Here is a 45933-nt window from a genome sequence, read left to right on the forward strand (position 1 = left end):
TTTGCCGCAGAAAATTTTAGCAACGATCTCCAAAAAATCTTTAGTAGCACCCAAGGTAGGATTCAATCCAAAACAAGTGAACCGATTCCTCACCGACAGCCTTTTCAAACTGCCGCCATCCGTTACACCGCACTACAACGGGAATGGAAATTTGTTTTCCAAAATGACCAACGACAAAGGCCATCTCAAAAAATTTCAGATTTTAACAACCAGGCAGAAGTTTTACGCAGTGCTTTAAATCAGCTTGCTGCTTCCCCTTCTGCTAATAAGTTACTCGTGGCAAAAGCCTCTCTAACTCGGTTCCAATCTCAATTTCGAGTATTGATGAGCCAAGAACTTAAGTCGAATTCCTATCAAGTCAAAGTTTGGGAAAATCGCCTCGTAACTATAGAAAGGCTATTACGTTATGGCGAACGGCGGGTGCAGTTGCGTCCTTTGTGAAGAGGTAGAGGGGCGGGAAGCAGGGGAGACAAGGTGACAAGGTGACTTGAGTGAAAACTTGCAACAAGTCTTTCCCCTTGTCCTCTTCCTCATGCCCAACGCTCAATACCCAACTAGCTGGATATAAGCTAGTTTGTAATTCTTAACACACTTTTTGTAGTGTTTGTATCTCAACTATTACTACTTGTTTAGCGTCAAAATATTGGAAAATACTTAGATGACCAGCTTTAGATAACTATTATTTGATGATAGCTATCGTTAAAATCTATGCAAGCTTTACCTCAGCTCATCAAGCTACAAAGCTTAGAGTTAAGAATTGACTGTTTGCCGCTGATGGTTGTGTTAAAAACATCACTATTAAAGTAGATGCTACGTCTATAACGGGCTACGCTTATGCACTAATGGAGCATGGGTTAAGAGTGTCTTGTTTTTTCATCTTCGCAGGTAGTAAGGTACTTCACCAAGCATGATCTGGTAATGCTTGTAGCTTCTATAACTAGCTTGAAAACAGCCAATACTTTTGAAGTTATGCATACCTTAGTCATGACATTGAACGTGTCAGAATTTTTGGAACCAGCCTCAGTGCTATCATGATTATACTAGCAGCAATTAAAACTACTGCTAGTTGTAGATAACGAAGGTAATATTGTCGGTAATATTACTCCTGAAAGTATCAGTCAAGCACTAGCACAAGAAACAGAGAACACTAAAGTTAATGCTAGTATTGGTTCCTTTGAGGTACAACATCAGATTCTTGCTGAGAGACAATTACTCAAGTCCCAATGGTTCCTAGCACGCGCTATAGTACGTAAAGCTACGACAGGCAAATACACTCACTTCATTGAAGTTTATGAGGAACATTTGGACTTATACCGTAAGTTTAATAGTAAAGTCATGCAGACGAATACGCCTAAATATCGCAGAATCATGACTGAAATGTTGAATGATGTGTTGATTCTTGGCCAGTTATAAGTGGGAAAATTAGAGTATAGACCAACATCCTTCAATTTGGTTGAAAATAGCCGACAATCGTCAGAACAAATACAGATGAATCTGGGCTATCGGCGCTTGATTTTTTTACCAGTCAATATAAATTTGTAACCTGCTGCATCGATGAAAAACTTCTGGTAGATATTTTGACTAACTTGTTTTCAAATTCGATTAAATCTTTCTCAGATGATAGCATTTTCAAGTTTAATTTCCTTGGTCAAGATAAACAAGCCGTATTTGAAATTCAAGATTGGCAAATTGGTATTTTTCAAGAAGATATACTATATCTTCTTGAATCATTTTGTCACACTATGAATGGTGTTAATATACTACATACTGGATTAAAAATGGCAATTTTAAAAAAGTGTATAAATATCTACAAAATTAAAAGATTTATGACAAATACCGTTATTGTTGTAATAAATATTGCTGTCTGGTGCAGTTAAATAATAAAATATAAAGATGAGGTAATTTATGCCCAAAATATTAATAATAGAAGATGAGGAAGCAGTCCGGGAAAACATTTTAGATTTGCTAGAAGCTGAGAATTTTGAAACTATTGCTGCGGCTAATGGCAGAATCGGGGTACATTTGGCTATATTGGAAGTTCCTGATTTAATTCTTTGTGATATGATGATGCCAGAAATTGACGGTTATGGCGTGCTAACAGCATTACATCAAGATCCATCAACGGCAACAATTCCCTTCATCTTTCTGACTGCTAAATCTGCCAAATCTGACTTCCGTCAAGGTATGGATATGGGTGCAGATGACTATATAACTAAGCCATTCACTCGAGCTGAGTTATTAAGTGCCATCATGAACAGGTTGGAAAAATACGCGACTTTAAAAAGGTATTTATCTCCTCAGACTGTAATTAATAACTTGTCTCCAAAAATGCAGTTGTTAGAAATTAGCTTACACCGAGCTATACAACAACATAATTTTCAAGAATTTGAAATTTATTATCAACCAATAGTCGATATTGCTTCTGGAAAAATAGTAGCTGCTGAAAGTTTATTGCGCTGGCAAAGTCCAGAATTGGGGATGATTTACCCAACAGAATTTATTCCGTTAGCAGAGTCTACAGGTTTAATTGTTCCGATTGGGAAATGGGTATTAAAAAGGGTATGCAAACAAATTAAAAGCTGGCGTGATGCTGGAATTGATTCCTTGATTGTTGCTGTAAATCTGTCAGTAATTGAATTTAATCAGCCAGATTTCATTCATAATGTAGTCAATTTTATATCTGCCAATAATTTGCAACCACATGATCTAGAACTAGAACTCACTGAAAGTATGATTATGCAAGATGTAAATAGTGCGATCGCTACTATGAGCAAATTGCAATCTTTGGGTGTAAAAATTGCGATCGATGATTTTGGTACAGGTTATTCTTCTTTGATTTATCTGAAAAACTTACCAATTAATACATTAAAAATAGACCGTTATTTTATCCATAATGTTGCTAAGGATTCGCAAAAGTCAGCCATCGCTAAGGCATTAATTCAGATGGCTCATAATCTCAATCTAGATGTAGTGGCTGAAGGTGTAGAAACAGAAGCAGAACTAGGTTTTTTACGCCAATATAACTGTAATTCTATGCAAGGTTTTTTATTTAGTCGTCCCTTACCAGCAGCAGAATTTGAAAAATTTTTTTTCACTAACAAATGCTTGTATGTTTAAATATTGGGCATTGGGAATAGAATTTAGTCACTAGTGCTTTATTTTTGAATTGTTAATAGGTTGACTAATTAAGAAAAATCAAACTTTTGACTGGCGACAATTATTAAGCCTCAAGTCTAAAGTAGGAACGTTGTGTATAGTGTCTACCACCATGAAAGTCCCTGCGCGTTTATTGCTGCCAGTTTTTTTAATGATTTTGGCAGCAGCCTGTAACCAGACTCGCGCTAACTCAGATAATCCTACACCTCAAAAATCTGTACCTTCTATCCAACTAACACAGAATCCTACACAGCCAAAAAATATTGTCCGTACTGAAGCACTTTCACCTACACCCATTCGAATCAATCTGAAGAATTTACCAGCACCCTTCGCAACAGAAAGCGCCTCCAAGCAGCCTGAAGTTGTGCCTATTCCCCAAAATCCGGTGCTGCGTGTACCACCAGGCTTCACAGTAAATGTCTTTGCTGAAGGTTTAGATGCCCCACGCTGGCTAGCTTTAACCCCCAGTGGTGATGTCTTGGTGACTGAAACCGGGCAAAATCGCATTCGTCTGTTACGTGACAGCAATGCTGATGGAGTTGCTGACGTTCGAGAAACCTTTGCTAGTAGGGACAACGGACTCAATAGACCTTTTGGGATGGCTTTTGCAGGTAATTCCTTTTTTCTGGGGAATACAGATGCTGTGGTGCGTTTTCCCTATACTCAAGATCAAAATAAGATTACAGGTAACGGGGAAAAAATTGCCGACTTGCCCGCTCAAGGTTATAACAATCATTGGACGCGCAATGTCGTTGTCTCGCCCGATCGCAATAAATTATATATTTCAGTTGGATCGGGAACCAATGTAGATGAAGAATCCCTACCACGGGCTTCGATACAAGTGATGAATTTAGATGGTTCCCAACAACAAACTTTCGCTTCCGGCTTGCGTAACCCTGTTGGTTTAGACTTTCATCCTGTAACTAAGGAACTTTATACCACTGTTAACGAACGGGATGGAATTGGTGATGATTTGGTGCCAGACTATCTGACACGCGTTAAACAGGGGGCATTTTATGGCTGGCCCTATGCTTATCTAACACCAAACAACCTCGATCCGCGCCAAAAGACGGATGACAAAAGTAAACGTCCTGATTTAGTAGCCCGGACTCAAACGCCAGATGTGCTGTTCCAGGCGCACTCAGCAGCATTGGGTTTACAGTTTTATGATGGTAAAACTTTTCCAAAAAAATACCGGAACGGTGCTTTTGCGGCTTTTCGTGGTTCCTGGAACCGCGATCGCGGCACTGGTTATAAAATTGTATTTGTTCCTTTCGACGTTAAAGGGCGATCGCTTGGCTACTACGAAGACTTTCTCACAGGATTTTTGCTAAATCCTTCTGTACCAAGTACTTGGGGACGGCCTGTAGGTTTACTCGTGTTGCCAGATGGCAGTTTACTACTAACAGAAGAAGCCAATAATCGGATTTATCGGATTCAGTATACGGGGGAGTGAATAATTCAAAATTAATAAATTCGGGGATAAAATCTATTAGCTGGGGCCAAATTAGAGCAGGTGTCATTATTTATAGAAAGTAAGATGTTATGACTGCATTCTTTCTACCCGGCTTGATCTCGTTTACGGTAAATTACTGATAAATACTAATATTTATATGGTTGAGAAATTGATTATGACTCCCAATGAAAATAATACTCAGTTAAATATCAACGAATTGTCTCCACATTCAGGTACACGATATTGGGGTGAGGTAGAGGTAATAGAGGAGGGAGAAACCTATAGAATTAGTCGTGTGGAAATCAAGCCCAGACATGGTATCAAACCACAAATTCATTATCACCGCAATGAACATTGGGTTGTAGTTTCCGGTGTGGCAAAGGTGACTTGTGGCGATGCAGAAATTTTACTGAATCGAAACGAATCAACTTATGTCCCCGCAGCAACTCTACATAAGGTAGAAAATCCTGGACATATTCCGCTAGTTATTCTGGAAATTCAAAATGGTGAATATTTGGGTGAGGATGATACTGAGCGCCCTTATGACTTAAATTTAGTCAAACCTGTAGCTGAAGGACAGTAAGGTTTGGGGAAGTGGATGAGGGGACAAGCAGAATAAGCGATGCCCAATGCCCCATGCCCAAATCAAAACCACCCTTCTTGTTCTAGGGTTTCAATCAGCTGCAAGCCACGGGGATCGCCCACTCCTAATAGTGAGGCTTTGGCGTCTTCTCGGACTCCCAAATCTTGATCTTCGGCAAAGGCTTGAATTAAGGCATCGATCGCTGTGGCATAAACTACATTAGAAGGCAATTCGCGGCACAGTTGACCAATTGCCCAAGCACTGTTACTCCGCACCGCTGCTACGGGATCTTGGACTAAGGCTTCGATTAATGGTGGTATTGCCCCTATAACTGCTTCGTAACCGACTTCTGCCATCTGTGCTAAGGCACTAGCAGCCCACAAACGCACTGCGGAAATGTCGGTTCTTAGAGCGTCTGCTAAAGGTGCTAAAGAACGCCGATCGCGACAGTTTCCTAAAGCCCAAACAACACCTTTACGCACATAGCCATTCCAATCACTGTTTAATTGAGCAATTAACGGACTCACTGCCTCTGAACTGGGATTGCGTCCGATGCCATAAGCTGCACTTACCCGCACTAAGGGACAGGTATCAGTTAACAGGCGAATCAGATGGGGGGTAGCACGCGCATCTTCAATATCACAAAAAGCACGTGCCGCTAACATTCTTTGCTGGGGCTGGGGATTTTCCAGCAAGGCTAGCATCACTTCTGGATCGGGCTTTGCCACAACTGATTCGGCAGTTAGCGGCTCTATTTTATCTAAGGGGCTTTCTAGCTCCTCCTCAATATCGAGTAGGCTTAGATCGTCTTTGTCATACATAATTTGATTTCAATCCCGAAAAGGGATTAACACATAATCCCCCGCGCTAATAAGTTAAAGCTTTATATATATTAGTTGGGTTCTTATACATTTTCCTTTCTTCCTCGTTGAGTTTTATCCAAACGAGAACCTCTATAACTCAGGTGCTACAGTATGTTATCGCTATCCTTGAGTTTATTTTTCTGCACTCAGGAATTTTACCATCCATAAGGATTGGGTTTGATAACCTAACTGATTATAAAGATTCAATGCGGGTTTGTTTGATTGAAACACTTGCAGACCAATTTGGCGATCGCCTCTTTGAATAGCCCAATTTTCCACATATTGCATCAAGGCTGTACCAATACCCCGTCGCCGATGTTCTGGTACAACGTAGAGGATAAAGATGTGAGCATGACGGTTCCCATGTACTTGATCTATAGCATTGCCCACCCAGAGGCAGGCGATCGGGGGATGGGGGGCAGAGGAAACAGATTTTTTATTACTCCCTTGCTCCCCTTCCTCTTCTACCCACCACAAGGGCGTATCGCTGGAGAAGTATTGCTTAACTGTTTGCTCTAAGTGGGAAAAATCCTCATTGGGAAAGAGATCCTGGTAAGTTCGCTGCATGAATTTAAACAGCAGCGATCGCTCCGAAAGGGAGCCACGGCGAATAATATATCCAGGTAATAGTTGCTCAGACACTGCTAATGTTTATTGACTTCGCTAGCTCGCGTTATGTGCTGCTGGAGGTAAATCAGTTGGAGTAGGTTGAGAAGTTACCTCTACCTCTTCAATTGGTGCGGGTGCTGCCATATCGGACGGTAAAAAGATCCGGGCGCTGACTGCAACTAGGGCAAAGAGAAATACCAATACCGCAAGCAGCGGAGCGATGTATTGACGAAAAATAGCCATATTTTAATTGCAAGAAGCTAGGAACTTTTATGAGAACCTAGCTGAAGATTTGTGAAGTATTCTTGATTTATTTTAGCAATTTTCTGTGCATGGGGAATTGGGCATTGTTATTCTCCTTGTCCCCCTACTCCCGCTGGCGATCGCTCTCCAAATCATCAAGTACTCTTTCGCAATACCAATTCTCCGGCATTCCAGGATAAGTCTCTTTTGCCTGTTCAATTAACCGTTCGGCAGCAGCAGTGTCACCAGATAATTTAGCAATTAGCCTGTTTTTGAGATAGCTATCAGATAAACCCTGCTCTACCTGGGTTGGTATCCCTTCATTTATGGTTGATGGAGTTGATGGTCGGGATTGTTCTCTTCGCAACTGCCAAAATAAAACGTAATAAAGTGTACCAAAAATTAAAATTAGGCTAAGTGTTCCGAAAAAAGTTAGGAGGTTAAATGCTAGAAATCCTAGAACTAACTGCGACAGAACATACCCAAGTAATAAACCAGTGAGTAAGAGGATGAATGTGCCGACAGCAATAACTACTTGATTCCCCATATATCCTCGTCTTCATTCTCTAATCCTGGTCTGGATAATACTACCACTGGCTTTGGATTCCAAGGGGCAAAGAATGGCAATAATAGTAATCCCGGCAAAGCAGCTATTGCTGTGAGTAGAAAGAATGTAGACCAGCCGGTGGTTTGCGCCCATGTACCTGCTGGAGCCGTAAGAATATCTCTACTAAAAGCCTGCAAACTGGAAAGTAAAGCGTACTGTGTAGCTGAAAAGCTTTGGTTACAAAGACTCATCAAAAATGCTACAAAAGCAGCTGTTTCTAAACCAGCACAGAATTGTTCTATATTAACGGCAGCTAACATTAGATAGAAGTTTTTACCTACTACTGCTAACGCAAAGAAAGCCAAGTTGCCGACAGCTTGCATTATGGCGAATATCCAGAGGGATCGATTAACACCAATTTTGGTCATTACTGCTCCTGCTGCCAAAGTGCCAATAATAGTGGCGAAAATTCCCAGCGCACCAGGAAATGCGATGTCGGTTTGAGTAAAATGTAAACCTTTATCTAACAAAAATGGGGTGGATACATTCTTTAGTAAAGAATCCCCCAACTTGTAGATCACAATGAATATCAGGATTAAAAGTCCTTGTAGCCAGCCCTGACGCTGGAAAAATTCAATGAAAGGTAATTTGACGGCGGCGGATAAAGTCTGAGGCGGGCGATCGCGTAGAACTGGTTCTGGTGCAAAAATAGAAGTTACCAAGCCTACGAGCATCAACAGCGACATCAACAAGTAAACAGCTTGCCAAGGCATTCTGTCTGCCAAAAATAAGGTGACATAACCAGTTACGAGAATGGCAACGCGATAACCCAACAAGTAAATAGACGCTCCAGCACCTCTTTCTTCTACTTCCACTACATCAGTGCGGTAAGCATCAACTAAAATGTCTTGGCTGGCGCTAAAAAAGGCAACGGCCACAGCAGCAATTATTAAAGGTTGTAGCCCTTGGGATGGGTGTTGTAGAGCCATGACAGCTATAGTTGACAGTAATGCTATCTGTGTAATTACCAGCCAACCTCGACGCCGCCCCAAAAAAGGCGGTACAAATCTATCTAGTAAAGGCGACCAGAGAAATTTTAAAGAATAGGGCAGCTTTACTAAACTAAAAGCGGCGATCGCTGCCAAGCTAATCCCTTCTTTGGTCAACCATGCTTGTAATGTTTGACTGGTTAAATATAACGGCAACCCTGATGAAAAGCCAAGAAATAACAAAGCTCCCATCTTCGGGCTGCCAAAAATTCGTAGCAGCGATTTATTTACTTGCACAATATTGAAGATTCCTTTTTATTTAATTGAATTGCAGTTATCTTGCCATAACTACTGTCTAATTTCCTGTAAGCACACAAACTTGCTAAGATTTACTTTATTTAAGATACATATCAGCAATACTCTAACAGTGTGATTATTCCTTAATTTTCCTTAATTGAATAAACCTGATGTGCCCTGATTTCTACCCTGTGGGCAGCAAGGCATTTTTCCCAACCTTCACGCGTGCCGATGTCGCTTTTGTCCTTGAGCAACCCTAATTGCTGTTCTTGTTGAGTGAGTTTAGCAAATTCTTCGTAGCGTGGGTAGTTGCTGGTAACAAATGTTTCCTTACGGTGTAAAATCGGCGGATTTGCCTTAGTTTCGTAGTCTCGATGAGTTATGAACAGGGTTTTTAAATCAATACCGATACTGGCTTTTAATGCCGGATGCGGATCAGTGTCGAATTCGGGGTAAGACAGATAGGATATTTGCGGCTTATCAGTGTGATATTTGATTAATGTAGCTTCATCGACACGCCCAATAGTACGGCTAGCGCAACCTTCACAAATTCGTAGTACGGGATCAAGTGCTGCAAGTGCGGAAACATGGACGTAAAGGGCACCGCGCGTATGTTTACCAATTTTGCTTTTTTCGCACGCAGTTTGAATCACCCCAGGTTTACCTAAGCTGAAAAGTTTTTGGTCAGCTACTTGACAAGCTTCCTCGTAGCTACTAAAAAAGGCTTTGATATCGTGACGCATTTCTGGCGCTAGCTTCTGCCATGCAGGACGTTTATCAAAGTGAGTCAGGGCGAGATAAACTTGGATATCGAGAGAACGACGGTAAGCGATCGCGTCCCATTCAGTCTCATCAGTAGCTTGTAAAATTACACCGAAGGCGCGGCGAAAGTTACCAAATTCGCTCAGTAATTCCTGTTCATTTTCCAATTCGCCTTTGGCAGGTAGTCTACCGCGTTTGGTAAAAAAAGCCATGAGTGGTTGCAGCTGTTCTTGATAATCTTCAAACCGCTTGGTGGGGATGCGGACTCGCGGTGTAGAGGTGGTAGAAAAGAAGCGGATAGCTTTGTAACTTTCTTTTTCAGCTTCATCTCGAAAAACAAAGTATACGCCTAGTGCGATCGGCACTGCATCTACATTTAGGACTTCATCAATATAAGTTTTAAGTTCTTGTTGTTCGTAATATTTCTGAAAAGTGTTGCGGCGCGTCACAATCCCATCATTGTAAGCAAGCTGCCTTTTGCTGGGTGCGTTAATCAGGATTTGAGCCGCGACAATTAAAACTTTCCCAGTGAGTTCCCAGGCTTGGATCAGGCTTTGACGGCGTTCTTCTGGGTCTTCAATGACGTTGAGGATATAGCCCAAGTTGACTACATCGGCGGCGGTGCGTGGTACATCGGGATAGTAATAAGGGTCCCAGCCTGCACTAGTGTAACCTAAGTTTTTTACTCGCTGGACATCACCACCGTAGCCGCAACCGTAGTCAAAAAAAGTGGTGTCTTGATTCAGGATTGCCCATTCTATTGCCAATCGCACGGGGCGAGATAAATCAGTACGAGCGATCGCAGCTCTATGACGCTCGATTTCTAGCGTTTCAGGCATAAAAATAATTCGTAATTCGTAATGACGCTCCTGCGTCGCTAACGCTGCGCTAACGTAATTCGTAATTCGTAATTAAGACAGCCAGCAGCTAATATTCTTTCAAGGTTTAACAGCCAGTTCAATTAAATCTTCAATTTTCTTGATATTTGGATCGCCTGCTATGTAGCCAATACCGCGATGCAAATGTAAGCGGAATTGGGTGGCAAGGGTTTCTTTGTCGGTGGGATAGCCGTCATTGTGACAGCGTTGCTTGAGGGCGAGGAGGAGTATATCAGACATTTCACCGCCAAAAACGCGCCAAGTCATTTCGACGTTGCTATCTTGGGGAATTGGGACGGGGGAGGGTGCGGTTGGTTCTGCGAGGGAACGACAAAACGCCCAACGGCATAAAATATTCCATTGGTCGATTTTGGTGCTGCGTCTGAGTTTGGTAAGTTGGTCTTTGGCTGTTTGGGAGAGTTTAATTCTTTCGATTGGGGATTCCATGATTAAAGGTTAAAGGAATACTCTACATTATGCTTTCACCTAATTAACAATAGACCTCTTGCGGACATACACTGAGTTCACAGCTTTAGCATCGTGCAAGTTTGTCATTCGAGAAAAGAATAAATATGTTGGCAAAGATGCCCGTTTACCTAACTCTTATTTGGTGGGATATTTCCTGGCAAAGCTGTGGCAACGTAACTTTAAAAGCGAAGGTTCCGTTTTCACTGAGTCTATTTTGAGCGAGAAAATGGGACTTGCTGGCGTGCTGGGGCTAAAGGCAGACGCGTTACAAGAACAACTAAATCAGTCGGCGGGCGGCTATCCCTCTCTATCCTCTCTTGGGTGGAGTTTCCCGCCGACTTTCTATGAAACCGAACTGGTACGTATAGCTCAACAACCATAACCATTTCAGGTGAAACTATTTATTTTCCACAATGATAGTTATGTCATCTATTTCAGGAGTATAAATAATTCTCTTCACTAGCCATGTTTTGTTTTTTAATTGTACTTCTTCACCTACTCTCGGAATAAATTGTAAGTTATAATACTTCCCTAAAAATTCTTCTGCATTGCCTTTCCAAAAAATTGTTCTTGTCAGTTCACCAGTTTTGTTACTCATTTTTCTTCCTCCTAAAATTATTTCTTGCAGTTTGTTCTTACTAGGAAAAACTGTTTAAGCAGTTTCACTCAGTAATCGCAGAATAAATTTAAGTGGAATTTCTACCCGATCAGAGTGATTATTTAGTTCATCGCCTACTGCATCAATCGCTTGCTCTAGAAGATAGGCAAAAAGCAGCACATCTAGTTCTTCTGTTGTCTTTGGAAGGAAAGATTCTTGATTAGCAGTTTCTAAATAAGAATTCAAAAATCTAGTACTGACCCAGGTATACCAAAATTGTCCCCATTGTTCTATAAGGGGTAAATTTTCAGGCAGGATCATCCCAGATTCTTTTTGATAGTGGAGAGCTTCGTTAACTGCGTAGTTGAAAGATAGCAACATTCCTGCTACATCTTGTAGAGGCGATCGCTTTATGCGTCGTTCGCTGAAACTGCGATCTGCTTTGCCTTCAAAATCAGGAATAATAAACTCTTTTCCTGTGTAAAATACTTGCGATAAATGGTAGTTTCCATGATGACGAGTACGCAATGCAGTAATTTTTTGCCCGACAACCAACTGAAAGCGTTCTAAGATTTTCTGTTGGCTATTAAGAACTTCTAATGCTAATGGTTGAGTATCGGTTGGCAAGTACTTTGCTCGTTCTTTTAACAACCGAAATACTTGTCCAGTTAAGTTACGTGCACTTTGATATATCGAACGTTGATAAAGTGATGAAAAAGATTCTGGAGCAAAGTCTGAGCTATCTATATTTGTAGCCAGCGCTATATGGAATTCAGCTGTGGATTTACCCAACAGATCAACACTTTGCAGATAAGAAGTGATAGTTGCAATTGCCAATTCTGGAATCTCAATTCTCTGTAAATCCAACAAAGAACCTGATGGCAGAGGCACTTCGGTAATAGTGGCGTGTTCTGTGGTCACTAAATCAAAGTACTTTTGCAAGCTATCAAGAGTATAGTCCCAGCCACTGCGGATATCTGAAATAAACTCTTGTAATATGCCTATAGTCGTGGCTTGGGCAGTTTTATTACCTGTTTTATTTGCACGGCGGTACTCTAAAGCACCAGCTAGGAAAACTGAGTGTTGCAAGCGTTTTTTCTGGTATAGAAAACGCCGGATTTCTAAATCTGGGTGCAAACCCTCCTCGACTTTGCGGAAGAGTTTTAACAACAAGCGATCGCCATAAACTATATAAGTATTGGTTTGTTCTTCTTTATTCAGGACAGTCGGCTCACTATTGGTTAACTGTCCGCGCAATTCGGAGAATGAATCAGTAGTAGTGCCAAATAATTCTCCGGTTATCCCTTTATAAGAGTGATGATTAGCGATCGCATCATCTAGCAGTGAGGTAAGAAAGTTCTTGTCTGCTAAAGCATCAAATAAAATTCCAACTTCTTGAGTATTGGGTGGAGGAGTGTCTGTTCTACCTTGCACCCCAAGTCGCGCAATCACAGCTTGCGGCATTTCTGCCAAAAGATGTGTTGCTTGCTCACCTTCTGCATAGGCGAGAAACAACAGATAAGTTTCGTGGTTTCCCTGGATATAATCTACCTGCAACCAAACAATTTGAGCTATCTGCTGGTTATAGGGTAAAGAAATCGCTTCAATGATTTGTGTTGATTGTACAGTCTGAGTTTTGCCGCCAAACCAGCTACAGGTATAGAGATAGTCCCGTAGTGTTGATTCTAGAATGCTTTTTGACTCTCGTTGCCCAATCACATTCTGCCAAGAACCATTTACCAGCAGAGTTACTAAGTCTGCTTGGGGTTTAGGGGGTTGAGTTGAACTAGATTTACGTTGTAAGGTGAACCAGTAAAACCCGTAAGGACTTAAGCTGAGGAAATAGGGCGATTCTGTAATCGGTGGGAACTCAGTGGAACCAAAAATTTCTACTGGTAGTAGTCCATTGAAGGTTGATAAATCTAACGCCACCGTTTGCACATAATGAGATAAATTTGCTACTACCAAGACATCTTCTTCAGACGTGATCCGGCTGAAGGCAAAAACTTTGCGATTATTAGACTGTACCAATTCAAAACGCCCTTCACCCAATGCCGGAAACCGTTTGCGAGTAGCAATTAAACGTTTCATCCAATACCAGAGAGAATTGCTATTAGTCCGTTGTGCCTCAACGTTGAGTGCTTCGTAGTGATATTCTGAGTCAACGATGACGGGTAGATACAAGCGTTGCGGGTTGGCGCGACTAAAACCAGCGTTGCGGTCAGAACTCCACTGCATAGGTGTGCGAACACCATTGCGATCGCCTAGATAAACGTTATCTCCCATGCCAATTTCATCACCGTAGTAAAGTACGGGGGTTCCTGGTAGAGATAACAGTAAACTATTGAGTAACTCAATTTGGCGGCGGTCATTGCCCAAAAGCGGCGCTAATCTGCGGCGGATGCCTAAATTTACCCGCATCATTGGGTCTTGTGCATAGGCCCCATACATAAAATCTCGGTCTTCATCTGTCACCATTTCTAGAGTCAGTTCGTCATGGTTGCGGAGGAACAATGCCCACTGACAGTTATCAGGAATGGATGGAGTTTGCTGAAGAATATCCACAATCGGGAAATTATCTTCCATCCGCACTGCCATAAACAAACGCGGCATTAGGGGAAAATGAAAGTTCATGTGACACTCATCCCCCTCACCGAAATATTGAGCTGCATCTTCAGGCCATTGGTTCGCCTCAGCTAGTAACATCCGGTTAGAAAATTTCGCGTCGATGTGCGATCGCAACTCCTTCAAATACGCATGGGTTTCGGGTAAGTTTTCGGAGTTCGTTCCTTCCCGTTCGTATAGATAAGGTACAGCATCCATACGTAGTCCATCTACACCCATCTCCAACCAAAAATCTAGAACATCAAATACTGCCTCGCGCACCAAAGGATTGTCATAATTCAAATCAGGCTGATGGGAATAGAAACGATGCCAGCAATAAGCTTTGGCAACTGAATCCCAAGCCCAGTTAGATGTCTCAAAATCTTGGAAGATAATTCGCGATTCTTGGTATTTTTCAGGAGTATCACTCCAAACATAAAAATCTCGCTCCTGACTCCCTTTTGGGGCACGACGTGCTCTTTGAAACCAAGGATGTTGGTCAGAAGTATGGTTAATAATTAACTCAATAATTACACGGATACCCCGTTGATGAGCAGCTGTCAAAAACGCTTTAAAGTCTTCCAACGTGCCATAGATAGAATTGACACTAGTGTAATCAGCAATATCGTAACCATCATCCTTGAGTGGTGATGGAAAAAAAGGTAACAACCAGATGGCAGTAATACCTAAATCTTGTAAATAGTCTAGTTTTTCTGTCAGCCCTTGAAAATCACCAATACCATCACCATTACTGTCAGCAAATGTCCGAACACCTAGTTCGTAGATAATTGCATTTTTAAACCATAATGGGTCATCTTTCAAGCTGGAGTTTGGCATTTTAAAAAGATATGCGATCGCATATCTAATAGAACTATATTTTTACTTGATATAATCGCTGAGGTTATCAGCTTATTTATCTTACACGAGTAATGTATACACTTTCTTACTTAAGTAATGAAACTACCAAACGAGCTATATTTAGTGATAAATAATTATACCAACTGCGTATATACATATAATTAATTTTTTGAGGATGCCATAATGTAACAAAATTTATTGTAAACTATATCTTTAGTTAGTGGTAAGGTCGTTAGATATATTGTATATATAGACTTCAAAAAATTGCGTAGACGCGTAGCGGTGAGGGAGTCGCAGTCTTCTCTACGAGACGCTGCGCGTTGGCGGAAGCCTCTCGAAGAGAAGGCGGTTCCCGTCGTTAGCGACGCAGGAGTGTCTTGCGATAGCGAAGCCTTAACGAGTCTTCTCCCAAGGGGAGACGCCAAAGGCGAACGAGCGTCACTCCCGAACCCGTTAGCGCGGCCTCTTGTAGAGAAGGGCTTGTCGTTAGACATGGCTCAATTTTTTAACAAACAATATCTCCTACCAAAAATATCCTGGTTGGATAGTTGTTTGGCGGCTGGCGGAGTCGTATTTGAGGAGATATTCACGGGCGATCGCTTCATTTTCTCGCAGTGTTTCGACTTCTTTCTTTCCAATCTCAGTGTCGGTGGAAAGCAAAATTACTTGATGGCTGGCGGATGGAAAGTAACGTTCAACTAAGTTACTGCGGTGAGAGGAGTCTAGTCTACCTAGCGGCGTATCGATTGCTACTGGTAGGCGGTGTCCAGAGACTTTGGCTAAACCCCAGAGGAATGCGATCGCAAGTAGTTGTTTTTCGCCTGCTGATAAACGATGCTTGGGAACTGGTTTCCCATCAAAATCGAAAAGAGATAGGCTAAAAGTTTTAGTATCAATGGCAATGCGAAACACTAAATCAGATTTGTGCAGTAAGTAAAGGAAACAATTTTTTACTTCTTCTTCTAATTTATTAAGTTTTTTAAGAGTTAATTTTTCTCTAAAAACCTTTAGTGTTTCTTGAACTTTAGCTGCTGCACTAATGATATGCTCTCTATTTTTACTATCAATATTTTTCTCTGTATATTCTTTTAATTCTTTTTTTGTTTTTTCAATAGTATCTGCTAATTCTGTTAAACTACGCCGCGTAGTTTCATAATTAGCTTTAGCTTGAGCAACCTGATTTTGTGCTTCTTCCACAGCATCACGCACCTTTTGATAGGCTTCTGGTTCTGCTGCTGTCTGAACTTCTCTTGCTAAAACAACAAGTTCCTCTTCTAGACTTGCAATATTAGATAATTGTTGTCTTGCAGAAATTTGAGCATTTTGTAAATGATATTTCACCTTATCTAATTGGCTCAAGCTATCCTCATCAGCTAATAACCAAGGTGCTTCTGCTTGAGAGTAACCTGTATATAAATTATCAGCATCTTCAGCTAAAAAAGATTGAATTTTATCAACGTTTTCTGAAGCAACTGCTAATTCATTAAGCCATTGAAGTAAGCGTTTATCTCGCTCAAGTAAGACATCTTTAGCCAACTGTACCTGTTGATAGCGAAATTCCTTTGCTCCCTGTGCTTGCACTTGACTCAGTAAATTAGGAATTAGCGCTAATGGTAAAATATCAGTAGCTAATTCAGATAATGACTGTCTAATATTTTCTAATGCGGTAGTCTTTTCCTTTTGTCGTTCTTCTAGCTGATTGCGTTCTGCGGCAATTTTACCACCTTCAGAAACGAATTTATCTAATGCTTCTCTTTGTATAGTTTCTAACTCTTCGATGTGAGTTTTACAAGTTAATATTTTTTTTTCTATAACTTGATAATCTTCTTGCTGTTGTATTAGTCTTTGTTCAATTTGTTCTATATTAGCTAAATCTTTAGTATCAGCATTTTCTTTCCGTTTGCGATTGACCAAAATCTCTAAATCAACTGCTAGCTTATCAGCCAACTCTAAGCCTAAAAGTCCGCGGATTGCTTCAATAACAATTTGTGGTGGTGTTTCTTGTTCTGCAAGGTTTCTTACTTGTTCACCATCGAAGAGAAATAAATTAGAAATTCCTAATGGCAGAAGATTTTCTATATAGTCGTCCCAGATATTTACCAGAGAATCAACAGGCCAGGTATCATCATCCCCTAAAATACCTAGTATATCTTTACCATCTTTAGGGTTTTTTTCCCAAGTTCTGACAACACGATATTTTATTGGTTTATCGTCTTCAATGTGTTCAAAAAGTAATTCAATCCGGGTTTTTTCAGCCGGGTGAGCTTTACTATTAACGCATTGATTCAAAAAATCAACATAACTCAAATTACCACGAGTCGAGCATTGGGCGCGTTGTCCGTATAGAGCAAGGCGTATAGCATCCATGAGAGTAGTTTTTCCGCCACCATTCATCCCACCTAATAGAATAATTGGGCGGGGGTTTTCTTCATTTCTTGGGTCAAGATTGATTGCTTGTCTCCCAGCGTAGGGGCCAAAGTTTTGTAGAACGAGTTCAAGAAATATCATTAATCTATGTTCAACCCACGTAGACGGGTTTAATCTGTATAACAACTGCGATTTTTAATCTGAATAAAATTAATCCAGCCGCCGCAGAAGAGTTTATCAGGCTTTACTTGGGAGATGACGATGAGACACAGACTTAAAGGACTATGTACCTATTTTTTAAATTTCATGTTTCCCCAAGTCTTTGTCTGGGCATCAGATTTTGTCAGGTTTGCTGCCTCAACTTGTGCATCAGGCGCGTAAACGCGTAGCGGTTTGTCGTTAGACATCGCTTGTGTATCGGGTGTGGCAAAATCTGCTAAAGTTAGCTGCTTGACCTTTTCAATATCGCCTTCTTCAGCTGCTGTTTTCAAATCCCGCTTTAAATGAGCATTTTTAACTGCTTCATCTTTAGAACGCGAACTTGTAGCAAAGCATTTTTCAAGGGTGTCGTAGATTCCCACACGACGGGACATTTTCCGAAATTGGCGTTCTGTGTCTAAAAGTTTAGCCATGAGTTCCAAGTGCATACTATCATCTGCACAGATTTCTTCTAACACAGCCCATTCATCACGACCTAGTAGACTATAGTCAGCACCAGGACGGGGGTCTTGAAATTCTTCCCCAGTCACTTCTTGATAAATTCGGGGTAAGCTATCATCAAATTCATGTTTTTCTTCTAGCCAAATACGGCGAATTTCGCTCATTTCTTCGAGAGTAATTAGGGTGATATCGCGCATATTTTCTGGCGCTGTACGACGGGTTTGTGTTTGCGCTTCTAATAATCGTCTGAGCCAATATTCCCGCCAATATTTGGTATAAGGGCCAGGTATTGGTTCAACAGAATGTTTTCCATCTTTATTTCGCTCAAAAAGCTGAACGTCTCCCCAAATTCTTCTAAAATCTCTTTTTTCTCGATCATCTTTAATATCTAGTTCATTACGGATATCTAATAATGGCTGCATCCATTCTTTTTCTTCATCATTTTGGATCATCGCCTCCATTGATTTATCCTTATTCACTAGTGTGCAAACCCAGCAGCCAAATCGGGAATCACCACAGCTAGGAGTAGAAGTATCAACAACTAGTGGACATTCATTATCGGCTGTTGCACCTCGATACATAGCAAATAATTCTTTATTACTTTGTTCCCAAGGATTATCCCACTGATTCAGGTATATCCAGACATCGTTATTACTCCAATCTTCAATAGGGGTATAGATTAAGGAGTTGGGTAGGCTGGCATTAGGACTTAGGCGATCGCGTACTCGATCAACTTGATGCTTTTTCATTGTGGCAGCACGTTTGGAGCTTTCTGCTTTGCGAGTACCCAATACAAGAATTGTTTCACCGTTAGCTCTAACTATTTCACGGATGAATTGATTAGCAGGATTAATTTTTAAACGTGGTGTACACCAGCGAAACTGGTTACGAGGTGCTGGATATCCCTTACCAATAAGATTTACCCAAAATGTGTCTTCAATTACTGGTTGTAATAAATGTGGATCAATTGGCATCCCCTGTTTTTTAGCAGCTACTTTGAGATTCTGCAAGGATTTGCGAACCCAAGCAGACACTACAGGATTTTCTACCTGAGTATCGGTTGTAATTACATATACAGTTTTAGTTCTTTTTTCTGGAGGAAGAGTAGCGATCGCATTCCATACAAGCTGCAATACTGTACTAGAATCTTTTCCCCAAGACACGCCTAAAACCCAAGGGATCTCATCTAAACAATACAATTCTTGAATTTCAGTGGTGAGAGCTTGGATAGAGTCCACTAACTCTGCTACAGTACGTGCTTGCTGAACTTTATTTTCTGGTTGTTGTGCTGTAGTCATTTTTCCTTCTCTCTGGAAACACTGGCGTAATAATCGGGCGAATAGAATTCCCGGCTACACATACAAAACCCACCTCCGTGGGTTGAAGAAAAGTTTTTAAAAACTTTACTACTAATATCCAATTTTTTGGATAATTAAACTACATAAGACTAATCTGTTTTTAAAATTTAACATGAAAGATAGTGCATTTGACCCTACTGCTGACATCGCTAGAGAGTACCTGGAACGGGAAAATAAGGAAAAACAGGTACTAGCTTTACTTCTGGAGAAGTTTTTAGGGAGAAAAGATCAGATTCTCGTTCAAAAAACCGAGATGGGTGGTACTGAGGCTTATGTTAGCTCTGTTACCTTGGAATGGTTTGCAGGTCGGGTTCACTTCGCCTCTGGCTTACCCCTATTTCAAAAAAAGTACAATCCTGAAACTGATAATGTCGAGATTGACGCAGATAGTATTGATGAAATTCAGCAGCGTCCCCTTGATTGGTCACGTCAAGCACCGCTAGTGCAGTATTTAGCGGCTAGACACAACCACAAGTTTCCGCCGGTACTGGTGGTGATTAATCAACCGTGGGTAGATAATCCCAAAGCTGCTGAGTGGGATAGTGAAGGACGCGCCATCAAGTCTACTACTGATTTCATCCCCCTAGATAAAGACGGTAAGGTAGGTCTGCTAAATATTTCTGAGGATGATGTAACCATTTATGCATTAGACGGTCAACACCGATTAATGGGGGTTCAGGGGTTGATAGAGTTAATCAAAACTCGTAAACTCCAGCGCTATAAAAAAGATAAAGGTGCTGATGACAGTTTTATTACAGTAGATGATTTGATAGAAAAGTACCAAGTAGACCTTGCTTACTTGCAAAATTTACCCAAGGAAAAAATTGGTATTGAGTTCATCTGTGCGGTAGCGGCTGCGGAAACTCGCACCCAGGCGAGGCGGAGGGTGAGATCGATTTTTGTTCATGTCAACCTGATGGCTGCACCCTTGACTAAAGGTCAGTTAACACAGTTGAATGAAGATGATGGTTTTGCGATCGTTGCTAGAAAAATTGCAGTTACACATCCACTATTAGAACAACGACAAGAGCGCAATCCCCGTGTTAATTGGAATAGTGCAACAGTAGCCTCCAATTCTACAGTTTTGACGACTTTGCAAGCTCTGCAAGATATGTCTGAGCGATATTTGGCTCAAAAGTTCCCCCACTGGAAACCCTTGGAGAAAGGTCTAATTCCCATGCGTCCAGAGGATGAAGAACTTGAGCAGGGGATTGAAGAATTTAGAAAGCTATTTGATTCTTTGGCTAGTCTTTCTAGTTATAAGATTTTAGAACATGAGGATACACCCGCTTTACGACGCTTCAGCTTTGAGAAAGATGGAGGTGAAGGAAATATGCTTTTCCGTCCAGTTGCTCAAGTTGCATTAGCGCAAGCTTTGGGAATTTTAGTGTTTAAAAAAGGCTTTTCCCTGGCAGATATCTTTAAGAAACTGCGGAAGTTTGACCAGCAAGGTGGTTTTAGTGGTATGGAATATCCCCAATCTCTCTGGTATGGGGTTTTGTATGACCCAAATAAAAAGCGAGTGCAGGTTGCTGGACGAGATTTGGCGGCGAAGTTATTGGTTTATATTCTGGGTGGAATTCAGGAACAGATGGAACGTGCTGAACTTCGTAAGGCTTTGGCGGATGCTAGGACTGTGGAGGATAAAACTATAGGTTTTGATGGCGAGTTTGTTGAACCAAAAGCGGTAGGACTTCCACATATCTTGAACTAGCAAAGTTAAGTAGGGATTTTGCACTGTGGTTTTTACCGATGCTACAGCCTATAAGGGTTGCATATCATGTTTGCTAACATCTACTAATTTATATTAGGTATTTATATGACTCTACCAATTGAGGATGGTAATAATAGCATTTCTCCTCAGATAAAAGCTCAGTTTAGCTCCTTTATTGAGCCATTTTTCTCACAATATCATCGCGATCGCTGCTATCCAGGACTGATTTTTCAGCAGGGAAAGCGGACAATGCTGCAAATTAATGTACCTGCGAGTGACTTTTCTGGTCTTCTCCAAGCTAAACCATCTACTGGGAATGATCCTGATTCTGGTAAAAATCGCCCAGAGGTTAAAGGTCATGCTGATGAAATTAAAAAATATATTGTTGATCGTTCCCGAAAAGAAAAACCTTGGATTTTAGGAACTTTGACTGCTAATGTAGCTCCAAAAGACATAACAATTCTTGAACTAGGTAGGGGCATTTGTCTAGTTGTTATTCGTCGTGGAGTCAAGTTGGATATAACTGATGGACAACACCGTAAACGTGCAATTCACGAATTGATAGAAAGTACTGAAAGCCACTTAATCAGTGATGATGATTTTGCAATTACTCTAGTTTTAGAGGGTGATTTTCAACAGTGTCAGGCAGATTTCAGAGACATGGCTCAAACAAAGCAATTAGATAAATCATTGTTATTATCATTTGGTGAGTTCTCTGGTCGAGTTGGCATCACTAAAGAATTAATAAAACGAGTGCCAATGTTTCAGGGTAAGACAGAGAAGATTAAATCAAGTCCTGCAACTAAACAAAAGCTGATTTACACAACTAATTTTATAGCTAGGTTTGTAAGTTGCGTTTTTACTAACGATCCAAATAATCAGCTTCGAGATTATGATGTTTATCAAGCATCTGATGCTTTAATTATTTGTCTTAATAGATTTTTCTCAGAGTGTAGCAACACTGAGTATATTGCTGATACAACTGTTGAAGAAATCACAACAGATGAAGTAACCGCATTTAAAGAAGACTGTATTCTAGGTATAAGCGTTGGACTGGAAGTTTTAGGGCGTTTATTGCACTATATATATGATCCAGAAAACAATTATTTTAATGAAGAAAGAATTTCACAACTAACACAGTTAGATTGGTCAAGAGAAAACCAACTTTGGAAGGATAACGTAATTAGAATAGATGCCCAACCTAAAAATCCAGACAAGCCATATAGAATATCTGCTACTGTTAGTGCAGTAACAGATGCAGTCAAAACAGTAAAAATTACACTGGGGTGGATGTAAAGTTATTGCTTTTAACCATTACTTAAAAATCAAGATAGGAATTTGGTTAGATCAAATTCCTCATCTTGCTGCTCTGTATTCGTTCTTTCATAACTAAGAATCAATAAAAGTCGTTCTGAATAGTCTACTGCACCACGGAGTTCATTTTGTATAATTTCTAAACCAGCATTAGCATACTCTTCAAAAATGTGAATACGTTGCTCGTCAGCTACATTATCATCACCTATAATCTTAATACTTTCTGTTTCGGTGATAGCCAACAAATTAATCAAGAGAGTGAAGCTGCTAGTAAAATAATCTTGTCGCAGTGGGGATAAATCTTTAGAAATTACGTCTAAAGGAATGCGCTTTTTATTTTTAACGCCCAATGCTGCTGCAAACACCATTACTTCTACATAAGTCTGAAAAGCCCCAGTTGTGTCTTTTGATGCGACTAGAGATTTCACCAACTCAGCCTTATCTTTAGCAACCCTGATTCTGTTTGCAGCCATTGTTTTAATATCTACATTGTTGCTATTTTAACCGAAAATTAGAAGCGATCATACATTTTACTATATCATTTTATACTAGTATGAAAGCGATCGCTAAACAAACAAATTATCCACTAACATAGTCCATCCTGGCACTGCGGGTTCAGCTTCAGCCACCTTATCACGGCGATACACTTGCGGTTCTTCAGGATTACTAGCACGATATACTCTAATAACTTCCTCTTTGAGTACGTCTACATCCCAAACTACCAACGTACCAGCCGTAAAATAATCACGGCGTTTACTAGCCATATCTTTCTCAGCGTTATCACCGTAATCATTTTCACTTCGCACCTCAGCAGCAAATATAGGCGCACCATTGAGAAACTTCCCGCCTGTAGGTTTGCCAGTATAAAACGCAGCATCAGGACTTAAAGAACGACGATTAGGGAGATTAACAATAAAACCGACATTATCAGGCAAAGCATAACCACTTTTTGTCAGACGTTCATAATCCCATAGACTTGCATAAATTTCACCGCCTGCACGTCCTGGTAAAAATCCAGTTGGAGACATCAGCACCAATTTCCCATTGACAATCTCTGCTTTACAATTGTCAGGTAAGTGGTACAAATCTTCAATAGTTGCTTCAGCTTTAATACTCATAAAACCCCTAATCATGAATCTAGAATAAGTCTAATTTAAATAGGAAATAGAACATTTTCATACACCAAAGATATCGGAAAGTGGAAATTAACGCTGGTTAAATAAACCTCATCCTCTGCTTCATAAGGATGTAACTCCCAGAGTCCTCTATCATTTAATCGGAAGCAATCTAAACCAATTTTTTCAGCATCAATGAGGACGTATTCTTGCAAAGTCTGAATGCGACGATACCGCGTAAATTTTTTACCTCGGTCGTAAGCTTCCGTGCTAACGGAAAGAACTTCAACAATTAAACAAGGATATTGGAAAAATTGAATAGCTTGTTTATCCCGTTCATCGCAACTCACCACAACATCGGGATAATGAAAAGGCCCGTTTTCAGATACACCTACTTTCCCATCCGCCATATTCACACGACAACCACTTCCTCGCAGGTGACTTTTTAACGCTGAAGCTAAGTTTAAAGCAATATCATTATGGGGAAGAGTACCCCCAGTCATGGCGAAAACTTCACCATCAATATATTCGTATTTAATTTCTTGGTCTTGTTCCCATTCCAGGTATTCCTGGGGAGACATATAATTTCTGTCTGGACTCGCAACCATAACCTGATTCCTTCTCAAAAGTCACTTTTCTCAACTTTAACTAAAATCGGACTTACGCACAGTAACGGAAAATCGTAGACGCAAAGCGGTGAAGCCGCGCGGTCTTCTCCCAAAGGGAGAGGCTAGCGCCAAGGGGGTTTCCCCCATGAGCGACTGCTGAACCCGAAGGGCTTGCCGCAGGCTACCACAGAGGGACAGAGAACACTGAGGAATAAGAGTTTGAGAGGTATTTTCCGTCAGTTCTGTAAAAAACCTTTGCGCCTACTCTACGAGAACGCCTAACGGCGAATGCGCGAAATCATAAGATTCCTTGGAAAAGTCTTTCTCTGCGTCTCTGCGTGATAATTACCTATCCCGTTCAACTTCCATAATTTCCGTATACTCAAACTCGTTCGGACTTTGTTTCACCAAAGGATATCTTTCGCCACCTAACTCAATATAATCTTGTTCGCAATCTTGCTTAGAAGAATAATATGTAAGCACATATTCTCTCCCAATTCTGTTTGTCATTTCTGCTTCTACTTCACCGCGCCACTGAGTTTTAGTAACTAAAACTATCAACTGATTCGCTAATTGGGGAATTGTCTTTGCAATGTGTCGCCGCGAATTCTCATCCAAACTACCGAAGGGCGAATCCATGACAATTGGGAAAGTGCTACTATCGGGAATCATCATCATTTTTCGCTTTTCACTCCATTCCCGTACTTTGTCAATGATGCTGGCAATAAAGGATAAACTGAGAATTTGATTTTCTCCAGTGGATGCTGCAACTGGTGCTTCTATACCTGTAGTATTTTCTACTAATGTCAGTTCATATTTTTCACTAATTTTAGGAATGTATGGAGTTACAGAAATCTCCGTGAAGATTTCTTGTACTCGCTTTTCTAGTTGCAGGCGAAATTGTTGCTCTTGACGATTTCTAACTTCCGTTAAGCGTTCGATTGCATCTTGAGTGGCGTTAATTCGTCGTTGTGCTAAAGTTTGCTTGTCTTCATTCAGCTTTTGCTTTGCAATTTGTTTATTTAAACCTTCAATCTCAGTTGTGAGTTGAGCAATTTGCTGCTGATTTGCACCTTGTTCTCGATTCAATTCATCAATTTTACTTTCAATTTCATCTAAGCGTTTTTGTAAACTGCTAATTTCTTCATTAGCATCTTTTCGCAACCGTTCTTGAATATTGTCTAAATCGCCTTCAATTTGGGATATAGTTTGCCTTAACTGATTAATTCTAGTTTGTTCTCTATCAACCTCTTCCCAAAAACCTATGGCTTGCTTATCAATTTCATCTACTTGTGCACTCATCCGAATTGCAGTTTCTTCCACCGCCGAAGAACCTGCTTTATTTAACCAGGTACTCACATGAGTATGAGAATGATTACCCTCGTGTAATTCTGCGCCACAAATACAGCGCTGAGAATTGAGCAAATCATTCACAAATTCCCGCGAAATTCCTGATGTTAACTCACCGCGCTGCTTCAAATCATTGATAATCCCTCGGAGCTGGGATGTAGTTTCTGAGAGTAAAACAGTATAACCACGCGCGGAAATAACTTTTTTCAGTGCTTCCTTAGTTTTTTTATATTCTTCTTGATTCGCCGCTTTCTGCGATTCTAAATCTTGCCATCTTTCTTGCAATTCCTTAGCAGCACTAAGTTCTCGCAAACGATTACTTGTCTCTTTTTTAAAAGTTTGTTGATATTCTAACTCTTCTTTAATTTCAGTTTGTTGTTTGGTAATGCGTTCACGCTCTCGTTCTATCTTTTCCTGCTGTCTTAATAGCTGTTTAGTTTCGGAATCACCAATAGCTTTTAATTCATTTTCTAGAGCTTTTTTAGCATCTCCTAAATGTTTGATAGAACGGTTTATTACCTCAACACCCAAGAAGATTTTTGTCGCTTCAGCAATTTCCGCTTTTTTGTCAGAACGGACGATTTCTTCAATTCGTTCGCCGTCAAAGAAAAAATATTGATGTAAAGTAGCGGGTAAAATTTGATTAATTATATCGTCTGGTTGCTGAGTTGGTATATTCCATTTACCATCATCGGCACCAACCCACATGGTTAATTGAGTTTTGCCAGCGTCAAAATCTCCTTCGTTTTTATAACCCCGACAAGCGCGTTTAACTCGATAGCGTTTACCTTCATGTTCCCAGCCAATTTCTACCCAACATTCTACAGCTTGACCTTTTTGAGTTTCTGCGATCGCACGCTTATTTACTAACTGTTCTACTGATGCAAAGGCTGCACTAAATTTATCATACAATACCCATGTAAAGGCATTCAGTAAGCTAGTTTTACCAGAGCCATTATTGCCATGAATAATTGTTGTATTTTGAGCATCTCCCCCAGCGACGATCATCTCTGGTGTCGTACCATAAAAGGAGCGAAAGTTGCATAGCTTGATTGAAGTCAGCTTCATCGCACCTCTTCCTTAATAATGTCCAAAATATTATCATTTATATGGCTGTTAATCTTCTTATCTAGTCTGCCTTTTTCCAGCTTCCATACCCGCTCAATAATTCGCCGTACCTCCGGCGGAGCGCTGGTTATTGGCTCCTGCACATCATCGATATTCGCATCTTGTGACATCTTCTGTTTGGAAATATAGTTTTTCTATATTTTAACTTTCTCTAGTAGTGCATTTACCTCAGTAAAGCCACTGTTAGCGTTATCTTTAATTTTGCAAAAACTATTTTTTCAAATTTATAATTTTCTTTGAAAAAAGACTTTATTCTTGAATTGTCTTCTGTTATTATTAATATTAATAATTTAGAGCATAATGGAATACAAGTAAAATTTTTAAAGCTACTTACATCCGATTATGATCAAACTCATAATTTTATTATTTCATACTTAATGCTTATTTTTTCAAAACTCGAAAAATTTTACAAAATAATACAACTTTATAGTCCATCATCAAATATCTAATAAACCATATCGCTTTTGTAAATCAAGTAACTTCATTCTTGCAACACCTGCATTATCAGCTAAATCAGCAAACTCCACAAAACGACGCAATTCCTTTTTCAACAGATTACGCTCAACTTCTATAGTTTCCCTATCTAAATCTGGTGGTAAAACAATCATGTCAAATATTGTTGCGCGTTCCTTAGCCGGATGAGGACGTAAAACTCGCCCCCGTCGCTGAATAAATTGGCGGGGATTACCAGAACTTGATAAAATTACCGCAGTTTGAATTGCTGGAATATCAACACCTTCATCTAAACAACGAATTGCGACTAAACCTTGCAACTCACCACTTTCAAATTGATGGCGCAATATTTCCCTTTCTTGTAAAGTTGTTTGAGCCGTATAGGTGCTTACCTTATACCCTAAATCCACTCCGAGAATTTTAGCAACAGCTTTAAGTTGGCGTAGGGATGAACGTTGTCCCGCATCTTGGGAACCGTCACTACAATAAAAAAGTGTGTGAGTAGTTTCGCGGCGAGTAATCATTAAATCCCGCAAAGCATTTAATTTATTTTCCGCCGCACCAATTAACCTTGCTCTTTGCATCAACAACGGCTTTAAATCTTCATTGTCTTCAAATCCCGATTCGCCATTTTCTCGATCTCGATAAAGTAGCGATCGCCCAATTCTTTTAGTTAACTTTAAATAGGCAATGCTTTCTGCTTCCGTTAACTCCACCAGCACCGGATAATACAGATAATGTACCAAAGCACCTTGAGCGATCGCATCCCTCAAAGTAAACTCTGGCTGGAGAACTGGGCCAAAATAATCAAATAAAGATTGCGTACCAAAATCATCGAAATATCTCTCCGGTGTGGCAGATAAAGCCAATCTCAAACCCACACTGCGTGGTAAACTTTCTTCTAACTTGGGTGCGCCTAAATTATGCGCCTCATCCCCAATAATTAAAGTTTTGGCGGGGAAATATTTGAGTTGAGACTGAAATCCATCTCCAATTAAAGAGGAGTTCGTAGTAATCACAGTAACAAACCGTTGAGAACCAGAACGCAGATTATAAATTTGGGTAGAAAGCTGACTTTGCCAAGTACGTAAATTCTCAAAAGCTAAAATGGGTTGCAAATTAAATTTTTCGCATTCTCGTGCCCATTGGGTAACGAGATGACGATAGGGACACACTACTAACAGAACTTGTAAATTAATCTGCTGATATAATTCACAAGCGATCGCTAGTGCAGTAATTGTTTTACCACTACCAGTAGCCATTTTCAGTGTCCCTCTGCCATTGTTGGTAAACCAGCCAGCGATCGCTTCTCGCTGATATTGCCGCAATTGCAGAGACACAGGCATTCTTGGGCATCCTGGTAATGGTTGCGGAGTGTAATAACTGCCCTTACTTTCCCTTGCAAATGGTAATTTCAACCGGAAAGTGGGCAGTTGCTGCACTGAATTTTTCGTCAGGTACATATTTATTTAGTCATTAGTCATTGGTCATTGGTCATTGGTACTTATCTTTCCCATTCCCCACTCCCCATTACTCAGTTGTAACCACGCCAAACACCAATGAGTGAACCTTGCACCTGCACTTGCTGAGCCATGACTTCAATGGGATTGTACTTAGAATTTGCTGGTTTGAGGGTAACGCGATCGCCTTGGCGATAAAAACGTTTTAATGTCGTACCAAATCCATCAACTCTGGCGGCGACGATAGTACCATTTTTTAAATGATTTGGTTCTGCTACTGGACGCAGAAATACCACATCGCCATCAGTAATTAAATCTTCAATCATGCTATCGCCAGCTACCCGCAAAGCGTAAGTTTGGGGAGGTAAATCGAAATTAGAAAAGTCTAAATGATCTACAGCATCAGTAAACGGTTCTATTAAACCACCAGCAGCGATCGTACCCAAAATTGGTACACCTTGCTTCACAGAACGCAAAATCCGAATCGTTCGCGCTTGTCCTTCAGTCCATTCTATATATCCTTTAGTGCGTAAATGTTCTAAACGGCTTTGAATTGGTGCTGGTGACTTCAAGTTCATCGCTTGCATCATTTGCCGAATAGAAGGCGAATGCTGGTGCGATCTGATGTATTCTGCCAACCATTCGTAAAGTTCTTGTTGAGCTTCTGTTAGACGTTCCATAAAGAAAGCGGGAAGTAATTATAAATGTCTCTAGAACATTAGTACTACAAAAAACTCCCTATAACAAGAGAAAAGTAAAAATTATGAAAGGCAAAAGCAAGAATATTGTCTTTTCTTTTACCCATTTATTTTGAATTTTTTACCAGCAAGTAGTCAGGAGCCAATTGCACACTCGCTATTTTGACTCCTAACTCCTGTACAGACGCGATTAATCGCATCTCTCCTAACTCCTAACTTCTTTCATTTTGCCCCTAAGATACTTGCAAGTAAAGCTTTTTGAGCGTGCAAGCGATTTTCTGCTTGTTCCCAAACTCGTGATTGGGAACCTTCAATAACTGCCTCGGTAATTTCTTCACCGCGATGGGCTGGTAAGCAGTGTAAAACAATTGCCTCTGGATCAGCAAGACTCAATAGCTGTTCCGAAATTTGGTAAGGCTGGAAAATTGGCATCCGGTTATCGGCTTCTGCCTCTTGTCCCATACTCGCCCATACATCAGTGTAAAGTACAGCAGCTCCCTTAGCAGCTAATTCTGGATCGTGAGTGAGGAGAACTTCAGTTTTGTTATTAGCGATCGCTCTTGCTTGCTCTACAATCCTAGAATCTGGCTCATATCCACTAGGAGTAGCAATTCTAACATTCATCCCCACCAAAGCACAGCCCAACATCAGAGAATTAGCGACATTATTCCCATCACCCACGTAGGTTAAAGTTAACCCAGCAAGAATGTTAAAGCTTTCTTGAATCGTCAATAAATCAGCTAATACCTGACAAGGGTGTTCTGCATCGGTAAGCGCATTAATTACCGGAATCTTGGCATAGTGAGCAAAAGTTTCCAAATCCTGCTGGGCAAAAGTGCGAATTGCCAAAATATCCAGATATCGATCTAACACCCGCGCTGTATCCTGCAAAGGTTCCCCACGACTAACTTGAGTGACATTAGGGTTGAGATCAATTACCTGTCCACCAAGTTGGTACATCGCCACAGTAAAACTTACCCGTGTACGAGTTGAAGCTTTGGAGAACAACAACCCCAAAACTTTATTACACTGCAACTTCAACTGTTGTGATTTAAGTTGAGTTGCCAATTGCAGGAGTTCTTGAAGTTCCGTAGAACTGATGTCCGCTAGACTTAATAAATCTCGTCCGAGCAATGCTGCCATGCTTGTAATCTGTAAAAAATAATTATATATTTCTGTTCCTTTATTCAGCCGTGCCAAGAAAATATAGTTTTAGAACTGACCAGATATTTTTGGGTTCAGCCCAGGATTTGAGTTAGCTTTTGCTCTGAATATTAATTTATCAACTTTATCAGCGATTGGAATCACTGATTTTTTCTGGTTCATCACAATGGCAACGCCAGAAAAACTATCTAGGCGTACACAAGTAGCGATATTGCTAAAATTTCTGGTCTTTTAGCCTTATTTCTGGAGAGGTAGATATTTTTTAGAATTTACAGCTAGACAAATAAATGGATTATGGTACAATAGTAAATCGTGGTTACTAATTAAAATTCATCGTCAAACCTGCCAGCATAGCACAGTGGTAGTGCATCCGACTTGTAATCGGAAGGTCGCGAGTTCAAATCCCGCTGCTGGCTTTTGTTGAAACAAAAGGATCTCCTGACTAGAATTTGCTTGTGGTTTTTTGTGTTATTGCGATTAGCACAATAGGTACTTACACAAACCCTCTTGAAAAGTTTTTCAGGAGGGTTTTTTGATTTATTTAGAGCGATCGCGCAAGCTCATTGCATTGGTTAATTCAAAGCATCAGCGATCTTAATACCAAGGTGCTGCAATGCTTTTTCTTTCACAAATTCAGCCGCACTACGAGCCGATTCCGCCAAAATAGTATCGGTGTTTGGAGTCAGCTTCAGCGCTCCTCCCAGGTATCCCAAAGCTTTGCAATAATCATCAGTCAAGTTGGTAGATGCCAGTCTCTTTACAGTTTGATAATCACCACTCTGAAAAGCTGTTAGCGCTTTGTGGTGTAAATCGTTTTCTGGCTTTCCTAGTACTTCAAGAATTGCGTTCACAGCTTTCTCAACTTTTTCTTGTGTTAGTTCTGTGGATACTGTTGTTTGCATGTTTATCTCCTTTTATTCATGAATTTGCAAGTTGTCGGTAGTGTTCTTGAACTTCCTGAATCGAAAACAAAGTTTCAAACTTCAACCCCGCTGACTGGTACAACTCACCTCCCCCTTGCTCTCTGTCTACTAGTGAAATTACTTGATTGACGGTATAACCTGCATCTTTAAGACGCTCAACTGCTTTTAGAGCAGATTGCCCAGTTGTTACTACATCTTCCAAAACTACTACTTTTGCGCCCTCTGGTAAACTGGGGCCTTCTATATAAGCTCTTGTTCCATAACCCTTGGCTTCTTTGCGAATAATCAGCGCTGGTATCGGGCGGTTTTCATAAACAGAAACTATACTCACTGCTGTCACAATTGGGTCAGCCCCCATTGTTAAACCACCTACAGCCTGTGTATCTACAGGTAATAAAGGGAATACCAATCGTCCGACAGCTAAAGCGCCTTGAGGATGGAGTGTTACCTGTGTCTTATTGACGTAATAAGAACTACGCAGCCCAGAAGAGAGGAGAAAATCACCCTCTTGATAAGCAAGTTGGCAAAATAAATCTAGTAGCTTGTGGCGCAAAGTGGTCAAATCAGAAGTGGTTGCCCAAATATCTGGGTGGGTAATAGTTTCAGTAGGATACGTCATTACAAAACATTAAAAGTTGTGCTACACCAAAGGTTGAACTCATCAGAGTTCTGAACTTCAGCATAAATTAAGATTCGCCCAAAGCAAAAGTTGAGGAGTCAGAAACGTGCGTATAAAATTTAAAACCTTTGGTGGTTTATTGGTGTTGCTTGCTGCTGGTATTGCTTTTCCCTCTATTGCATCTGCCCAAACGGCAACACCCAATTCTGAAACTACGAATGATATATTTGAACGAGCTTATTTTCGTCACGATCGCAATTTCTACGAAAATGGCAGCCTCAAGCGTCAACTAGACTCATTTCTCGGATCTGGTTCCGGTTTCGGTGGTTCCTTTCCAGAAAATGAAATTGCCCGCGATGCTAATTTGATTAATACTTTATATCGTGATGCCCTGACTCAGCAAGTTGGCAACGATCCTTATATTCGTACTCCTGATTTACCAAATCCTTATGACACATCGCTGATGATGTCTCCTCGCTATAGCAACAAACTCAAAGTAGGAACAGAATTCAGGTTTGAAACTTTACCATCTCGGTAAGATTGGAGAGTAGGGAGTGAAGAAGGTAATAGGGTACAGTTTACAGGGTAAAGATTATTCCCTCTCACCTGTCACCTGTCACCTCTCCCCTAATCCCAATGCCCCATGCCCTTCTATCAGTAGTTTTTGATGATTCAGTGCGCCCTGCTGGAATCGAACCAGCCTGAAGACGAATTATGAGTTCGTTGCCTCCCCAATCGGCCAAAGGCGCTTGTTTTTTGGGTTTTGGGTTGCTACGAGTTAATTACTTCAACTCTTAGGTCAACCTCATTTGCTAATTTTAGAGTGAGAAAAATACCTCACGTACTGAGTTTAGCCAATCCTATGAATATAGCACAAATTTACCACGTGTGAATACTGGACAATAGTTTACTAGATTTTTATACTACATAATTTGATCATAGATATAGTGCAAACTAATATTGATTAAGTTCCTTTAAGGATTGAGGTCAAAAGCTTCACTATTCTTAAATAGACCAGCATTCTATTGTGATAGCTTGTCAGCGATGAAAATAAATTCTACTGTACTTCTTACTTTGATTTTGTTAATTCTGATGATGGGAGCAGGTTCTGTGAGCGCGTTTTTGGGCTTTGAACTGGGGAGTTCAGCACTTAAAGGCGTTAGCACACCAGATGGGCGTCCTACAACCAAATTTGCTAGCAATAAGGCAAATAACTCTCAACAGGGAGGGCTGGTGCTATTAAAAGAGGAAGAGGTTCTGAAAATTGTCAAGGCGCGAATTGAGGGTAAGACCAAAGCCGCTAAATCGGAAAAGCCAGAAGAAGATGATGAAGAAACCAATAGCAGCAAGCAGAAGCCAGAGGAAAAACCCCCAGAAGTAGTTGAAGAAAAGCCCCTACCAGGTTTTCCGGTTACAGCCCAAAGTCAGGGTGTAACAATGACTGTGCAATCTGCTCGCTATTCTGGTGGTGATTTACTACTGAAAGTGAAAATGCAGAACAAAGGTAAGGATTCTGTGCGCTTCCTGTATAGTTTTTTAGATGTTACCGATGACAAAGGACGAACCCTGAGTGCAAGTACAGAGGGTTTACCAACAGAATTGCCTGTAAATGGGCCAGCATTTTCAGGTACAGTGAGCATTCCTACAGCTTTACTTGATGATGTCAAGAAAATATCACTTGCTCTCACTGATTATCCCGCTCAACAATTGAAGCTAGAGGCATCGAATATTCCTGTAGAAAGGTAGAAAGGGCATTGGGCATTGGGCATTGGGAATTGGTAATTATCTGTTATTTTTTACTATTCCCTATTCCCCCTAAATGGAGGGCGTGAGTTTTACACGAGCTTTGGCGGTGAGTGGTTTTCCTAATTTAAGTTTGATAGAAGTGGCGCTGCGGTTGTTGTCAGTGTTACTACTGATTGCCATAAATGCCTTTTTTGTAACGGCGGAGTTTTCGATGGTGAGCGTGCGGCGATCGCGTATTCACCAGCTAGTTAAGGCTGGGGATATTCCAGCGATCGCTGTAGAAATGTTACAACGTAGTATTGACCGACTGCTATCTACCACCCAGTTAGGTATTACCCTCTCTAGTTTGGCACTGGGATGGATTGGCGAAAGTACGATTGTCGTGCTGGTGAATGCCTGGTTAAGATCCTGGCCTTTACCCAGTGGGATGACTACCTTCCTCGCCCATTCCCTATCAATTCCCATTGCCTTTTTCTTAATTGCCTATTTGCAAATTGTGATCGGAGAACTATGTCCCAAATCCTTAGCCATGCTGTACTCAGAACAGCTAGCGAGGTTTTTGGGGCCTCCGGTAAAAGCGATCGTCCGTTTTTTTGGCCCCTTCATCTGGATTCTTAACCAATCAACTCGTTTTTTATTACGGATTTTTGGCATCCAATACACAGGTCAAGGGTGGCGGCCGCCTGTAACTCCCGAAGAATTGCAACTGATCATCTCTACAGAATGGGGGTCTACTGGTTTACAGCGTGCAGAGCGGGAATTACTCAATAATGTCTTCGAGTTTGGGGATGTCATGGCGCAAGATGTGATGATCCCGCGCACCAGTATTATCGCGCTGCCAAAAGATGCTACCTTCCAGACATTACTCAGGGAAATGGCTTCTAGGGGTTACTCTCGCTATCCCGTGATTGGTGAATCTTTGGACGATGTTCGCGGTATTGTTTATTTTAAAGATTTAGCACAACCTTTGGCTGTGGGAAAGCTCAGTTTAGAAACACAGATCCAACCTTGGATGCGTCCTGCTCAGTTTGTTCCAGAACACACGCCCTTGAGTGAACTTTTGCCCATGATGCAGCAAGAGAAACCCGCTATGGTCATGGTAGTGAATGAATTTGGCTCTACTGTGGGACTAGTGACAATCAAAGATGTGATTGCCGAAATTATTGGCGACCCCAGCGAACCTGAAAGCAGTGAAGACTTACTGATTCAGATGTTAGATGAGCAAAAATTTTTGGTGCAAGCACAAATCAACCTCGAAGACCTCAACGAAGTTTTGCATCTCAATTTGCCCCTGACCAGAGAATACCAAACACTAGGGGGCTTTTTGCTGTATGAGTTACAGAAAATTCCTGCCAAAGGCGAAATCTTTTGTTATCAAAATCTCGAATTCACTGTGGTATCGATTGTTGGTCCACGCCTACATCAAATTCAACTGCGACGGTTAGAGGAGTTAGGAGTTGAGAGTTAAGAGTTAGGAGTTATCGATTTTAACTCCTCATTCAAGAAGCATACGCCAGTGGATCAACAAGTCCCAATTCGGCAAAAGCTGCTAGCCGTAAGCGACAAGAATCACACACACCACAGGCGACATCTCCACCGGCATAGCAAGACCAAGTTAGTTCCCAAGGAACTCCCAATTGGTTTCCCAGTTGGATGATTTCGGTTTTTTTCAGGTTGATTAGGGGTGCAACAATATTAATTGGTCGTCCCTCACGCCCTTGTTTGGTTCCCAGGCGAAAAACTTCTTGCATTGCTTGGAGATAGTCGGGGCGACAATCAGGATATCCTGAGTAATCTAGGGCATTAACGCCGATATAGACACGCTCTGCTGCGATCGCTTCGGCGTAACCAAGAGCAAAGCTTAAAAATATGGTATTACGAGCCGGAACGTATGTTACAGGAATATTTTGAGACATTTCATCCAGCGATCGCTCCTGGGGTAAATCAATGGCATCATCAGTAAGTGCGGAACCGCCCCATTGTCGTAAGTCAAAATTAACTACTTGATGTTTTGCGATCGCAGCTTTTTGAGCGATACTGAGCGCTGACTGTAACTCTCGTCGATGTCGCTGCTGGTAATCAAAGGAAATAGCATGACATTCACAGCCATCAGCTTGAGCTTTGTACAGAATTGTGGAAGAGTCTAATCCCCCAGATAACAGAATTACAGCTTTCATCTCGGTTGCAAATTTTGGATTTCAAATCACCAAATCAAACCTAACAAGATGCCAGAAAGCAATGCTAGGCGGAATTTATACTTAGTATTACTGAATTTTTTCAAATTAATAAAAAGACATATATTTTTTGTAGAAAGTGCAAAATCCAAAGCAAACCCGAAATATCGATACAAAAGATATTTGGATTACGGGAACCGATCACAAACTTTGAAATTCTTCATAAACATAGGCTCTATGTTACCATCTGGATGGTTTTAGACGGATCGTAACCGGCTTTCGAGTATAAACGCCAACGGCCGTAGCGTCTCTAAATTTGGTGGTTGAGGAGAGAATAATAGTGCAAAATAGCATGTCAGTGGCAGAACCGAATCCATATACACAGCGCAACCAGCCACGACCAATCCGCATAGGCGTGATTGGAGTGGGTAACATGGGACAACACCACGCTCGCGTGCTGAGTTCAATGAAAGATGTTGAACTAGTCGGAGTGGCAGATATTAACGTCGAGCGAGGATTAGAAACTGCCAGTAAGTACAAGGTGCGTTTTTTTGAAGATTACTGTGATCTGCTACCCCTTGTGGAAGCAGTTTGTGTAGCTGTTCCCACCCGTCTGCACTATGCCGTGGGCATCAACTGTCTGTTAGCGGGAATTCATGTTTTGATTGAAAAACCGATCGCAGCTAGTATTTCTGAGGCAGAGTCTTTAGTAAATGCCGCAGCTGAATCTCAGTGTATCCTGCAAGTAGGTCATATTGAGCGTTTTAATCCAGCTTTTAAAGAACTGAGCCAAGTTCTAAAAACAGAGGAATTGCTGGCACTAGAAGCCCACAGGATGAGTCCTTACTCAGATCGAGCAAACGATGTTTCAGTTGTGCTGGATTTAATGATCCATGACATCGACCTACTTCTGGAATTAGCTGCTTCCCCAGTCACAAAATTGACTGCTAGCGGTACTCGCTCCCTAGACTCTGGTTATTTAGATTACGTAACCGCCACCTTGGGCTTTGCCAATGGTATTGTTGCTACTCTGACTGCCAGTAAAGTTACTCACCGAAAAATTCGCCGGATTGTCGCCCATTGTAAAAATTCATTTACTGAGGCAGATTTCCTCAAGAATGAAATTTTGATTCACCGACAAACCACTGCTAATTCTCTCACCGACCACCGACAAGTACTTTACAGACAAGATGGTGTAATTGAAAAAGTTTACACCAGCAATATTCAACCACTGAGTGCAGAATTAGAACATTTTGTCAACTGTGTACACGGTGGCAATCAACCCTCAGTAGGTGGCGAACAAGCTCTCAAAGCCCTGAGACTTGCGAGTTTAATTGAGCAGATGGCGCTGGAAGATCGAGTTTGGAATCCCTTAGACTGGCAATCGGAACCAAGGGTACAATCATTAACCCCCACAGTTTAGAAGAAGAGGGGATGAGGGGGATGAGGGGGACAAGATGAAATTTTCTCCCTTCTCTCTCTGTGCTACCCCACAGCCCCAACTTCAGCAGAAAACCCTAGAGTATGTTTTTAAATTTGCCATCAAGTCTTTAGATCCTTCCTAGTCCCTTTAAAAAGAAGACTAAGGGGGATCTAAAAAATTAGAAAAAAAAACCTAGTGGTTCGTTTCATTAATTTTGTGAGGTTTGTAGCGAGCAGATAAATCGTTCAATCTCAAACGCTAGAGATACTTACGAACTTTTATAACTCTCAACATTAATCAAACAGACCCTTAGCTTCCACTTGTCTTACTCTGTTTTTCAGTTGTGATGCCAATTTTGAGTGCAGCCAAATTACCTTCACTCTAGCAAGCGGGGATAATTACCCTTTAAAAAAGCTAAAGCTGAATTTAGTAACAAGACTAGTCCAGCAATTTCAGGAATTGACTCAATGCTTGAATGGATAACTAATACTATCAACTATTTTGGCTATTGGGGAATCGCCCTACTAATGTTTTTAGAGAACCTTTTTCCCCCCATTCCTTCAGAATTGATTATGCCACTGGCTGGATTTACAGCAAGTCCATATCAACCAGGAGGAGCAAAGCTGAATATTATTGGTGTGTTTTTCGCAGGACTTTTGGGTTCTGTATTGGGCGCACTTATTTGGTACTATCCAGGTAAGTTTTTGGGTGAAACTCGTTTGAAAGCTTGGGCTGACAAGTATGGCAAATGGCTAGCTATATCCAGTAAAGATATCACCAAGGCCAAAGAGTGGTTTGACCGACAAGGTAGAACAGCAGTATTAATTGGTCGTCTTGTGCCAGGAATCCGCACCTTGATTTCTGTTCCGGCAGGTATTAGCAATATGCCCTTGCTACCATTTTTGTTTTACACAACATTCGGTAGCGCTGCTTGGGTGGGTTTGCTAACATACTCAGGATACATATTGGGTAGTCAGTATGAACTTGTGGACAAGTACCTTGCTCCTGTATCCAAAATCGTACTTGGGGGTTTGGTTCTAGCATTTGTTTTCTGGATATTCAAGCGCCAGTTAAGACGCACTAGAAGATGAAACACGGACGCTTTTGGTTTGAAAGCAGTGAAAGCAGGGGTTACATCTGGCCAAAATTCGCCTACACTATGCCAAATAATACTAGATGTGCGTTGGCAGAGCTTACCAGAGGTATCGCCGGAATTAATTTTTGGCGTATTTCTAGCTACACTTGACGCAACCTAGAATTTCTGGTTGCTCGCATTTTTGTAAGATGAGCATGACAACTTTTTACAGTTAAGTTTGAACTAGGAGCTTTCATGACAGACCAACCTTCCACCGCTACCCCAATCAATGCTGCTGCTATACCCATGAATAGGCAGCCGTTAGCATCGACTCCCATAAATGCTGTTAATAATAATCCTCCCAAGCCAGCCGGTGTTCCGGGAAAAACCATTCTCAGTGTTGACTTAGGCAGAACTTCCACAAAAACTTGTGTGAGTCGTGAACCCGGCAGTGTGGTGTTCGTACCTGCCAACGTCAAGCAGATGTCAATCGAACAAGTACGCGGTGGTGTTTTTGAAGCCAGGGCTACTGACCCCTTAATGGATTTGTGGCTGGAGTATCAAGGAAATGGATATGCTGTTGGTCAACTGGCAGCCGATTTTGGGGCGAATTTAGGAGTCGGACAATCTAAGGTAGAAGCTGCACTGGTAAAAGTTTTAGCAAGTGCTGGCTACTTCAAACTCAGAGATGATATCTCAGTCGTACTGGGTCTGCCTTTTCTTTCCTTAGAGCAATTTGAAAAGGAAAAAGCGCAGTTGATTAGCCAAGTAGGTGGCCCTCATGTGTTGAACTTCCGAGGTGAATCTGTATCGCTGAACGTCAGTAAGGTATGGGTCATGCCAGAAGGTTACGGTAGCCTGTTATGGTCTGAAGCTCAACCCAAGAAAAACCCTGGCAGTCCCGATTTTACAAAAATATCGGTGGCGATCGTCGATATTGGACATCAAACCGTCGATCTTTTGATGGTAGATAACTTCCGTTTTGCCAGAGGTGCTTCTAAGAGCGAAGACTTCGGGATGAATAAGTTTTATGAATTGGTGTCTGCCGAAATTGAGGGAGCAGATAGTCAATCTCTAGCACTGATTTCCGCTGTAAACAAACCCAGAGGTGAACGGTATTACCGTCCTAAAGGCGCTAGCAAGCCCACCAACCTAGACGATTTTCTTCCCAACCTTACGGAGATGTTTTCTCGCGAAATCTGTAGCCGTGTGCTAGCCTGGTTGCCAGAACGCGTCACCGATGTGATTCTCACTGGCGGCGGTGGTGAGTTCTTCTGGGACGACGTTCAACGTCTGCTCAAGGAAGCAAAGATTAATGCTCATTTAGCAGCACCTTCACGACAGGCGAATGCTTTGGGGCAGTATATTTATGGAGAGGCACAATTATCCTCCAATCGCGCTGCTAGGGCATAAAGCTGATGTTCCAATGGTCGAAAAAGGTAGTTAAATCCGTCACGTTCAACCCAGAGCTTGCTGATGAAAGCTTGTTAGCGCAAGTAGAAAGTTATTTGGAAAAACAACCAGACAAGACTTTCAGCGACCTCTGTAAAGAAGCCTTATGGCAATCTTTATGTGTACCGGAACCTGTACAACCTGCTCCACAAACAGCAGTAACAACACCGATTGATCAACAAATCGGTGAACTGCAACGTCAAGTGGCTGGACTTGAGGAACGTTTTTTTGCCAAGGGATCTAATCGTTTGGAGGCGATGGAACATCATCTACTGCAACTTTCTCAACAAGTTGCACAACTGGCGCTCATAGTCAACGATCGATCGTTTATTCCGTCTCCAACTCAATTAGAAGTAGTAAATAATACCTCTTATACTGTTGCTACCCCTCCTCAAGAGGTTGACCCCGTAATCAGTCGCCTTAGTCAGTTTCTCGATGATTTTTAAGGAACAATCAAGGTTTGTGAGCAGTTTTTGCTCATGTTAACAATCCTTAATAGTATTAACTATTAAGGATTATTAATGTTTATATATAGAAATATTTGGATTATTGAGATTTGTGTATCTATAAATATGAGCTTGACAAACAAAGTTTGGACATGGTGAAGTTTTTGGAGTTAGGTAAGGCTTTGGGTATTACTCCTTGTGAATTGTTGGGAAAACTAGAACAAGTAACTTAAACAGCAGATTTTACCCAATAGTAACTGTGAGCAATAACCTAAAAATACCGGATTTTGATGCCAATCTGATCATGTCAGAAGCTGAAAATATCACTAAATCTCGTGTTGGGATGTTCTGGAACGATTCTGTAAAAACAGTTTTATCCGTCTGTTGTAATTCGCCTGAATTATTTCCATATTTAAAAGTATGCAATTCTCGCTTAGATTACATTACTAAGTGGTTAAATAAGTATTTTGGCGGTTATAATAATCGAGCCTCAAAGCGAACTAGTAAGAAGATAGGCACTGTTTCTGACAAAATTATTGACACGATTCTTTCTGCTCGTTTACCTACTCTCAGCACTGATGGTATTAATCACATAAAGTATGCTCATCGTCTTTCTATGTCGGCAGAAAACATATTAGGTCTTCTTTTAGAAGAATATCTTGTCGAAAAATTATCATTTTATGGTTGGTACTGTGCTTGGGGTGAAACTATAAATAAGGTTGATTTTTGCACCAAGAAAGGTGAGCTATTACAAGTTAAAAACCGTAGTAACTCTGAAAATAGTTCGAGCAGTAGTGTCCGTAAAGGAACTATCATTCGGAAATGGCATAGAGTCAATGCTCAAAATGGAGCTTACTATTGGAAAGAACTGAATCAATTAATAGGATGCTCTAATCTTTCTGAAGAAGACTTTGCTGCCTTTGTTAGACAAACTATCGCTGAAAATCCCTCGGTGTTGTATGTAGAAAATAGTAACTATTGGTAACAAATTCAGTAATGGAAGTCCTAAAAATAATCACCAGGCTGTGAATTTAGTGATTAAATAGTGAAAGCTGTTCAAAGACTGGTATTCCTTTAGGTTTCTCCTGTCTAATTAAACTATGTAAATAGTCACCAATAGCTTTAGCTAAGAGTACAGGTACAGCATTACCTATCTGTCGGTACTTAGAGGCTGTAGAACCATAGAAAATCCATGAGTCTGGAAAGGTTTGAATCCTGGCGCACTCTCGAACACTTAGAGGACGCAGTTCCTCTGGATGACACATATCTGTAGCCTTTTGGTAAGGACTTGTAGTAACAGTAGGAGACGGCTTATCCCAACATAACCTTCTGTAAAACCCTACTTTACCGCCTCCAGATTTGTAAGCGCCTCCCATTGCTTCTTTTATCAAGTCGTTAGGTAAATCTCTCCAGTTTTGACCACTTTTTAAAAGCTTTAAATATTGAAGACGGTTTTTTGAGTAGGAAGTATACTCCGGTTGTGGATCTTCTAAGTTGATCAGGGCATCTTTAAGAGTGCGCCATTGAGGTAATAAAGAGGCATCTTTACTATGAGTAGGCAAAGGGAATGTAGCTGATTCACCATCTCTTGAGCCGATAAAGATTACTCGCGCTCTGTTTTGCGGAACACCGTAATCTGCTGCTTCCATTACTTTATAAATAACTTGATAACCAAGGCGCTTCATTTCTTCTAAAACAATCTCAAGAGCGCTCCCTTGCATTTCATTTAGTTCTAGAGGAGCATAACCCGTTCCTCGTTCCAGATGAGGTCTATGACGAATAGGAGCCGAGAGTAAACCTTTAACATTCTCCATGACAAAAAAGCGTGGCTGCACTTGTTCAACAATACGTATAAAGTCCATAAATAAGCTGCCACGCGGGTCCATAACTGAACCACGTTTTCCTGCTGTGCTAAAGGGTTGACAAGGGGGACCGCCAGTTACTAAATCTACTTCTCCAATACGTAGAGGTCTACCAAGGTTAATAACATATCCCCCTTCTTCCAAAAGATTTTGAGCAGTGATTTTCTGTATATCTCTTGCTACAGCACTATTTAGGTGAGGTCGGTTGAAAGCTATAGTCTTCGCAGCATCAGGATCTTTCTCAACAACACTTACTACCCGAAAACCTGCCTGTTCTATCCCAATATCTAGTCCACCTGCTCCTGTAAATAAACTGATTGATATTGCCCGATTGTCTATCACTGCTTTTATCCTTACAGCCTTAATCAAATATACGATTTGCTGGAACCCTCAAGTCTGCTTCATGCTAACGATAGATACCTACAATTCTAATAGTGTAAACCTTTTGAAACAGTATGTTACAAAGGCGCTATTCTCTTTTAAATATGGCAGGCGTAGACGGGCTTATCGTTAGACATTGCATTTGTACAATACACAAATTGGCTCACTTTTGTATTGAATATTCTTAGTACATATTATTACTAGATTCTTTTTTTACTCTGCACACTGTATAAATGCTAGAATCCTCAAGTAGACAGTTAGGATACCTAGATGCCAGTTGTAGCTAACTCAATCAAGTTTGGTACAGACGGCTGGCGGGGCGTTATTGGTGACGAGTTCACCTTTGAACGCCTAGCCCTGGTCGCGCCAGTTGCCGCAAAAGTATTATATGATACATATTTCTCTACGGTGGGTAGCCGGACAATAATTGTCGGTTACGATCGCCGATTCATGGCTGAAGACTTTGCTCGTGCTGTTGCCGATACTGTCACCGCTGTCGGCTTTGATGTGCTACTGAGCGAAACTTATGCCCCAACCCCAGCTTATAGTTGGGCAGCAAAAGAACTCAATGCTTTAGGGGCGCTAGTAATTACAGCTAGTCATAATCCTGGTGCATATTTGGGACTGAAAGTCAAGGGCTATTTTGGTGGGTCAGTACCGCCAGAAGTCACAAAAGAGATAGAGGCGCAGTTGTCGGTTGGAGTACCATTAGCAAGTACCCCAGGCAAGCAAGAGAAATTCGATCCTTGGCCCAGTTATACCCAAGCACTAGAAGCTAAAGTTGATATTGCCAAACTTCGAGAAGCGATCGCATCTGGCAAACTGACATTATTTGCCGATGTCATGCATGGCGCTGCGGCTGGCGGATTGGCGAAACTACTAGGTAATCAGGTCAAAGAAATCAACAGCGAACGTGACCCCCTATTTGGTGGCGGTGCACCGGAACCATTGCCGAAATACCTTTCAAAGCTTTTTGAAGTCATCAAGACTCACCGAGAAACCGATAAATCAGGTTTAACAGTGGGGTTGGTATTTGATGGAGACTGCGATCGCATCGCGGCTGTAGATCGAGAAGCCAACTTCCTAAGTTCCCAAGTATTAATCCCGATATTAATCGACCACTTAACCCTGCGGCGCGACTTTAAGGGTGAAATAGTTAAAACTGTTAGTGGTTCCGACTTGATGCCCCTTGTAGCAGCACTACATAACCTGTCAGTCTTTGAGACAGCAGTTGGTTATAAATATATCGCTGACAGAATGTTAGTAGCAAAAGTGTTACTGGGTGGTGAAGAGTCAGGAGGAATTGGCTATGGCAGCCATATTCCCGAACGCGATGCCCTATTGTCAGCATTGTACGTACTAGAGGCGATTGCAGAATCTGGTTTGGATTTAGGTGAGTATTATCGCTACTTGCAGAAACAAACAGGGTTTACCTCAGCTTATGATCGCATTGATTTACCCTTAGCAAGTATGGAAGTGCGATCGCGTCTTTTGCAACAACTGCAAACCCAACCCTTAACGGAAATTGCCGGGTTAGCAGTAATTGATTGTCAAACAATTGACGGCTACAAGTATCGTTTAGCTGATAAAAGCTGGTTAATGATTCGGTTTAGCGGTACTGAGCCAGTTTTACGGCTATACTGCGAAGCCCCAACAATTGAGCAAGTGCATCAAACTCTTGCTTGGGCGAAACACTGGGCAGAGTAAAATTAATTATTAGTCATTTGTCCTTGGTAAATGACCAATGACCAATGACTAATGACCAATGACTAATGACCAATGACTAAATTACTTGTACTAGCTACAGGAAATCCAGGTAAGTTGCGGGAAATGCAGGCTTATCTGGAAAATTCTGGTTGGGAATTAACCCTCAAACCTGAAGAATTAGAAATTGATGAGACGGGCGAAACTTTTGCCGCCAACGCTTGTCTAAAAGCGTCACAAATTGCTAAAGCTACGGGAAACTGGGCAATTGCTGATGATTCGGGCTTGCAAGTAGATGCCCTAAATGGCGCACCAGGGGTGTATTCTGCACGTTACGCCAAAACCGACTCAGAACGCATTGCTAAGGTACTCAAAGAATTAGGCAACGAGGTAAATCGGCAAGCTCAATTTGTTTGTGCAGTAGCGATCGCTCGTCCTGATGGTGCGATCGTATTACAATCTGAAGGTATTTGTCGCGGCGAAATTCTTCACGCACCTCGTGGTAATAGTGGTTTCGGCTACGACCCAATTTTTTATGTGCAAGAGTTGCAATTGACCTTTGCGGAAATGACACGGGAACTGAAGAGGTCAATTAGCCATCGAGGCAAGGCTTTTACAGCTTTACTTCCGCAACTAGACACATTGTTTAGTCCTGAGTCCTGAGTTAGGATGAAAAACTGATTTAAGAAATGAAAAGCTATCAGAGAATTAGTACTTTCGGCGTTGCAGAATAATTAGACTAAATATAGCAATCAAGTAAAATACAACAAAGGCTTGTGGTATAAAAGCTAAAAGTGATTTACTACAAATTTTCAAAGTGTAAATGCTGTTTACCTTTATTGCTTGGTTGAGGCAATTGCCTCCCTAAGTTTTTGAAGAGTCGCTTCAGACCATTTATTTATGCAGCTGGTTTTTCCAGCAGGAATACGCATATGGTAAATTGGATTGTTACGTAAAGCTAAGATTTTTATTCTCTGAAGAACATCATGGTTACGTATATTTAAAACTTCGGCTAGATGAGTACATGTATAAGAATAATGTTCTTCTTTAGGAAGGCTAATCGCACTCAAAGCAATATCTGTATTACCCTGATTAGTTGTGACTCTTAAAGCAGCATCTTCAGAGCTTCCATTTCGTACAGCCTCAAACTGGCTTACGACTTTGTTAATACTGTTCTCTAATCGATTCAGCTTTTGGGTTAATTGATCACTAACAACTGAAGATAAAATATCTCTGAGCCTATCCTCAGACACCTCAATCATAGGGCTAGTACTCTTACGATTGAGGCGTGCTTGGCTTAATGGGGTTACATTATTAGCTTCTAAGTTTGGCTCAGATGACATAAACAAATCCTCACCCTACATTGGAATGTTGGAATTTTTGTTGAAGACAATCCAAAATATCATTTTCGGTTTTTTGCACGATTTCTTCAATTTCTTCCTGCGATAATATGTTACCCAACTCTTCCTGCAAAATTGCTATTAATTTTTCATAACTAATATGAGCTTGAGTTTTAGCCAAATATGTAGCTAAATTTTGACCTAAATCTAGCCCCGCAGCCACATCACAATCTACTTCATCTTCAAGTTGAACCGCCCACTGTAACCAAGAATTACTCGATAAATACTACATTGCCCTACCCCTTCCTGACTATCCACAACCAAGTTGACCAGCTAACTAAATTGGCTGAGTATTTTCTCAGCTTGGTCTGATGAAATCTCAAAGTATCTTAGCCCTCTTTTGTCACTCTAGGCAGAGGAAAAATAGAAATAAGGGATATTGAAGTTTTGAAAAATTGAACGAGTCAGATTATTGACAATCATTTGAA

The 45933-nt window shown here is 41.1% G+C and carries 42 protein-coding genes and 2 tRNA genes (1 of these 44 cut by a window edge); 18 read left to right on the forward strand and 26 right to left on the reverse strand.

The features are described from left to right. From V7L12_RS23365 to V7L12_RS23380, 4 genes are all read left to right on the forward strand, one after another. Positions 1-441, forward strand: the 3' portion of a protein-coding gene (locus tag V7L12_RS23365) for a family 10 glycosylhydrolase (RefSeq protein WP_335088007.1). It extends 2391 nt beyond the left edge of the window; 441 of the gene's 2832 nt are visible here — the last part of the coding sequence; the start codon falls outside the window, past its left edge; the stop codon is at positions 439-441. A gap of 1464 nt (positions 442-1905) precedes the next feature. After that, positions 1906-3117 carry an EAL domain-containing response regulator gene (locus V7L12_RS23370; RefSeq protein ID WP_335087948.1) on the forward strand — a complete coding sequence of 404 codons (1212 nt, stop codon included), beginning with the start codon at positions 1906-1908 and terminating at the stop codon, positions 3115-3117. Between the two features lie 151 nt (positions 3118-3268). Continuing rightward, positions 3269-4612 (forward strand): PQQ-dependent sugar dehydrogenase, encoded by a 1344-nt coding sequence (locus tag V7L12_RS23375; protein WP_335087950.1) that lies wholly within the window; start codon positions 3269-3271, stop codon positions 4610-4612. Between the two features lie 175 nt (positions 4613-4787). Beyond that, complete coding sequence (locus V7L12_RS23380) at positions 4788-5195, forward strand: phosphomannose isomerase type II C-terminal cupin domain (protein WP_335087952.1); 408 nt, start codon at positions 4788-4790, stop codon at positions 5193-5195. A 62-nt stretch (positions 5196-5257) separates the two neighbouring features. On the opposite strand, the gene V7L12_RS23385 is transcribed toward V7L12_RS23380, so the two are convergent. The 7 genes from V7L12_RS23385 to dndE all read right to left on the reverse strand — a co-directional run bounded on the left by V7L12_RS23385 (position 5258) and on the right by dndE (position 10830). Continuing rightward, complete coding sequence (locus V7L12_RS23385; protein ID WP_335087954.1) at positions 5258-6016, reverse strand: HEAT repeat domain-containing protein; 759 nt, start codon at positions 6014-6016, stop codon at positions 5258-5260. A gap of 174 nt (positions 6017-6190) precedes the next feature. After that, a complete protein-coding gene (locus V7L12_RS23390; protein WP_335087956.1) occupies positions 6191-6700 on the reverse strand; it encodes a GNAT family N-acetyltransferase in 510 nt (169 codons plus the stop codon). Between the two features lie 21 nt (positions 6701-6721). Beyond that, on the reverse strand, positions 6722-6910 hold the full coding sequence (locus V7L12_RS23395) for a hypothetical protein (protein ID WP_334821615.1): 189 nt from the start codon (positions 6908-6910) through the stop codon (positions 6722-6724). Between the two features lie 124 nt (positions 6911-7034). Further along, a complete protein-coding gene (locus tag V7L12_RS23400; protein ID WP_334821616.1) occupies positions 7035-7457 on the reverse strand; it encodes an ABC transporter permease in 423 nt (140 codons plus the stop codon). Further along, positions 7442-8743: an AmpG family muropeptide MFS transporter gene (locus V7L12_RS23405; protein ID WP_335087958.1), complete on the reverse strand. Its 1302-nt coding sequence runs from the start codon at positions 8741-8743 to the stop codon at positions 7442-7444. Before V7L12_RS23405 ends, V7L12_RS23400 begins: the two co-directional genes overlap by 16 nt. A gap of 143 nt (positions 8744-8886) precedes the next feature. Beyond that, entirely contained in the window at positions 8887-10344 is a 1458-nt protein-coding gene (locus V7L12_RS23410) for a DNA phosphorothioation-associated putative methyltransferase (RefSeq protein ID WP_335087959.1), read from the reverse strand. Between the two features lie 99 nt (positions 10345-10443). Then, on the reverse strand, positions 10444-10830 hold the full coding sequence (gene dndE, locus V7L12_RS23415; RefSeq protein ID WP_334821620.1) for a DNA sulfur modification protein DndE: 387 nt from the start codon (positions 10828-10830) through the stop codon (positions 10444-10446). A 58-nt stretch (positions 10831-10888) separates the two neighbouring features. On the opposite strand from dndE, the gene V7L12_RS23420 reads away from it, so the two are divergent. Beyond that, positions 10889-11233, forward strand: coding sequence for a hypothetical protein (locus V7L12_RS23420; protein WP_335087961.1), 345 nt, complete (start codon positions 10889-10891; stop codon positions 11231-11233). A 15-nt stretch (positions 11234-11248) separates the two neighbouring features. Here V7L12_RS23420 and V7L12_RS23425 read toward each other — a convergent pair whose 3' ends face one another. The 4 genes from V7L12_RS23425 to dndC all read right to left on the reverse strand — a co-directional run bounded on the left by V7L12_RS23425 (position 11249) and on the right by dndC (position 19236). Then, complete coding sequence (locus V7L12_RS23425; protein WP_292870268.1) at positions 11249-11449, reverse strand: hypothetical protein; 201 nt, start codon at positions 11447-11449, stop codon at positions 11249-11251. Between the two features lie 54 nt (positions 11450-11503). After that, positions 11504-14890 (reverse strand): maltose alpha-D-glucosyltransferase, encoded by a 3387-nt coding sequence (gene treS, locus V7L12_RS23430; RefSeq protein ID WP_335087962.1) that lies wholly within the window; start codon positions 14888-14890, stop codon positions 11504-11506. A gap of 543 nt (positions 14891-15433) precedes the next feature. Then, positions 15434-17419 carry a DNA sulfur modification protein DndD gene (gene dndD, locus V7L12_RS23435; RefSeq protein WP_335087964.1) on the reverse strand — a complete coding sequence of 662 codons (1986 nt, stop codon included), beginning with the start codon at positions 17417-17419 and terminating at the stop codon, positions 15434-15436. A 149-nt stretch (positions 17420-17568) separates the two neighbouring features. Then, entirely contained in the window at positions 17569-19236 is a 1668-nt protein-coding gene (gene dndC, locus V7L12_RS23440; RefSeq protein WP_335087966.1) for a DNA phosphorothioation system sulfurtransferase DndC, read from the reverse strand. 172 nt (positions 19237-19408) lie between these two features. Between dndC and V7L12_RS23445 the strand changes: the two genes are divergently transcribed. Further along, complete coding sequence (locus V7L12_RS23445) at positions 19409-21010, forward strand: DGQHR domain-containing protein (protein WP_335087968.1); 1602 nt, start codon at positions 19409-19411, stop codon at positions 21008-21010. A gap of 105 nt (positions 21011-21115) precedes the next feature. Then, entirely contained in the window at positions 21116-22306 is a 1191-nt protein-coding gene (locus tag V7L12_RS23450; protein WP_334821628.1) for a DNA sulfur modification protein DndB, read from the forward strand. 29 nt (positions 22307-22335) lie between these two features. Here the strand turns inward: V7L12_RS23450 and V7L12_RS23455 are convergent, their stop codons facing one another. The 8 genes from V7L12_RS23455 to argF form a co-directional block, all read right to left on the reverse strand. After that, positions 22336-22797, reverse strand: a complete 462-nt coding sequence (locus V7L12_RS23455; RefSeq protein ID WP_334821629.1) for a DNA phosphorothioation-associated protein 4 — start codon at positions 22795-22797, stop codon at positions 22336-22338. Positions 22798-22890: 93 nt separating this feature from the next. Next, positions 22891-23442, reverse strand: a complete 552-nt coding sequence (locus V7L12_RS23460) for a Uma2 family endonuclease (RefSeq protein ID WP_335087970.1) — start codon at positions 23440-23442, stop codon at positions 22891-22893. 35 nt (positions 23443-23477) lie between these two features. Continuing rightward, positions 23478-24047, reverse strand: a complete 570-nt coding sequence (locus V7L12_RS23465) for a Uma2 family endonuclease (protein WP_335087972.1) — start codon at positions 24045-24047, stop codon at positions 23478-23480. Positions 24048-24392: 345 nt separating this feature from the next. After that, entirely contained in the window at positions 24393-26465 is a 2073-nt protein-coding gene (locus tag V7L12_RS23470) for an AAA family ATPase (protein ID WP_335087974.1), read from the reverse strand. Further along, positions 26462-26635, reverse strand: coding sequence for a hypothetical protein (locus V7L12_RS23475; RefSeq protein WP_189523511.1), 174 nt, complete (start codon positions 26633-26635; stop codon positions 26462-26464). Before V7L12_RS23475 ends, V7L12_RS23470 begins: the two co-directional genes overlap by 4 nt. Before the next feature lie 327 nt (positions 26636-26962). Continuing rightward, positions 26963-28441: a DNA phosphorothioation system restriction enzyme gene (locus tag V7L12_RS23480; protein WP_335087976.1), complete on the reverse strand. Its 1479-nt coding sequence runs from the start codon at positions 28439-28441 to the stop codon at positions 26963-26965. A gap of 71 nt (positions 28442-28512) precedes the next feature. Beyond that, entirely contained in the window at positions 28513-29118 is a 606-nt protein-coding gene (gene lexA / locus V7L12_RS23485) for a transcriptional repressor LexA (RefSeq protein WP_335087977.1), read from the reverse strand. Positions 29119-29358: 240 nt separating this feature from the next. Then, positions 29359-30279 (reverse strand): ornithine carbamoyltransferase, encoded by a 921-nt coding sequence (argF, locus tag V7L12_RS23490; RefSeq protein ID WP_335087979.1) that lies wholly within the window; start codon positions 30277-30279, stop codon positions 29359-29361. 365 nt (positions 30280-30644) lie between these two features. Here argF and V7L12_RS23495 point away from each other — a divergent pair. Continuing rightward, positions 30645-30716 (forward strand) — tRNA-Thr (locus tag V7L12_RS23495). Positions 30717-30872: 156 nt separating this feature from the next. Here the strand turns inward: V7L12_RS23495 and V7L12_RS23500 are convergent. Continuing rightward, the gene (locus V7L12_RS23500; protein ID WP_335087981.1) at positions 30873-31202 is read right to left on the reverse strand and encodes a hypothetical protein; all 330 of its coding nucleotides are present in this window, start codon (positions 31200-31202) and stop codon (positions 30873-30875) included. A 16-nt stretch (positions 31203-31218) separates the two neighbouring features. Further along, positions 31219-31842, reverse strand: coding sequence for an orotate phosphoribosyltransferase (pyrE, locus tag V7L12_RS23505; RefSeq protein WP_335087983.1), 624 nt, complete (start codon positions 31840-31842; stop codon positions 31219-31221). Between the two features lie 106 nt (positions 31843-31948). On the opposite strand from pyrE, the gene V7L12_RS23510 reads away from it, so the two are divergent. Then, entirely contained in the window at positions 31949-32380 is a 432-nt protein-coding gene (locus V7L12_RS23510; RefSeq protein ID WP_335087985.1) for a hypothetical protein, read from the forward strand. 138 nt (positions 32381-32518) lie between these two features. Here the strand turns inward: V7L12_RS23510 and V7L12_RS23515 are convergent. Beyond that, a tRNA-Ile gene (locus V7L12_RS23515) sits at positions 32519-32591 on the reverse strand. 295 nt (positions 32592-32886) lie between these two features. On the opposite strand from V7L12_RS23515, the gene V7L12_RS23520 reads away from it, so the two are divergent. Next, on the forward strand, positions 32887-33588 hold the full coding sequence (locus V7L12_RS23520; protein WP_335087987.1) for a hypothetical protein: 702 nt from the start codon (positions 32887-32889) through the stop codon (positions 33586-33588). Between the two features lie 73 nt (positions 33589-33661). After that, positions 33662-35056 (forward strand): hemolysin family protein, encoded by a 1395-nt coding sequence (locus V7L12_RS23525; protein ID WP_335087988.1) that lies wholly within the window; start codon positions 33662-33664, stop codon positions 35054-35056. 31 nt (positions 35057-35087) lie between these two features. Here V7L12_RS23525 and queC read toward each other — a convergent pair whose 3' ends face one another. Next, positions 35088-35765: a 7-cyano-7-deazaguanine synthase QueC gene (queC, locus tag V7L12_RS23530; RefSeq protein ID WP_335087990.1), complete on the reverse strand. Its 678-nt coding sequence runs from the start codon at positions 35763-35765 to the stop codon at positions 35088-35090. 337 nt (positions 35766-36102) lie between these two features. Between queC and V7L12_RS23535 the strand changes: the two genes are divergently transcribed. The 5 genes from V7L12_RS23535 (at position 36103) to V7L12_RS23555 (ending at position 41143) form a co-directional block, all read left to right on the forward strand. Then, positions 36103-37185 (forward strand): Gfo/Idh/MocA family protein, encoded by a 1083-nt coding sequence (locus tag V7L12_RS23535; RefSeq protein ID WP_292786255.1) that lies wholly within the window; start codon positions 36103-36105, stop codon positions 37183-37185. 467 nt (positions 37186-37652) lie between these two features. Continuing rightward, the gene (locus tag V7L12_RS23540) at positions 37653-38276 is read left to right on the forward strand and encodes a DedA family protein (RefSeq protein ID WP_334923625.1); all 624 of its coding nucleotides are present in this window, start codon (positions 37653-37655) and stop codon (positions 38274-38276) included. A 239-nt stretch (positions 38277-38515) separates the two neighbouring features. Next, positions 38516-39673, forward strand: a complete 1158-nt coding sequence (locus tag V7L12_RS23545; protein ID WP_334821647.1) for a ParM/StbA family protein — start codon at positions 38516-38518, stop codon at positions 39671-39673. Between the two features lie 5 nt (positions 39674-39678). Continuing rightward, complete coding sequence (locus V7L12_RS23550; RefSeq protein WP_094347280.1) at positions 39679-40158, forward strand: plasmid segregation centromere-binding protein ParR; 480 nt, start codon at positions 39679-39681, stop codon at positions 40156-40158. 304 nt (positions 40159-40462) lie between these two features. Further along, on the forward strand, positions 40463-41143 hold the full coding sequence (locus V7L12_RS23555; RefSeq protein WP_335087993.1) for a SinI family restriction endonuclease: 681 nt from the start codon (positions 40463-40465) through the stop codon (positions 41141-41143). 46 nt (positions 41144-41189) lie between these two features. On the opposite strand, the gene V7L12_RS23560 is transcribed toward V7L12_RS23555, so the two are convergent. Next, the gene (locus V7L12_RS23560; protein ID WP_335087995.1) at positions 41190-42362 is read right to left on the reverse strand and encodes a DNA cytosine methyltransferase; all 1173 of its coding nucleotides are present in this window, start codon (positions 42360-42362) and stop codon (positions 41190-41192) included. Positions 42363-42671: 309 nt separating this feature from the next. Here V7L12_RS23560 and V7L12_RS23565 point away from each other — a divergent pair, with 309 nt between their 5' ends. Beyond that, complete coding sequence (locus V7L12_RS23565; RefSeq protein WP_335087997.1) at positions 42672-44108, forward strand: phosphoglucomutase/phosphomannomutase family protein; 1437 nt, start codon at positions 42672-42674, stop codon at positions 44106-44108. A 72-nt stretch (positions 44109-44180) separates the two neighbouring features. After that, on the forward strand, positions 44181-44768 hold the full coding sequence (rdgB, locus tag V7L12_RS23570) for an RdgB/HAM1 family non-canonical purine NTP pyrophosphatase (protein WP_335087999.1): 588 nt from the start codon (positions 44181-44183) through the stop codon (positions 44766-44768). A gap of 173 nt (positions 44769-44941) precedes the next feature. Here the strand turns inward: rdgB and V7L12_RS23575 are convergent, their stop codons facing one another. Then, positions 44942-45448 (reverse strand): hypothetical protein, encoded by a 507-nt coding sequence (locus V7L12_RS23575; RefSeq protein ID WP_335088000.1) that lies wholly within the window; start codon positions 45446-45448, stop codon positions 44942-44944. Positions 45449-45458: 10 nt separating this feature from the next. Further along, the gene (locus tag V7L12_RS23580) at positions 45459-45668 is read right to left on the reverse strand and encodes a hypothetical protein (RefSeq protein WP_335088002.1); all 210 of its coding nucleotides are present in this window, start codon (positions 45666-45668) and stop codon (positions 45459-45461) included. Between the last annotated feature and the right edge of the window lie 265 nt (positions 45669-45933).

It is taken from the genome of Nostoc sp., assembly GCF_036918245.1.
Classification (GTDB): Bacteria; Cyanobacteriota; Cyanobacteriia; order Cyanobacteriales; family Nostocaceae; genus Nostoc.

Excerpts from the sequence above, each read along its gene's own strand:
- dndC (WP_335087966.1), bottom strand. The coding sequence starts at position 19,236 with ATGACTACAGCACAACAACCAGAAAATAAAGTTCAGCAAGCACGTACT.
- V7L12_RS23425 (WP_292870268.1), bottom strand. The coding sequence starts at position 11,449 with ATGAGTAACAAAACTGGTGAACTGACAAGAACAATTTTTTGGAAAGGC.
- V7L12_RS23500 (WP_335087981.1), bottom strand. The coding sequence starts at position 31,202 with ATGCAAACAACAGTATCCACAGAACTAACACAAGAAAAAGTTGAGAAA.
- V7L12_RS23545 (WP_334821647.1), top strand. The coding sequence starts at position 38,516 with ATGACAGACCAACCTTCCACCGCTACCCCAATCAATGCTGCTGCTATA.
- V7L12_RS23410 (WP_335087959.1), bottom strand. The coding sequence starts at position 10,344 with ATGCCTGAAACGCTAGAAATCGAGCGTCATAGAGCTGCGATCGCTCGT.
- V7L12_RS23470 (WP_335087974.1), bottom strand. The coding sequence starts at position 26,465 with ATGAAGCTGACTTCAATCAAGCTATGCAACTTTCGCTCCTTTTATGGT.
- V7L12_RS23525 (WP_335087988.1), top strand. The coding sequence starts at position 33,662 with ATGGAGGGCGTGAGTTTTACACGAGCTTTGGCGGTGAGTGGTTTTCCT.
- V7L12_RS23465 (WP_335087972.1), bottom strand. The coding sequence starts at position 24,047 with ATGGTTGCGAGTCCAGACAGAAATTATATGTCTCCCCAGGAATACCTG.
- argF (WP_335087979.1), bottom strand. The coding sequence starts at position 30,279 with ATGGCAGCATTGCTCGGACGAGATTTATTAAGTCTAGCGGACATCAGT.
- V7L12_RS23450 (WP_334821628.1), top strand. The coding sequence starts at position 21,116 with ATGACTCTACCAATTGAGGATGGTAATAATAGCATTTCTCCTCAGATA.
- treS (WP_335087962.1), bottom strand. The coding sequence starts at position 14,890 with ATGCCAAACTCCAGCTTGAAAGATGACCCATTATGGTTTAAAAATGCA.
- V7L12_RS23475 (WP_189523511.1), bottom strand. The coding sequence starts at position 26,635 with ATGTCACAAGATGCGAATATCGATGATGTGCAGGAGCCAATAACCAGC.
- V7L12_RS23380 (WP_335087952.1), top strand. The coding sequence starts at position 4,788 with ATGACTCCCAATGAAAATAATACTCAGTTAAATATCAACGAATTGTCT.
- V7L12_RS23555 (WP_335087993.1), top strand. The coding sequence starts at position 40,463 with ATGTCAGAAGCTGAAAATATCACTAAATCTCGTGTTGGGATGTTCTGG.
- V7L12_RS23375 (WP_335087950.1), top strand. The coding sequence starts at position 3,269 with ATGAAAGTCCCTGCGCGTTTATTGCTGCCAGTTTTTTTAATGATTTTG.
- V7L12_RS23480 (WP_335087976.1), bottom strand. The coding sequence starts at position 28,441 with ATGTACCTGACGAAAAATTCAGTGCAGCAACTGCCCACTTTCCGGTTG.
- V7L12_RS23395 (WP_334821615.1), bottom strand. The coding sequence starts at position 6,910 with ATGGCTATTTTTCGTCAATACATCGCTCCGCTGCTTGCGGTATTGGTA.
- pyrE (WP_335087983.1), bottom strand. The coding sequence starts at position 31,842 with ATGACGTATCCTACTGAAACTATTACCCACCCAGATATTTGGGCAACC.
- V7L12_RS23575 (WP_335088000.1), bottom strand. The coding sequence starts at position 45,448 with ATGTCATCTGAGCCAAACTTAGAAGCTAATAATGTAACCCCATTAAGC.
- V7L12_RS23540 (WP_334923625.1), top strand. The coding sequence starts at position 37,653 with ATGCTTGAATGGATAACTAATACTATCAACTATTTTGGCTATTGGGGA.
- V7L12_RS23460 (WP_335087970.1), bottom strand. The coding sequence starts at position 23,442 with ATGAGTATTAAAGCTGAAGCAACTATTGAAGATTTGTACCACTTACCT.
- V7L12_RS23400 (WP_334821616.1), bottom strand. The coding sequence starts at position 7,457 with ATGGGGAATCAAGTAGTTATTGCTGTCGGCACATTCATCCTCTTACTC.
- V7L12_RS23385 (WP_335087954.1), bottom strand. The coding sequence starts at position 6,016 with ATGTATGACAAAGACGATCTAAGCCTACTCGATATTGAGGAGGAGCTA.
- dndD (WP_335087964.1), bottom strand. The coding sequence starts at position 17,419 with ATGATATTTCTTGAACTCGTTCTACAAAACTTTGGCCCCTACGCTGGG.
- dndE (WP_334821620.1), bottom strand. The coding sequence starts at position 10,830 with ATGGAATCCCCAATCGAAAGAATTAAACTCTCCCAAACAGCCAAAGAC.
- V7L12_RS23370 (WP_335087948.1), top strand. The coding sequence starts at position 1,906 with ATGCCCAAAATATTAATAATAGAAGATGAGGAAGCAGTCCGGGAAAAC.
- V7L12_RS23550 (WP_094347280.1), top strand. The coding sequence starts at position 39,679 with ATGTTCCAATGGTCGAAAAAGGTAGTTAAATCCGTCACGTTCAACCCA.
- V7L12_RS23455 (WP_334821629.1), bottom strand. The coding sequence starts at position 22,797 with ATGGCTGCAAACAGAATCAGGGTTGCTAAAGATAAGGCTGAGTTGGTG.
- rdgB (WP_335087999.1), top strand. The coding sequence starts at position 44,181 with ATGACTAAATTACTTGTACTAGCTACAGGAAATCCAGGTAAGTTGCGG.
- queC (WP_335087990.1), bottom strand. The coding sequence starts at position 35,765 with ATGAAAGCTGTAATTCTGTTATCTGGGGGATTAGACTCTTCCACAATT.
- V7L12_RS23445 (WP_335087968.1), top strand. The coding sequence starts at position 19,409 with ATGAAAGATAGTGCATTTGACCCTACTGCTGACATCGCTAGAGAGTAC.
- V7L12_RS23520 (WP_335087987.1), top strand. The coding sequence starts at position 32,887 with ATGAAAATAAATTCTACTGTACTTCTTACTTTGATTTTGTTAATTCTG.
- lexA (WP_335087977.1), bottom strand. The coding sequence starts at position 29,118 with ATGGAACGTCTAACAGAAGCTCAACAAGAACTTTACGAATGGTTGGCA.
- V7L12_RS23565 (WP_335087997.1), top strand. The coding sequence starts at position 42,672 with ATGCCAGTTGTAGCTAACTCAATCAAGTTTGGTACAGACGGCTGGCGG.